This window comes from Faecalibacterium sp. HTF-F, from assembly GCF_023347535.1.
Taxonomy (GTDB): domain Bacteria; phylum Bacillota; class Clostridia; order Oscillospirales; family Ruminococcaceae; genus Faecalibacterium; species Faecalibacterium wellingii.
The window spans coordinates 972,985-1,030,655 of record NZ_CP094473.1; the positions used below are offsets into that span (position 1 = coordinate 972,985).

The window sequence follows — 57,671 nt, forward strand, 5'->3', positions numbered from 1 at the left end:
GGCATTTATGTTTATCAAATTGCATCTTGTCAAGGATTATGAGGTGCGGAAGGTATTGTGGCAGGAACGAGCTTCTACCAAGATAAAACCATATTTAAAGTATAAAGACACAGATGTTCAGGGGCTTAGCTTTCCCAAAAATGATGTGGAGAATCCGATTTGGATTTATTGGAATAAAGGTATTGAACAGGCACCGATTATTGTTCAGAAGTGCTATGAATCTGTATGTAAACATTCGAATCAAAAAATCATTTTGCTGAATGATCAAAACCTTGCAGATTACATTCGATTGCCAGAGTACATTGAAAAGAAAAAGGATGCTGGACAGATTCCGATGGCGGGGTATGCGGATCTGATGAGGTTTGCATTACTGGAACATTATGGTGGAACGTGGATCGATTCCACAGTGTATCTTACAGATCCTATTCCAGATATGATTTTAAATAGCGACTTTTTTGCAGTACGAAATTCACTGCTATTGATAGATAACCCTGTGCTATATCCGGCATGGTTTCTTCATGCAAAAAAGGGAAACAAAACAATTCGAGAGATAAGAAATGTTGCTTTCGCATATTGGCTCAAAAACGAACATGTAATTGAGTATCTGCTGCCGAATTTGATTATCACTTTGGTGGTGAAGAGCAATCCGGAAGTTGAGCAAGCGATTCCATATATGAACAGTGATTATAGCGAGTATCTTGTTAAGGTTTTAGCTGATGATTATTCAGAAGAGAAATGGAATTGGATCAAAAAGCTTACAGGTATTCATAAGCTGACATATAAATTATCACCGGACATTGAAGCAGAAGACACATTTTATAAGGCGCTGATTGAAAACAGTATAGAATAAATATTGCAAAGTGGGTTGGAGAAGAAGTATGGGAGCAATTGAATTAATAAAAAGCGATTTGTTTCGCTATGCCGGAACAACATCATCTAAGGCATTTATTAAAACATATGTTAAAGAAGCTGGTTTTCGCTTCTCCGTGGCATTTCGGTTGGTAAATGCTTGGGGGGGGGGGTAAAACTGCTAGGAGCAATCCTATGGAAATTGAGAAATCACCAGCAGATCCAGATACTTAGAAAAACGAAAATTGGATATGGACTATATATTAGCCATGGAGGGCCTGTTGTTGTTAACCCTTCAACAGTTATTGGAAATAATTGCAATCTGTCTCAATTTGTAACGATTGGCTCAAATGAAGGAAAAGCAGCAGTAATAGGAGATAATGTTTATATTGGCCCTAATACTTGTATAGTTGAGGATGTATGTATTGGAGATAATGCTACGATTGGTGCAGGAAGTGTTGTTACCAAGGATATTCCATCAAATGCAACGGCGGCTGGAAACTATGCAAAAGTACTGAATTTTAATAATCCGGGTAGATATATTCAAAATAGATATTTGGAATAGTGATCCGAAGAGTGGAAGAGGAATATTATGGAAAACATATTGTTTGTGATGCCATCGTTAGGTAGTGGCGGAGCAGAAAAAAGTCTTGTGAATTTATTAAATCTTATAGATTATGAAAAGTATGCAGTGGATTTGCTGCTTTTCAAACGAGAAGGACTGTTTTTGTCTCAAATTCCTAAGGAAGTACGATTATTACAGCCTACAGATTCACTGCAATATGCTTATAAAATTGATAGAGGGATGTTTAGCTCAGTTTCAGGTGTTAAAGCTGGAATTCTAAGGGGGACAAGTACATTTATATGTAAATGTCTTTACAAGGAAAATGCAAGACAACAGAGATGGATAAAATTCTATAAACGGTACTTGCCAAATTTGGAAGACGAATATGATATTGCTATTGGATTCTTAGAGGGCGATGCATCATATTATGTGATTGACAAGGTTAATGCAAAGAAAAAAATACTTTGGATTCATAACGATTTCAACGAAATAAAGAAATATGAAGATGCAAAGATTTACGAGAAGTATTTTCAAAAAGCAGACAGCGTTGTAAGTATCTCTGATAAATGTGTGCAGATATTAAAACAGAATTATCCTGCCCTGGTAAATAAATTTTATTGTTTGCCCAATTTAACATCAGGCTCTTTATTGAAAAAAATGTCGGAAGAGTTCGAAGCATCAGAGTTTGAAAAAAGTCAGTTTAATGTTTTGTCAATAGGCCGTTTAACGAGACAAAAGGGCTATGATTTTGCAATCGATGCAGTGAAAATCTTGAAAGAAAAGTATTCAGATATTCATTGGTGGATTATAGGAGCAGGTGAGCTTGAAGAGCAGCTAAAAAAACAAGTAAAAGACAATGAACTAGAGGGGTATATTACATTTCTTGGATTGAGAGCAAATCCATACCCGTATATTAGGAGTTGCGATTTGTTAGTACAGCCTTCCAGATGGGAAGGAAAATCAGTTGTTTTGGATGAAGCAAAAATACTGGCAAAACCAATACTGGCAACTAATTATTCTACAATTAAGGATCAGTTGAAGGATAAGAAAGAGGGACTGATTACTGATATAAGTCCTAATGCAATAGCAGAAGGAATAATTGAACTTAGAGAGAATCCTCAATTGTATAACTCCATTCAGTGTTACTTGGATAAACATGAGTATGGTAATGAAAAAGAGATTCTACAATATTATGAATTGCTAGAAAAACAAGGTAACTAGTGTGGATATGAAAATATAAAAAAGAGGAACAATCGTATGAGAGTTTTGTTTATATCAAAAAGCATTCATGATGTATCAGGGGCAGGAGTAGGCTCAAGAATGCATTTGAATGTATTGAAAGAATTAGTTGGAGAAGAAAATGTATATGTAGTGGATGTTGGGGTATCTGAGACTGCCTGCAGAGAAGAAAAGTATATTGCATATGGAAAATATCACGGCATTTTAGATCGACTGAATAGGTATTTAGAGGGAAACACATATTTATTCAGTAATAAGATTATAGGTGATATATGTCAATTGATAAAAAATGAGAGTATTTCTTTTGTTTTTGTTGATGATTCTTACTATGGAAATTTAGTAAAAACGATAAAAGAAAAATGCGATGCAGTGGCAGTTGTCACCTTTTTTCATGACGTCAAGGCAGAGTTGTTTAGAATTTGGATAAAAAACGCACCATGGTACGACAAAATTGATTTCAGAATTGGATTGACCCAGGAAAAGATTAGCACGACACATACAGACGCCAATATCGTCTTAAACCAAAATGAAAATAAGTTACTAAAAAGATATTATAATGTGGATGCGGACTTTTATTTTCCTGTATGCGTATCGAAAAATCACACGCAACAAATGGGCTTGAATCCATATTGTGGAAATAAAAAACACATTCTATTTGTTGGCACATATTATTTGCCAAACATTCAGGGCCTGCATTGGTTTTGTGATACGGTATTTGATAATGTCAAAGAGAATTATGATATATGGGTAATCGGAAAAGGATTAGAAAAAGTACGAGATGAGTTTGATGACGATGATATCCATGTGATTGGGTTTGTTGACAGTTTATCAGAATACTATAGTTACGCAGATATGGTAATAGCACCCTTAACAGATGGTGGAGGTATGAAAATAAAAACTGCAGAGGCAATCTCCTATGGAAAGATGTTTTTAGGGTCTTCAGAAAGCCTATATGGATACTGGGAGGAAATTCCCAATGATTTGAAAGGTAAAGTTGTGTTTAAATGTGATACAGCGGAAGAATATCTGAATGCTTTCAACAAGATAGATGAGAAGCCAATCTGTAAGAAAAATGAGGAACTAATCACGCTTTATGATCGACTTTATTCTGAAAATGCAGCTTATAATATCATGAAAGATATTGTCGAAAAAACAACAGGAGTAAAACTATGATTATCACAAAAACACCATTCCGTATGTCTTTTTTTGGCGGCGGAACAGATATGGAAAGTTTTTTTAGAGAAAACGGTGGAGCTGTTTTATCTACCACATTTGACAAATATTGCTATGTAAATGTACGCCATTTACCAAGGTTTTTTGACTATTCTACGGAATTGTCATATTCAAAGACGGAGCGTGTGACAAACATTGATGACATTCAGCATCCTGCAATTCGCAATGCAATGAAAATGTTGGATATGCATGAAATTCGTCTTACCTATGAGGCGGATCTTCCGGCACGCTCTGGTTTAGGTACTTCAAGTTCCTTTGCAGTTGGAATGTTAAATGCTTTTTATGCTTTGAAGGGCAAATACGCAGACAAGAAGAAACTGGCAGATGAAGCAATTTATTTGGAACGGAATCTTTGCCAGGAAGCTGGTGGTTGGCAGGATCAAATTGCTGCATCTTTCGGTGGGTTCAATCGTATCAACTTTAATGCAGACGGATATGAAGTCCTGCCGGTTATTATTTCACCAGAAAGAAAGAAGCAGCTTAATCAGAATTTAATGATGTTCTTTACTGGGTTTACCCGTTTTTCTTCTGATGTGCAGAAAGCAAATGCAGCAGGAAAACAAGATAAGACTGCTCAGTTGAAAGAGATGCTTGCTCTAGTTGATGATGCTGAACGCGTTCTGACAGATAAGAACGCGGATCTTGATGATTTTGGCAGAATGCTGGATCACACTTGGAAACTTAAACGTCAAACCGGATCGGCTGTTTCTACAAATAGTATTGATGAACTTTATGCAAATGGCGTAGCTGCTGGCGCTTTGGGAGGAAAACTACTGGGTGCTGGTGGTGGCGGATTCCTTGTATTCTATGTTCAGCCTGAACGTCAGGATGCGGTGCGTTGGGCGATGCGTGACCTGATGCATATTCCGTTTGCATTTGAGGATGGCGGTACGAGGGTGATTCATTATACACCAGAGGCTTATGAACCAAACATGTAAAGAGGTAGAGGCAATGAAGGAGCTTAGAAAAAAACTGAAAGAACATGTCGAACTACTGATTGCGAGATATCCGATGTTAGAAGGTTGTGAAGATAGCATAATTCGCGCCTATTTTCTACTGGAAGAAAGTTATTCTAAAGGAAATAAATTGCTTGTCGCAGGCAACGGCGGCTCTGCAGCAGATTCGGAACATATCGTTGGAGAATTGATGAAGGGATTTAAACTTCCAAGAAAATTGGATGCAGAAATTTCTCGAAAATTAATTGATGAGAGTGAAGAGCTTGGAAAGACTCTCGTAGAGAATTTACAAGGTGCATTACCGGCAATTGCATTAGATGGTCATCCGGCGTTATCAACAGCATACATGAATGACTGCGAACCGTTACTTTGTTTTGCACAACAAGTTAATGGCTATGGGGTAGAGGGGGATGTGTTTTTAGGCATATCCACAAGTGGAAATAGCAAGAACATCTTGTATGCAGCGGTTACTGCACATGCAAAGGGCATGAAAGTAATTGGGTTGACAGGTGCTAAAGATAGTAAACTTGAGACTTTGAGTGATGTATGTATTAAAGCTCCTCAGACAGAGACTTATATGATCCAAGAATTACATTTGCCAATATATCATTGCTTGTGTCTGATGCTTGAGGATAGATTTTTTTGACATTTATAATTTGTGGAATGCGAGGTGAGATTGTTGCTAGATTTAAAGGTTAAAAAATCATCGATTCTCTTGGCTGTGTACTTGTTTTCAATGTTTTTGCCCGGATATTTTTCAAGCCCAATTATGCAAATGGTATCAAATATAATGATGGTTGGAGTAGCAATTTATCTTTTTTCAGTAAAATACAAGCCGTCGCGTTTTATGATACTAACAATATGCTATTTTGCATATTTAATCGCAATAACATTTATATATCATAATAAGGCAGCAGATATTCATTTAATTATTTCGAATTTAAAAATTATATTTATGCTTTGTGCTATTGAGTATTTACTTAAAAGAACACCGAATAGCACAATCAATATAATGTTTTTTATATTGATAACATTTGTTATAATTGACTTTGCTTCAATAGTTTTATTTCCGAATGGGTTATATCAAACAGAACAGATTTGGAATGAGTGGTCATCTTCACAAGAAGCACAATGGATATACGGAAATAAAAATAATCGGGTCTATTGGTATGCGGTATTATCTATAATCACATGGCTAAGATACGTCTTTAATAATAAAAGTAAAGTGATGGTTTTGATAACATCTGGAATTTCTATTGTTGCTATGATGTTGGTCAAATCAAGTACTGCGACAATTGTTGCTATTCTTGTTAGCGTGGGGGTTTTTTATTTAACATATAAAAAGCAAACAAATATAAATATGAATTCATACGGTATTCTAGTAATTTATGGATGTATAACGGTTTTGATTTTATTGGGGTCCACTTCGTTACTGAAACCATTTGTTGAAGGCGTATTACATAAGGATATGACATTTACAGGTCGTAGTACAGCCTGGGAGAGAGTATTGTTGTTAATTGCTAGTAAACCCGTATTTGGTTGGGGAGTAGTTGATGGTGAAACGGCAACGGGACTTTTGAAAAGTATTGCTTTTGTAAATCCGCATAATCAGTTACTGGATTGTCTTTGGCAAGGTGGTATTATACTTGTATTTATTTTAAGTTTAATAATGATTACGATAGCTTCTAATATCACTAAAATTCCGAATAGATCTAAAAGAACAGGAATTCAATTTGTTTGGATAGGATTGCTAATAGATATGATTTTTGAAGTGTTGCTTGGTACGGGTGCAACATGGATTTGGTTGTTATTAATTAATCATTTGTATGAATTTGTATATGAACGAGAGGTTTCATAGAGTGTAAGGAGATAAGATGAATAAAGTAAAGAGACTGTTAATGACAATTTTGACATCAGGGATAGCAACAATATTGAGTTTTTTGATTAGCTTTATCTTAACTCCGTATATTACAAATAAACTTGGCGTTGAGGCATACGGATTTGTTACATTAGCAAAGAACTTCACTCAGTATGCTACTATTATTACAATTGCTTTGAACTCGTATGCAGCTAGGTATATTACAGTTTCATATCATAATAATGATATGAAAAAGGCTCAAGAATATATTTCTTCTGTATATTATGGAGACGTGGCAATTTCAGCAGTCATTATGATCGTTGCCGGCGGATTTATTTTATTTTTAGATAGAATACTTAACATCTCGTTAGAACTAGTTACTTCTGTAAAATTGCTTTTTCTTTATGTTTTTCTTGGTTTCGTTTTGACAACTGTTGGTACATCTTACACCGCAGCGGCTTATATAAAAAACAGATTAGATATTGTAGGAATTTTTCGAAGCCTCTCTTATATTTTTGAGGTCTTGTTTTACGTTATTGTATTTACTTTTTTCACCCCAAAAGTTTGGCAAGTGGGAGTGGCCATCTGCGTAGCTCAGTTGGTGATATTCGGAGGTGATTACTACATCTATAAAAAATATACACCGGAATTAAAGATAAAACGGAAAAACGTTTCGTTTAAGGCAATAAAAAAGTTAGTGGTGAATGGTATTTGGAATTCCATTAATAGTCTTGGGAACACGCTGAATTCAGGGTTGGATTTGATAGTGACAAACCTGTGGTTGTCTGATTTAGCAATGGGACAAATTGCAATAACAAAAACAATTTCAAGTATTTTTATGAGTTTTAATCAGTTGTTAGCACAACCTTTTCAACCGCTACTTCTGAAGAGTTATTCGGATGGAAATAAGAATAAACTTGTTTCGGAATTAAAGATTTCGATGAAATTAACGAGCCTGTTTTCAAGTATCGTTTTCGCCGGTTTTTTTTCTTTGGGAAAAGTTTTTTATGCCCTTTGGATACCAGGACAGGATATTGATTTGATATATGTGCTGACAGTTATCACGATGCTTTCTTCCGTTATCGAGGGACCGGTATATCCTCTATATTATATATACACATTGACTGTTAAAAATAAAATTCCTTGTCTGGTTACAGTTGTAGGTGGAATACTTAATGTGGCAGGAATGGCAATACTAGTAAAATATAGTTCGTTGGGTATATATTCTATTGTATTAACTACAACGGTCATTATGCTATTTATCAATCTTGTGACGAACCCACTTTATATGACACACTGCTTAAAAATAGAATGGTTTACTTTTTATCCGACGCTTTTAAGAACGATAATTTCTTGCACTTGCATGACAATAAGTTTTACTTTTATTGCAAATGCGTTGAATCCAAGCACATGGATGTCATTTGCTCTAACCGCGATCTTGTGTGGCATTATGGGGTGTATAATACATTTGGCTTTTGTATTTTCACGTGATGAAAAATCGAGGATTTTAGTCATTATTAAGAGTAAAGGGAAATAATGTAAAAGATGAGAACAATTTTACATGGGGGAGAAATAGTAGAATGATAGAAGATTTGAAAAATGTAATAGAACTTGAAGAAAAAGGATATGGCAGAAATAGTTTAATACGTCGATACTTACGAGAATTAAGAATTTGTGAGTACTATAAAAATTGTGCGGGGGAGCACAACACGACTCTTATTTAAACTCCATAACTTTTATAGAAATAGGTTAGGGTTGCGATTAGGGTTTGAAATTCCGTTAAATGTTTTTGGAAAAGGACTCCATATATTTCATACAGGAAATATTATCATCAATGAAACTTCATCTATCGGAGAATATTGTAATATAATTGGATCAACTTGTTTGGGCAGTAAAGATGGTGGAAACGGTCCCACAATAGGAAATCATTGTGAATTAGGGATGAATTCAGTTGTCATTGGAAATGTTAAAATAGGAAATAATGTTTATATTGGAGCTGGGGCAGTGGTAACTAAAAGCTTTGAGCAGAATGGAGTTTCTTGGGCTGGGGTTCCAGCTAAAATTGTAGCAAGCAGAAAAGATAGTAAGAAAGCTGATTGAAAAATTATGAAAACAGTAATAATGGCCGGAGGGCGAGGAACTCGAATATCTGAATTATTCCCTGATATTCCGAAACCTTTGATTCCAATTGAAGGAGTTCCGGTTCTTGAACGAGAGATTATCTCGTTGAGAGATCAGGGATTTAAAGATATCATTATGACAGTTTCCCATATGAGAGACAAAATCATGACCCATTTTGGAGATGGCTCTAAATTTGGAGCATCGATTCAGTACTACAACGAAGTTACACCGCTTGGAAACGCCGGCGCACTTTTTAAGCTGCGAGAGCAACTGGGGGATGAACCGTTCCTACTTTTGAATGCGGATGCTGTTTTTGATGTTGATTTCAACCGAATGGTCAGATTCCATCAGGAACATGGCGGATTAGTGACGCTGTTTACTCATCCTAATAACCATCCTTACGATAGTGGGCTTATCATTGCGGAAAAGGATATGTCGGTTCAATCTTGGCTGGCAAAGGAAGATGTTCGCCCGACATATTATAAAAATAGAGTCAATGCAGGTCTGCATGTGATTAATCCTAAAGTCCTTGATATGGTGGCAATTGATGCAGATAAAATCGGTACTGTGGATGAGATAACAGGAAAGACTGTAAAAGTTGATTTGGATCGTCAGCTTCTGAAACCGCTGGCGGGAACCGGTAAGATGTTCTGCTACGATTCGCCAGAGTATGTAAAGGATATGGGAACGCCAGAGCGCTTCCATCAGGTAGAAGAGGATTTCAAAGCAGGAAGAGTATCGGCTAAGAATCTTTCAAACAAGCAGAAAGCTGTGTTTCTCGACCGGGATGGTACGATTAATAAATATGTCGGGTTCCTTAGAAATATTAATGAATTTGAGTTGATTGATGGTGTGGCAGAGGCAATCAAGAAAATCAATGCGTCTGGTTATCTTGCAATTGTAGTCACAAATCAGCCTGTTATTGCTAGAGGAGAAGTGACTTTCAAAGAGCTGGAGGAAATCCACAACAAGATGGAAACAGAGCTTGGCTTGAGGGGCGCTTATCTTGATGCGATTTATTATTGCCCTCATCATCCGCACAAGGGATATGATGGCGAAGTCCCAGAGCTTAAAATAGAATGTGACTGTCGTAAACCGAAACCGGGAATGTTGCTGAAGGCGGCTATCGATTATAATATTGATCTGAGCCAGAGCTATATGATCGGTGATGGTGAGAATGATATTAAAGCTGGATTGGCTGCTAGATGTAAATCGATTCTAGTTAATGGAAACGGAACAGATACCAAGAATGAAGATTTTGGACAAATCGATACATTGGCTTCAGTATTGGAGTTTGTAGACAAGTATTTGTGTTGAGAAAAGCCAAGAATGTTTTTGGGGTTTAATTGAATTGTGACTACAGAGAGGAGAGAGCATGAAAACAACATTACTTATCATGGCAGCCGGTATTGGCAGTCGCTTCGGAACAGGAATTAAACAGTTAGAACCGGTGGATGATGCCGGACATATCATTATGGATTACTCGATTCATGATGCGATTGAAGCAGGCTTCAACCATGTAGTATTTATCATCCGCAAGGATATCGAGAAGGAGTTTAAAGAGGTTATCGGTGATCGCATTGCCTCCATTTGCTCTTCTCATAATGTAACTGTTGACTATGCTTTCCAGGGTATCAACGATATTCCTGGAACTCTGCCAGAAGGCCGGACAAAGCCGTGGGGAACCGGTCAGGCTGTGCTTGCAGCGAAGAAGGTCATCAAGACTCCTTTTATCGTCATCAATGCAGACGATTACTATGGCAAGGAAGGCTTCAAGGCCGTTCATGAGTATCTGGTAAATGGGGGCAAGTCCTGCATGGCGGGATTCGTGCTGAAGAATACTCTGTCTGATAACGGTGGTGTGACCCGTGGCATCTGCAAGATGGACGACCAAAACAATCTGACTGAGGTTGTGGAAACCAAGAATATTGTAAAAACTGCAACTGGGGCAGAAACAGACGGCGTAGCTGTTGATGTAAATTCTCTTGTTTCCATGAATATGTGGGGCTTGACACCAGAGTTTTTGGATGTGCTGGAAGATGGCTTTAAGGAGTTCTTTAAGAAAGAGGTTCCGGGTAATCCTCTGAAAGCAGAATATCTGATTCCCATCTTTATCGGTGAACTGCTGGAGCAGGGAAAGATGTCTGTAAAGGTTCTGAGAACCAATGACACTTGGTATGGTATGACCTATCATGAGGATGTCGCAGCTGTAAAGGACAGCTTCAAGAAGATGCTGGAAAACGGCGTGTACAAGACTGACCTGTTCAGTGATCTGTAAACGACGATGAAAGAAACGATTGATTTACTCGGGAAGATTCTCACAAACATTCTGACGGCTCTCTACGAGCCGTTTGGATTCTCGCTCCTGATTTCCTTCCTGGCCTTGTTTTTCTACCTATATGCATATGAGCCTACACATGCTGGCAAGGGCTGGAAGAGCGCCATAGTGACTTGGTATCAGAAATTTAAAGAGAGTACGTTTTTCCGGAAGTTGTTCCTATTGGTTTTCGTGACTTCGATAATCCTGTTTAGAACTCTGCTAAACCGTAATCTGTGGATGAATCCGTTGTCCAATGTCATGGGCGGATGGAGTATTTGGGAGACCGTGAACGGCGAGCAGAAACTAACTACCGAGTGCATCGAGAATGTAATCATGATGGTCCCGTTTTCAGCGGTAGTGATGTGGACATTCGGAGAGAAGATTGGAAACGGCTGGAAGAAGATACTGTGGCAAAGCGGTAAGATAGCATTTATCTTTTCTGTAAGTATTGAGATGCTACAATTATTGCTTCGTTTGGGAACGTTCCAGCTATCAGACATCTTCTATAACACAGTCGGTGGAGTACTAGGCGGTTTAGTGTACTACGGAATCGTGAAGGCGAGAAAGCGTCTGTAAAACTGGATGAAATTGTGATATACTGGGAGCGGTAGCTCTCTACGCTGCTCTGATAATCACACACCTCTTCGTGGTGAGCAGCAGGCAACGATCTAAGAATCAGGGATTCGGTGATCAGCTGAGATGTGAAGAAATTGAGAGGAGGAATAGCTCATGCATGTGTATAAAGAACTCAGTTTTGTGGGAAATAAACCGGGATTAGACAGCTTGGCAAAAAATATATATACTGTGTTTCCTGTGAATTGGATTAAGCCAAAACGTAATCAGATGTTGAAAGATTATATTCTTGCTGATTATGTCGGAGATCAAGCTCCTCATGCTGAGGTCTCAATTTATTATGGAAAAGATACCTGGCGTGACGGATATGTTAAGGTTTGTAATATTGTTCCACTACAAAAGAACCAGTTAACTATTGAGGAATATAATCAGTTGCTCGATTTATTTTATAATGATATAGCTAAAGTGTATGGTCAAACACATGATGATATTAAAGTTGTCGGACCGTCAACGGGTTGCTTTAACCCACTTGATTATATTTCTGAATCGGCACTAAATAAATTAACTTTATTTTGTAATACTGCAAATAAGTCTACTGGTTCATCGCATCCTTGTGATGAGGAACGTTGGTTTGATTTTATTTGTCAAACAGTGGATGATGGAAGAGTATTTGATTATGATACCTTGTCTAAATTTTTACAAGATGAGGAGTATTGGGGAAAGAAGGAAAAAGGATTTTTAGGTGTAATTGGACAGTTTGCATGGAGTGACGAGAATGCGCAGGAACTTGCATCTGAGTACGATAACTATGTTCGGATTCTTCAGTACTATAAGAAAACAAGACTGGGAGAATAATGGGCATGTTGGATGTTGTTTTGACAATTATTAACGTGATACTTGCAGTTGTTTCCGCTTTTGGAGCATGGAATTCAATTAAATATTTTCGGAAAAGCAAGAATCTTACAATTTTTGCACAGACAAACAAAGCATTAGTTGAAGTACAAAAAATGTTAATAAAGTTACCAGAAGCATTGTCTGCTTCAAATTCTTCGAGACGGGGAAAGAAAGGACTTAGCTTACATAATACTTTATGCGATATCGGACAGGAGCTTAATGCAAATTTGACTGAAATCAACTCAAATATACCAACAGAATATTCAGATGCGATTCGTCAATTACAGAATAAGGATGGCTTTAACTTGCAGGCCTATATTAATTCGTATATTAGTGGCGAGGCAGTACAGAACAATGGTATTGATTCAGATGATTTCAATGTTTGTCAGGCGAGGCTTTTGGAAATACAAGACTATCTGAAAAAATCGGCACTGGAAACAGAAGAGAAATTGAAATAAAAATACACCAGAAGTTATATTGATTACAATGCTATACTTAAACCAAAAAGGAAAGAGGTTATCACCTATGCCCAGAACTAAAGGTAGCAAGAATAAGCCCAAAACTGTGACTGCTGATTTCGCAACGCAGATTGCAGAAAAGCAGTCCGCAAAGGAAGCGCTCACAGCGGAAATCGCGTCCATCACCGCCAACATTGACACTTTGAAGGCTGATTTGAAAGCAAAAAAGGCTGCTTTGAAGAAGGCTGAAAAAGAAGTGGCAGCTCTGGAAGCAAAGAAGGCAAAGGCAGATGCTAAGGCTGCAGAAGAAGCAAAGAAAGCAGAAGCGGAATCCGTTCTGAAGAAGTTGCTTGCCGAGGGCATGAGTGCCGATGAAATCCTCGCTAAACTGAAATAACGGAAAACCCGTAATGAACGCTCATTGTGGCTTGTTCATTACGGGTTTTAGGATTATATGAACATAAGGTCATCCGGCGGCAACATCAAACTGAAAATGTGCCGGAAGGTTGAGATTTTTGATAAACGCATGGTGCTGGGCGTGGTAGTGCCGTAGATCGTACCCCAGATGATGCAGTTCAAGAAGCTTCACCAATACCAGATTGATATGAATGCGTTTGGCAGTGGCAATCTGAGCAGCATTCATCTTGCGTTTCGTCATCTGATAGACTTCCTCACTGTCCAGCATCAGGTGGGATGCAAAAGCATTCGGCTCATAAAGACAGATCTCCTTATCTGTAATCGCCAGAGATTTATTCAGCGTGTGCAAGTCCATAAGAATCTGATGCTCCAGATAATGCCCCAGAGCGTACCCGCAGACCATCTGCTTTGTCTGCGAATCAAGATGACTGTTGATCAGTATCAATGGCTTATCAAAATGGAGTGAAAGAAAACCCAGCACATCTTTGAAGCGGGGTGTTTCACTGATGTCCAGACTGCAGCTTCGCGCAATCCGTTTGATGTTGCGGGTGCCGGTATTTTGGACGAGGTCATTGGCTGCTTGGTAAATAAGAATGGAATCCATAATGTGCTCTCCTTTCGAGGATGGCATAGTGAATGGAACGGAATTTTACAGGCTCAATATTCGGTTCTTTTCTCGTTCTTGCTCGCGGTACTTAAAATAGGCTTTGTGCATTTCATACATGATGCCGTCCATATCCTGCGCGGTCAACTCTCCGCTGGCAAAAAGCTCAGTAAGCTCGAATGCGAGATGCTGGGCTTCTATTTTACCCTTTTTTCCGTAGGTTGCTGCAGCGCGTTCAATAAATAAAGACTGATCCGGTTGTATGTAGGTCAGAGGCACATGGAATATATCGGCCATTTTTTCAAGTATTTCAACATTGCGAGGGTAGCGACCATCACGTTCCCATCCGATGACTGTTCGTTTGCTGACACCCAGACACTTTGCCAATTCGTCCTGTGTTAAGGAATGCTTCTTTCGTAAATCACGAACTTTCTCTCCAAATCTCATGTTTGCAACCTTTCTATGGAGCAGTTATCGTACTGTAACAATGTGCAACGGAATTTGTAAATATTCAATTCAGAATGTGCAATAAGATTTCACATTTTCCTCTTGACACCGCAACACTACTTGCATATAATATATGCTATATTCTTTCAACTTTTATGGCTATTATACTGGAAAATGCGTAAATATGCAAGTGAAAAAGATGAAATTCAAGAAAAGTTCAGAAAAGTCCATAAGTTGAATCGAATGAACGAAAAGGTGAAATTCAAACCATAAAAAGGAGGCCGTGAAAAAGATGAGTAATGGAAAGCATGAGATCCGCACTCCGAAGGGATTGCGGATTGGAAATCGCAGTGTCGTTGATGGGAAAAATATGCTTCAGATCAAGCGTGGAGGCTGTGAAGATTACATTTCTGCTGAATCTCTGGTGGAGCGCATTCACGGCCTGCCCGTGAAGAGTATCGAGTTTATCACAGAGGAGGATCAGCGAAAAGATGCCTGAAGCAGAATCCTTCATCGGACACTGAGAGTGCAGAGGTGGAATTTTAGGCGGCACCTAGTTAGCCGACCAGCTCCATCAGATGTTCTTTTGGGTCTACAATATAATATCTGTTTGTTTAGAGCGATACCGTAGCAGTATGTGATATTGGCCGGAACAGAATGAACGAATGCAGCGCAGAAGTGCGCCTGCAAGTAGTTCATCCTGTTCCGGCCTTTTTTGCTTTTCAAAAAAAATTTTAAAACTGTATTCCAAAATGCCCCTGCGGATTCCTATTAGTATAGGGACTTCCCAAAAGTAGAAAGCAGCAAGAGGAATCTTAGATTCCCGTTTAAAAAAAACGGGTGAATCTGAGACGATTTCTGCTGCTTTTTTCAGTTCACCCGGAGCCGAACGGCAGAAAGGTGGACAAAATGCTTACATTGAAAAAGGTCAAGGAACTGGTAGAAGCACCTGTACATACCAAGCGCGTACCTTCTCCGAAGGTGCTTTTGGAAGAAGGCCTGATTCTGATGCGTAAAGAATTTGATCATGGCAGTCATCTGACGGTCTATCAAAGCGGCTACGTTTTGTTCTCTGCCGGAAAGAGAAACACCGTGTTTCACATTCACGACTGCTGTGGGGATTATTCCTATGATGCAGCGGCGGGGAGAGGCGATGTGATCAAAGAGGAATATTTTGAAAACTGCGAGTGGCATATCCGCGTACTGTTTGAGGGTGAACGGAAAATGGAAGAATCCCAGTGGAAATGCGAGGGAGCAGGTCAGGGTAATGTGTGCGTTTCGTATCATGCTGTGGCGGAAGATTGGGGCGAGATTGCAGACCGCACGATCAATGTGCTGGAGAAAATCGTTGAGAAGGAAGCCCTTCATGCAATGATGGCGGTTCTGACGAAGAAACAGCGCAGGCTGATCCACCAGCAGTTTGTTCTTGGTAAGACCCACCAGGAAATTGCAGATGATATGGGAATCTCGCGTGGATCGGTTACAAGGGCGGTCAACCAGGCTCTTGAGCGGATTCGCCGTAAATTTGACTTTGAAACACATTATGGATGGATCGCAGGAGGGTTTTGAATGAGAAAGGACCGTTTGATGAACAAGAGTGTGAAGCAGGCAGAGAAGGAGACAGGTGCTTCTCCTTATATAAAAAGGTGTGGTGAATACACCGTTGAGGTCGAATTTGCAGGCAGCTGTTCCCTGGAAAGCTGTCTTGCAGCCTACCTCAATGAAAAATATCGGATCACATAAAAATAAATTTTGAAAAGTGTATTCCAAAAAGGGCCTGTGGATTCCTATTAGTGTAAGGGGTACACAAGAGAACCTTACAGAGTTCTTTGAAAACTGAATAAGCCATCCCAGATAGATACTCCTGGCATTGAATGTGCATTCTGCGCGTCTTACCAGAGAAAACGCCGCTGAAATATGGGGCAGGAACGGGCTGGGGCAGAATGGCAAAGCTCAAATAACAGCAGATACACTGCGGTGGAGCAAGGAAACGTGTTCCACCGTAGGAATGTACTGTTATTTCCAATGGTGCAAATCCAATCCGAATAGGGGGTGATGAATTTACATGGAGTACCCGTATTTCAAAGGTCTGGAAGCAGACCGATACAGCTTTTACCGTGTGCCGAAGGCATTGGTCAAGGCTGATCTATTCCAGAAGATGTCCGGGGACGCTAAGCTGCTGTATGCTGTGCTGCTTGACCGTATGAGCCTTTCAATTAAGAACGGCTGGCAGGACAAGCACGGCAACGCCTACATTATCTGCACGATAGAGGAAGTCATGGACTCCATTCATTGTGCCAGACAAAAGGCAGTCAAACTGCTGGATGAACTGGAACAGGAGTTTCGGCTCATCGAGCGGCGCAGACAGGGACTTGGCAAACCCAATCTGCTGTATGTGAAAGACCTTTATGCGGGACTTTCACAATCGAACTACTTGAAGTATGGAAATCATACTTCTAAGAGTTTGAAAAACGAACTTCCAGTAGTTCCAAAATCAAACGGAAGTAATACTGAGAAGATAAATAAGACAGATAGTAGTGAGACTGATCTTATCTATCCGGCTGAACTGCAGGAAGAAGAACAGTACCGCCGCTATTTCAAGGAGGCTCTGGAACTGGAAATTCTGGAACAGGGCTATCCGGCAGATAAAACGGTTCTGTATGAGATTCTGGAACTGCTGGTGGAAACCGTCACCAGCAGAAAGAAGTTCCTGCGCATCTGTGGCGAGGAAAAGCCGAAAGAGGTGGTGAAAAGCCGCCTGATGAAGCTGGATTCCTCGCATATCCAGTACATATTGGAGTGCCTAAAAGAAAACAGCACTCAGATTCGGAACATCAAGCAATACCTGCTGGCAACGCTCTACAATGCTCCCGTGACCGTGGATAGCTATTATTCCGCACAGGTTCGGCATGATATGGGGTGGGGCGGTAGGGTAGATAAAAATTAAGGAGGACAACCCCATGAACATCGTATTCATGAGTATGGACGCGCTGCCCTCTACGCTGTGGGCGCGTGATCTGTATGACCAGATGCACATTCGCAGCGATTTCCGCAAGTGGTTCCCGCGTATGTGCCAGTATGGTTTCATCGAGGGCCGCGACTACGAGTATATGCCCCGTGTTCGGCTCCAGGATGAGGGCGGACGTACGGTCCAGCGGTATGTGAAAGACTACCGTATTACGCAGGACATGGCAAAGAAGCTCTGCAAACTGCACCATACGGCAGTCGGCGCGGCGTATCGTCCGCAGCCGTTTGATTGGGATGCGCTGCTGGGCCTGCTGCATAAGAAGCCGCCGCGCCGGAGCAGCTATGAAGCACAGTTGAGCGATTCCGATTCGCTGGTGACGACTACGCAGATCGCCAAAGAGTACGGCTGCGGAGCAAAGGTGTTCAATCGGCTGCTGCATCTGCACGGCATCCAGTACCGGGCCAATGGCCAGTGGGTGCTGTATTCGGAACATCACGGTAAGGGCTATACGTCCAGCCTGACGTTCCGGCTCCAGCGCAGCGATGGTTCCGAGGTGGAAAAGCTGCACACGGCATGGACGCAGAAAGGCCGGAAGTTCCTTTATCATACGTTGAAGCGGCGCGGTGTGCTGCCGCTGGCTGAACAGGGAGATTAATGCCTATGAATTTCACAGACAACCCGTTTGAACGAATGATGCGCCAGCGTCCGGGAACGGACAGCGGCCATCCCTGTAAGCGCTGCCGGCACAAATGGGAGTGTGGCTATCTGCTGCACCAGTGCCGTAAGAAGTTTCGCTCCATGTTGGGGAATACGGTATCTCCTGTGTCTGGGGCAGACCACCCCTGATACAGCAAAGATAGAGAGGAGATGAACAACCATGCAGGAAGAAGTCACTGAGAAAACCATCGCGCTATGTATCAAAGGAGGAAAAATCACCGCACAGATTTTGAAAGCAGCCCTGTTAAAGCTGCTCTCAAAGATTGAGAAGAAGAAACAGCAGGCGAAAGGAGAAAAAAGCCAATGTGAAAAATCGGGAAAGCAGAGCATTAAGAGCCTGCAAAAGAGCGGCGCGCAGATCACGAATATTGTGGTTACAGACAATAATATCAAGTCCTTCGACCGGGTGGCCCGGAAATACGGCATTGATTACAGTCTGAAAAAGGTGGAGCAGGAGGGAAAAACAGAATACCTTGTCTTTTTCGAGGCCAAGGACGTGGATGTTATGACCGCCGCCTTTAAGGAATACACCAGCGAAACGCTGAAAAAGCAGAAGCGAGAATCGGTACGCCAGAAGCTGGAAAAGGTGAAAGCAGAACTTTCCAACCATCGCCAGCTTAAAAAAGAAAAGAAGAGGGAGCAGGAACCGATACGATGAAGAATCTGAAAAAACCTGCCCGTCTGCCATGCAAAGCACCGTCCAACCAGACGGGCGGCACGGCATGGGGCAAAAAACTGGCTGCAGAGTTCAGCAGGATGGTGCAGTCAGCGGACATGAAAAAGCTGATCCTGCTGAATTTTCCGTACATCATCGCCTTTTACATGGTGGAGAAAGCTGCATGGCTCTACCGTCATTGCAATGGTGATTCCGTAGTGGACAGGCTGATGGTTCTTTTTATGAACTTTGGCCTGGCCTACAAAAGTGTCTTACCCAGTTTTCACACGTTCGACCTAATGGTGGGGCTGGTCGGTGCAGCTGCACTGAAAGCAGTGATCTACTTCAAAGGGAAGAACGCGAAGAAGTATCGGCAAGGCGAGGAATATGGCTCTGCCCGGTGGGGCAACCAGAAGGACATCGAACCTTTTATTGACCCGGTATTCGAGAACAACGTCATCCTCACACAGACCGAACGGCTGATGATGAGTGGTAGACCAAAGCATCCGAAGTATGCTCGGAACAAAAACGTCATTGTGATCGGTGGCAGTGGCAGCGGTAAGACACGATTTTACGTCAAGCCGAACCTGATGCAGATGCCCCAAAAGGTCAGCTATGTCGTAACGGACCCCAAAGGCACAATTATTGTCGAGTGCGGAAAGATGCTCTCGGATGCCGGGTATAAAATCAAAGTCCTGAACACCATCAACTTCAAAAAATCCATGCGGTACAATCCGTTCCATTACATCCGCAGTGAGAAGGATATCCTGAAACTGGTCAATACCATCATCGCCAATACAAAGGGCGATGGAGAAAAATCCGGCGAAGATTTCTGGATCAAAGCCGAACGCCTGCTCTACTGCGCGCTGATCGGCTACATCTGGTATGAAGCCCCGGAGGAGGAGCAGAACTTTTCCACGCTGCTGGAGTTCATCAACGCCAGCGAAGCCCGCGAGGATGACGAAGAGTTTAAGAATCCTGTGGATGAACTGTTTGAGGAATTGGAACAGAAGAAACCGGAGCACTTTGCAGTCCGTCAGTATAAGAAGTATAAGCTGGCGGCCGGCAAAACGGCAAAATCCATCCTCATTTCCTGCGGTGCCAGACTAGCCCCATTTGATATTGCGGAGCTGCGTGACCTTATGGCCTATGATGAAATGGAACTGGATTTTCTGGGGGATCGCCGCACGGCCTTGTTCGTTATTATTTCCGACACGGACGATACCTTCAATTTCGTGGTGTCCATCATGTACACCCAGCTTTTCAATCTGCTTTGTGACCGTGCAGATGATCAATGCGGAGGTCAGCTAAAGTATCATGTGCGGCTGCTGCTTGATGAGTTTGCGAACATCGGTCTGATCCCGAAGTTTGATAAGCTGATCGCCACCATCCGCAGCCGCGAGATTTCGGCATCCATCATCCTACAATCGCAGAGCCAGTTGAAAACCATCTACAAGGATGCCGCAGAAACCATCATCGGCAACTGCGACACCATGCTGTTCCTCGGCGGCAAGGAAAGCTCAACCCTCAAAGAAATTTCCGAAACGCTGGGAAAAGAAACAATCGACTTATATAACACATCGGACACGCGCGGCCAAAGCCCTTCCTTTGGTACAACGTACCAAAAGACTGGCAAGGAACTTATGAGTCGGGATGAGCTTTCTGTCATGGATGGCAGCAAGTGCATCCTGCAGCTGCGCGGTGTCCGGCCATTTCTGAGCGACAAATTCGACATTACCAAGCATAAGCGGTACAAAGAACTGTCGGACTTTGATAAGAAGAACGCTTTCGATGTGGAACGCTACCTGAAGCATGAATTGCAACTGCGGATGGATGAAGAATTTGATTGCTATGAGGTGGATTTGACCCCAGCAACCGAAGAAGCAACCGCATAAAAAATAGGAGGTGCTTATCCGAAACAAGTATGCTAGCCCGCCTGTCCGGGCAGACCCCGTGGTAGGAAATTCACCCGATTGATCTCTACATTTTTTGCGATTCCAAAAGGCTGATTTTTTATGAAAATGAAAGGAGAAGCCAGAATTGCAGGAAGCAGGCAGCACCGAAGATGTGCCAGCCTGTTTTTCTTTTGGAATCGTGCTTTTTATCATTGCTGCAATCTGGCGAAACAACACTATGGAATTCTTCAATCAGGCTATTACCGTTCTGCAGACTCTCGTTGTTGCCATCGGCGCGGGCCTTGGCGTTTGGGGCGTTGTGAACCTCATGGAAGGGTACGGAAACGACAACCCCGGCGCAAATGCTCATGTACGGTAAAGAAGCAAGCAACCGAAAACAATAGATAGACCGCCAGCACTACACTATTCCGAACCAAAGACCAAAAGATAAGCATTTTGAGAAAATCTAAACTTTTGGATTTTCCTACAATGCCGACTACGGCGGAATCCCTCCCACTCCTTATATATTTCTTTCTGTATACATTGAATTTGTATTTAGTAAAATGCAGACAACACCACGGATCGGCTTTTGGCTGGACAATTCCAACCAAACACCGCAGCAGACAGTAGAAACCATTCTGAACGTTAGGAAGCCGGTATGATTGTTACATATAAGGGGAAGAAAAATTTCTTTTAGATACTTGTTTTCCTAAAACTGATGTGATATAATAATTAAACTGATGTGATATAATAATTCAATTCCAGAAAAGGAGTAAAAAATATGCGGCAAGGTATTCTTAAATAAAACTATAATCAAATAGTGGGAACAAAGGATTATGATAGTCCCTTTTGTAGGGGCTTAGTTTTTTGTACCCAATTTAAGAATACTTTTGCCTTATCAATTTTGACATATCCCCAAAAACAGCACTCACAAACAGGTGTATGCTGTATATGTGTATGTCCGCAAATTATCATCCCCAGTGGTAAAAGTATTTTACTGCTGGGGATTTTTATGCCCTTCGGGGCAGTAAAGGGAGGACAATCACATGAAAATAATCAATATTGGAATTCTTGCCCATGTAGACGCTGGAAAGACGACCTTGACGGAGAGCCTGCTATATGCCAGCGGAGCCATTTCAGAACCGGGGAGCGTCGAAAAAGGGACAACGAGGACGGACACCATGTTTTTGGAGCGGCAGCGTGGGATTACCATTCAAGCGGCAGTCACTTCCTTCCAGTGGCACAGATGTAAAGTTAACATTGTGGATACGCCCGGCCACATGGATTTTTTGGCGGAGGTGTACCGCTCTTTGGCTGTTTTAGATGGGGCCATCTTGGTGATCTCCGCTAAAGATGGCGTGCAGGCCCAGACCCGTATTCTGTTCCATGCCCTGCGGAAAATGAACATTCCCACCGTTATCTTTATCAACAAGATCGACCAGGCTGGCGTTGATTTGCAGAGCGTGGTTCAGTCTGTTCGGGATAAGCTCTCCGCCGATATTATCATCAAGCAGACGGTGTCGCTGTCCCCGGAAATAGTCCTGGAGGAAAATACCGACATAGAAGCATGGGATGCGGTCATCGAAAATAACGATAAATTATTGGAAAAGTATATCGCAGGAGAACCAATCAGCCGGGAAAAACTTGTGCGGGAGGAACAGCGGCGGGTTCAAGACGCCTCCCTGTTCCCGGTCTATTATGGCAGCGCCAAAAAGGGCCTTGGCATTCAACCGTTGATGGATGCGGTGACAGGGCTGTTCCAACCGATTGGGGAACAGGGGGGCGCCGCCCTATGCGGCAGCGTTTTCAAGGTTGAGTACACCGATTGCGGCCAGCGGCGTGTCTATCTACGGTTATACAGCGGAACGCTGCGCCTGCGGGATACGGTGGCCCTGGCCGGGAGAGAAAAGCTGAAAATCACAGAGATGCGTATTCCATCCAAAGGGGAAATTGTTCGGACAGACACCGCTTATCAGGGTGAAATTGTTATCCTTCCCAGCGACAGCGTGAGGTTAAACGATGTATTAGGGGACCAAACCCGGCTCCCTCGTAAAAGGTGGCGCGAGGACCCCCTCCCCATGCTGCGGACGACGATTGCGCCGAAAACGGCAGCGCAAAGAGAACGGCTGCTGGACGCTCTTACGCAACTTGCGGATACTGACCCGCTTTTGCGTTGCGAAGTGGATTCCATCACCCATGAGATCATTCTTTCTTTTTTGGGCCGGGTGCAGTTGGAGGTTGTTTCCGCTTTGCTGTCGGAAAAATACAAGCTTGAAACAGTGGTAAAGGAACCCTCCGTCATTTATATGGAGCGGCCGCTCAAAGCAGCCAGCCACACCATCCATATCGAGGTGCCGCCCAACCCGTTTTGGGCATCCATAGGACTGTCTGTTACACCACTCTCGCTTGGCTCCGGTGTACAATACGAGAGCCGGGTTTCGCTGGGATACTTGAACCAGAGTTTTCAAAACGCTGTCAGGGATGGTATCCGTTACGGGCTGGAGCAGGGCTTGTTCGGCTGGAACGTAACGGACTGTAAGATTTGCTTTGAATACGGGCTTTATTACAGTCCGGTCAGCACGCCGGCGGACTTCCGCTCATTGGCCCCGATTGTATTGGAACAGGCATTGAAGGAATCGGGGACGCAGCTGCTGGAACCTTATCTCTCCTTCATCCTCTATGCGCCCCAGGAATACCTTTCCAGGGCTTATCATGATGCACCGAAATACTGTGCCACCATCGAAACGGCCCAGGTAAAAAAGGATGAAGTTGTCTTTACTGGCGAGATTCCCGCCCGCTGTATACAGGCATACCGTACTGATCTGGCCTTTTACACCAACGGGCGGAGCGTATGCCTTACAGAGCTGAAAGGATATCAGGCCGCTGTCGGTCAGCCGGTCATCCAGCCCCGCCGTCCAAACAGCCGCCTGGACAAGGTGCGCCATATGTTTCAGAAGGTAATGTAAAGATACATAATCGTCAAGACGGCAACAATCAGAAGTTATGGAGGGTAACAATGGAATATAGTAAGGAAGATTTAATGGAAGCAAAAAAGCAAATTTGGGGAGTGGGAGAGAACATGGGAACAGAGGAAAGTAAAAAAATCTGGGAGGAGAACGCACAATTTTGGGATAATGCAATGGGTGACGAATCTAATGAATTTCACAGAGAGGTAGTGCGTCCCAAAGTAACGGAACTTCTATCTCCTAATCCTGCGGATTACATTTTGGATATTGCGTGTGGCAATGGAAATTATTCTTCGTATCTTGCACAAAGAGGCGCTTCGGTTGTCGCTTTTGATTACAGCAAAAAAATGATAGAATTGGCTAAAAGACGGCAATCACAATATGCAAAACAAATTGAATTTTGTGTGGCGGATGCGACCGATAGAAAAAGTATATTAGAATTAAAAAGAAATCGAGCCTTTACGAAAGCAGTTTCTAATATGGCAATTATGGATATTACGGATATTGAACCACTTCTTATGGCTGTTTATGAACTGTTGCAGGAAAGCGGAATTTTTGTCTTTGCAACGCAACACCCTTGTTTTGTCACGTTGACTGAAAAATATATGACACCGCACAGTTACTATGATATAGCGATTGAAGGGCAACCGAAAGAGCAGATTTATTATCATCGTTCCATACAAGATATTTTTAACCTTTGTTTTAGAGCTGGATTTGTCATTGATGGATTTTATGAAGAATGTTTTAAAACCAACAAAGAAATTCCTATGGTAATGATAGTAAGGCTTAAGAAGGTAAAACGTGATAGCTTAAAATAAATTCAAGTTTGTCGGGTAAATAGCAAACCCAGCCGAGCCAGTCAACGGTCAAGATGAACGGCGCATATGCGCAGCCGTTGACAGCCCCGCCCGCCTTTGCTGGTAGGCAATCAAGGGGCGACAGCAAGAAGTGCCACCGCCCCGCACTATTATTCAGAAAGGGGAATTTCCATGACCGACCAGATAGCCTATCAAGAATATATCCAGCGCAGGTACAACGCCTTTTGCAAGACTGTTATCCGCTGTGCCGCCTTGGACAAGATTTTGAAGCTTAAACGGCAATGGGAACGGCAAGTTTCCCTTGACTATCTGATGAACGAGAAGTTTGTCCAGTTTGCCGCGTCGGAGCCGGACGAGGAATACCCATTTACCGTCTGCGGTCAGACCGTCCTGCTCTGCAACGCCGCCCTTGCCGACGCGATCTCTGTTTTGCCGGAGCAGACGCGGGAAGAAATCCTGCGCTATTACTTTCTGCGCCAGCCGCAGCGCGTGATCGGCGCGTGTATTGGCCGGTCACGCAGCACAGCGGGGCGGCATATCCAGCTTGCCTTGCAGCGGCTACGCGAAGAAATGGGGGTGAGCCGGTATGAGTAGACTTCTCCCCTATGAAACAATCCTCAAAGCCCGTGAGGGCGACCCAGAAGCCGTGAACGCTGTCCTGCTCCACTACGCCGGATATATCCGCTATTTCTCAAAAGTGAACGGGCAGGTCAACGCCGAGGTGGAGGACTATGTAAAGCAGCGGTTAATTGACTGTCAATTCAAGTTCCGGCTTGACGAACCACCGGACAAGTCATAAAAACTGAATACCAGCCGCCACCGACGCGGCCAGCGAAAGCAGTAAGTCTTGAAAAAGATTTACTGCTTTTTTTGTTGTCCGGCTCCGCTCCCGGCCATTTTGCCCCCTGCCGGTTGTAGTAGTAAGCGAGGAGGGAATTTTTCTGCCCTGGTGTTTGGCATTTGGAGCATTTACCCGTAGTAGAGGGCAAAGAGAAAGGATTTCTCCAACACCGGGTAGAAACCACTGCGTCCGGTGTCATTTTAGCGAAAGCGGGCAGGAATGCCCTTTACAGGATTAGTAGTAGCAGAAAAAGAGAAACAAACTTTTGTGGTTGCAGTTTTCCAAAAAAGTGGCGGACGGAAGTGAGAGAAAGTTTGCAGTCACGGAGAGCAAGTTTCTACCACGGTGCCAAAATCCGCAATTCTGCAGTTTTGCCCCTCGCGGGAAACTTGTTGGGGAGTGCCTTCCCCAAACCCTGCTCATGCGCCCTTACGGGCGAGAAAGGAGGTCACACCATGCGAAAGAAATACAACACGCCCCACCGCAGCCGCGTTGTGAAAACCCGGCTGTCCGAAGATGAGTATGCCGACTTCACAGCGCGGCTTGCGCCCTATGGTATCAGCCAGTCCGAATTTCTCCGGCAGGCGATACGGCGGGCGACCATACGCCCGGTTGTCCATGTGTCGTCGGTCAATGACGAGTTGCTTTCCGCTGTCGGGAAGCTGACAGCCGAGTACGGCAGGATCGGCGGCAACCTCAATCAGATTGCCCGGTATCTGAACGAATACGGCGTACCCTACAACACCCTTTCCGGCGAGGTACGCGCCGCCATATCCGACCTTGCCGTCCTCAAGTATGAAGTCCTCAAGAAAGTAGGTGACGCGGTTGGCAACACTCAAGCATATCAACTCTAAAAACGCCGACTACGGAGCCGCCGAGCAATATCTTCTCTTTGAGCATGACGAGTTTACCATGAAGCCCGTCCTTGATGAAACCGGCAGGCTTATCCCCCGCGAGGACTACCGGCTGTCCACGCTGAACTGCGACGGGGAGGATTTTGCCGTTGCGTGTATGCGGGCCAATCTCCGCTATCAGAAAAACCAGCGGCGGGAAGATGTGAAAAGCCACCACTACATCATCAGCTTTGACCCGCGGGACGGGCCGGACAACGGCCTGACCGTAGACCGGGCGCAGGCGTTGGGGGAACAATTCTGTAAAGAGCATTTTCCCGGCCACCAGGCCCTTGTCTGCACCCACCCGGACGGGCATAACCACAGCGGCAACATTCATGTGCATATCGTCATAAACAGCCTGCGGATTGAGGAAGTGCCGTTCCTGCCCTACATGGACAGGCCGGCCGATACGAAAGTCGGCTGCAAGCACCGATGTACCGACGCTGCCCTGCGCTACTTCAAATCCGAAGTCATGGAGATGTGCCACCGGGAGGGGCTTTATCAAATCGACCTCTTGAACGGCAGCAAGAACCGCGTCACCGACCGGGAGTATTGGGCGCAGAAAAAGGGACAGGCCGCGCTGGACAAGCAGAACGCCCCCATGATTGCCGATAGTATCACGCCCCGGCAGACCAAGTTTGAAACGAACAAGGAGAAGCTGCGGCAGACCCTACGGAAAGCCCTTGCCACCGCCGCCAGCTTTGACGAGTTTTCCTCTCTGTTGCTGCAGGAGGGTGTGACCGTCAAGGAGAGCCGGGGGCGGCTTTCCTACCTCACGCCGGACAGGACAAAGCCAATTACCGCCCGGAAGCTGGGCGACGATTTTGACCGCGCCGCTGTCTTTGCCGTTTTAGAGCAAAACGCCGCCAGAGCAGCCGAAGCGCCAGCCAGATCCCCCGATCCCCCACGCACCATAAAAGACCGCTTGCAGGTTGCCAGAGCCGAGATAGCCGCCCCGAAACAGGACGGAGTGCAGCGGCTTGTGGACATTGAGCAGAAAATGGCCGAGGGCAAAGGCCGGGGCTATGAACGCTGGGCGAAGATACACAATCTGAAGCAGGCCGCCAAAACGCTGTCCGTCTACCAGCAATACGGCTTTACTTCCCCGGAGCAGTTAGAAGCCGCCGTTGACACCGCCTATCAGAAAATGCGCCAGACCAGCGGCGAACTGAAAGCACTGGAAACGAAGCTGCAAGGGAAAAAGAAGTTGCAGCGGCAGGTGTTGGCCTACGCCCAGACCAAGGCCGCCCGCGACGGGCTGCGGGCACAGAAATCCGAGAAAGCCCGCGCCGCATACCGGCAGGCCCATGAGAGCGATTTTATCATAGCCGACGCAGCAGCCCGGTATTTCAAGGCGCATGGCATTACCAAGCTGCCCGCCCGGAAAGCGTTGCAGGCCGAGATCGAGCAGCTTATCTCCGAGAAAGACGGCCTGTATAACACCTATCACGAACAGAAACAGCGGTTCAAGGAGTTGCAGACCGTCAAGCGGAACATCGACCAGATTTTGCGCCGGGACGAGCCGCACCGCAGAAAGGAGCAGAGCCATGAGCGATAACCTGCCCCACATGGACTACCGCCAGCACCGGCGGGCGCGGCGGCTGGTACATGAGTGCTGTAACTACGATGAGGGGAACTGCCTGCTATTGGACGACGGGGAGCCTTGCGTGTGCGTCCAGAGCATTTCCTTTTCCCTCATGTGCCACTGGTTCCGTGTGGCTGTCCTGCCCCTTGACGGGGAGCTGGCCGCAGCCCTCTTGTGCCGGGGAAGCCGGAAACGGTGTGCCGTCTGCGGGGCGGCCTTTGTCCCCAAATCCAACCGGGGAAAATACTGCCCCGACTGCGCCGGGCGCATGAAGAAAATCAAAGCCGCCGAGAGAAAGCGGAAACAAAGGCAGAGATGTCACGCTTTAGAGCCTTTCAAACCCGCATAAATCAAGGCTTTTTTCGTGGGTGTCAAAGGGTACGCGATACATTTATCCTTTTCCCCCGGAAACGGCGTTTTAATGCGTGACAATACGCCAAAATCAACCCGAACACAGGGAGGTGATCCTATCGCTGATTATATCAGGGCAGACACGCGGCTGCCCGCCTATCTGCCGTATCCCCGTTTCCTGCTGAAAATGGAGATTTCACAGACCGCCAAGCTGCTGTATTCGCTGCTGTTAGACCGTTCCACCCTCTCCCAGAAAAACAAGTGGCTGGACGACGAGGGCAGGATTTATATTATCTATCCCATCGCGGAGATAGCAGAAATACTGGATAAAGGCAGCACCACCATCAAGGGGGCGCTTAATGAACTGGACACGGCGGGGCTGTTGGAACGGGAACGGGGCGGCTTCTCCGCACCGAACCGGCTTTATGTCAAAGTACCGCCAGTGCCACAGGTACAGTTTTCAGACCAACTGATGGCCGGAAGTCCGCCCCTCATAGAGCCGGAAAACCGTCCTACTGATGGTCAGAAAACCGACCTTATGATGGTCGGAAAACCGTCCCCTAACCAAACTACTATAAACAACCTTACAGAGAGCCAAACAAAGGGAGTGAGTGGGGGGCCGTCCGCGCCCTATGGCCGATATGGAAATATTTTTCTGTCACAGACCGAATACGACGAGTTGCAGGCAGAGTACCCTGACAGGCTGGAACGGTTCATCGAGGAAATGAGCCGCTACCTTGCCGCCAACGGGAAAAGCTACCAGAACTATGCCGCCGCCCTGCGGATATGGGCGGGGAACGACAAAAAGGAAGCCCCTAAAAAGGGCATACCAGACTACTCATGCAAGGAGGGCGAGAGTTTATGAAGAATGAAATCAACGCGGTTTTGGAGAATATGACGACCACCATCCCGGAGCCGGAGGACTACACCGGCGAGGACGGTTTACTGTACTGCGGCAAGTGCCGCAAGCCGAAAGAAGCCTATTTTGCGCCGGATAAGGCCGCTATCTTCGGGCGCGACCGCCACCCGGCAGAGTGCGACTGCCAGAGAACCGCCCGCGAGGAACGGGAAGCCGCCGAAAAGCGGCGCAGACACCTTGACACCGTGGAAGAACTGAAACGCCGGGGCTTTACCGACCCCACCATGCGGGACTGGACTTTCGAGAACGACAACGGCAGGAACCCGCAGACCGGGCTTGCCCGCCGGTATGTGGAGCATTGGGAAGATATGCGGACAGACAATATCGGCTGCCTGTTCTGGGGCGGCGTAGGCACCGGCAAAAGCTACCTTGCAGGCTGTATCGCAAACGCCCTCATGGAGAAAGAAATCCCCGTCCGCATGACGAACTTTGCTCTTATCCTCAATGACCTTGCCGCCAGCTTTGAGGGGCGCAACGAGTACATTTCCCGCCTTTGTCGTTATCCGCTGCTGATCCTTGACGACTTCGGCATGGAACGCGGGACGGAATACGGGCTGGAACAGGTGTTCAATGTGATTGACAGCCGTTACCGCAGCGGCAAGCCGCTGATCGTCACGACCAACCTTACGCTGGACGACCTGCACAACCCGGAGGACACCGCCCATTCCCGGATTTATGACCGCCTGCTTTCCATGTGCGTCCCGGTACGCTTTACCGGCGACAACTTCCGGCAGGAAACCGCCAAGCGGAAAATGGAGAGCATGAAGAAACTGATTACCGACTGAAAGGAGTATTGCCTATGGCAGATAACAAGCAGCACGACACCCGCACCACCCGCCGCCCTGACTGTGTGACGGAAATCCGCATGGGCAATTCCGTCCTTGTCGTGTCCGGCTATTTCAAGAAAGACACCACAACCACAGCCGCCGACAAAATGGCGCGGGTACTGGAAGCGGAAGCCGCTGCTACACAGGAGCCGACTTATCCGGCGTGAACCGGGGCATGGAAAAGCGGCCATGCCAGGGAGCATGACCGCTGGAACGAAAATCGGAAGTGCTTTAGCAATTCTTAATCTCATTCTCTATAAAATAATTTGCAATTTCAAAGGCTTTTATTCTTCTCTTTGCCAATGTGATTTGTGATTTATAACGCTCGGAATTATCCTTTGATTCAAATGTTTTTACTGTTTCTCTTAGCTTGTGCAGAGTTGAATCAATTTGCCTTTTGGCCGCGGTTAATTCATCTATTGTATACTTCATGTTTTCTCCTTTAACTTCTGATTTTTTTGTTAAATCAGAGTATACCACGGAGTTATGAACTTTTCTACTGCAAATATGGGACGACAACCCATACCATAAAAATCGGAAAATTGAAAAGCTGTAAAGAAGCAAATTTAACGCTTTTGCCGCTGTACAGCCCCCGCCGTTCCGTGGTACAATGAAACCACGGAATAGTGGGGCTGGCTGTCGGAAACGGAGGATTTTATGTTAAGACAAGCCACCCAAAACCTCATTACCGCCCTTTATCCGAGATTGTCCCACGAGGATGAATTGCAAGGCGAGAGTAATTCCATATCGAACCAAAAAAGGATACTCGAAACCTACGCAAAACAGAACGGCTTTACCAATCTGCGCTGGTACACCGACGACGGTTTTTCCGGCGCGAACTTCCAGCGGCCCGGATTTCAAGCCATGCTTGCGGACATTGAAGCCGGGAAAGTGGGTACGGTCATCGTCAAGGACATGAGCCGGTTAGGGCGAAACTACTTGCAGGTAGGGTTTTACACGGAAATGCTGTTCCCTCAAAAGGGTGTGCGTTTTATCGCTGTCAACGATAATGTGGACAGTGCCAGCGAGGGCATGGACAACGATTTTACCCCGCTGCGAAATCTGTTCAATGAATGGCTGGTGAGAGATACGAGCAAGAAAATCAAGGCAGTGAAAAAGTCAAAAGGCATGAGCGGCAAGCCTGTTACCAGCAAGCCGGTTTACGGCTATGTGATGGACGAGGACGAGAATTTTATTATAGACGAGGAAGCCGCCCCGGTGGTGCAGCAGATTTACCAGCTTTGCCTTGCCGGGAACGGCCCGACCAAGATTGCCCGTATGCTGACGGAGCAGCAAATCCCCACGCCGGGGACGCTGGAATATCAGCGGACAGGCAGCACCCGCCGTTATCACCCAGGCTATGAGTGCAAATGGGCGACCAACACCGTCGTTCATATCCTCGAAAACCGAGAGTACACCGGATGTCTGGTGAACTTCAAAACGGAAAAGCCTTCTTATAAGGTCAAGCACAGCATAGAGAACCCCGTCGAGAAGCAGGCCATTTTCGAGAACCACCATGAGCCGATCATCGACAAGGAAACATGGGAACGGGTGCAGGAGTTACGCAAACAGCGCAAACGCCCGAACCGCTACGATGAAGTGGGGCTGTTCTCCGGGATTTTGTTCTGCGCCGACTGCGGCCATGTGCTGTATCAGCAGCGGTATCAGAACAAAGACCGCAAACAGGACTGCTACATCTGCGGCAGCTACAAGAAGCGCACCCGCAACTGTACGGCGCACTTTATCCGCACCGATCTGTTGACCGCTGGTGTCCTGGCAAATCTCCGGCAAGTGACCGAATACGCAGCCAAGCATGAGAGCCGGTTTGTGAAACTACTTGTCCAGCAGAACGAGATCGGCGGCAAGCGAAAGACCGCCGCAGCCATCAAGCAGCTTGAACAGGCGCAGGAACGCATTTCTGAAATCAGCCGCATTATCAAGCGGCTGTATGAGGACAATGTAAACGGCAAAATCAGCGATGAGCGTTTCATGGAACTGTCGGCTGACTACGAAGCCGAGCAAGCGGAGCTGAAAAAGAGAGCCGCCGCCCTGCAAGCCGAACTGGACAAGTCACAGGCAGCTACCGTCAACGCCGAGAAATTTATGGGCATTGTCCGCAAGCACCTTGCCTTTGAAGAACTGACCCCCACTCTCTTGCGGGAAATGATCGAGAAAATTGTGGTGCATGAGTGCAGCTATGATGAGAACGGCACCCGCAGGCAGGACATTGAGATTTATTACAGCTTTGTCGGCAAGATTGACTTGCCCGAATAACCGCCCGACCTATCCGACACAATGGCCAAGTGTCGGATAGGAACGGCAAAATTTTTTGCACTTCTATTGCTTCTTTATCACACATAAGCAAAGTCGCAGGGCATGAAGCAGCTCATGTCCGGCGGCGGTGTCATCCTCATCGGCACCCAGCTGATTCCGCTGCTCTCCGGTCTGTTCGGCTAATCAACAAGCGATAGGAGGAAAACCCGCCATTGTTCGATAATATTTTCGCGGCAATCGAAAAATGGATGAGGGAACTTCTTTCCGGCATGGTGGAGTCCAACCTGAGTACGATGTTCACAGCGGTCAACCAACAGACCAGTGAGATCGCTGCTCAGGTCGGGCAGACACCGCAAGGGTGGAACAGCAGTATTTTCAGCATGATCCGTAACATTTCGGATTCGGTGGTGATTCCCATTGCAGGAATCATCATTACGCTGATCCTCTGCTATGAGCTGATTTCGATGCTGACGGAGCGGAACAATCTGCACGATGTGGATACCTGGATGTTCTTCAAGTATTTCGTGAAGATGTGGATCGCGGTCTATCTCGTCAGTCATACGTTTGATATTGCAATGGCGGTATTTGACATCGGACAGTCGGTGGTGGATTCTTCCTCCGGCATTATCCGTGGCAATACCGCCATTGATATTAGTTCGTTGACTATGCAGATGCAGGCGGCGATGGCAACGATGGAAATTGGCGAACTGGTCACACTGACTTTGGAAACCCTTGTTGTAAGCTGGTGCTTGAAAATTCTGTCCATAGTTATCACGGTGATCATGTACGGCAGAATGATTGAGATTTACCTCTACACTTCGCTTGCTCCGATCCCATTTGCAACCATGAGTAACCGTGAATGGGGCCATGTGGGTACGAACTACTTCCGGGGTCTGTTCGCGCTGGCATTCCAGGCGTTCCTGATGATGGTCTGCGTGGCAATCTATGCAGCCCTCATCGGCAGCATCCGGGTATCTTCGGATATTCACTCGGCATTGTTCGGCACAATGGCCTACACGGTGATTCTTTGTTTCTCGCTGCTCAAAACGGGAAGTCTGTCCAAACAGATCTTTGGCAGTCACTAAATCCGGGAAAATCAAACGAAAGGAAAAGACAGCAGACAGAGCCGTTTCCCGGCGGCGGTCGTGCTGTTCTAGTGATAAATGGCCTATGTAACAATTCCCAAAGACCTTTCTAAAGTGAAGAATAAGGTCTTTCTGAACCTGACGAAACGCCAGCTTGTATGTATGGGGTTCGCGGCAGGCATTGGCGTTCCGTTTTATTTCCTCACGCGCGATACGCTGGGAACCAGCAATGCGGCGGCAGGCATGGTGCTCCTGATGCTGCCGGAGTTTTTCTTTGCGTTGTATGAGAAAAACGGGATGCACCTTGAAACCATCCTGACGAATTTCATCAGCGTCCGCTTCAAACGTCCTGCGGTACGCCGCTATGAGGTCGAAAACCTGTATGAGCGGGAACTGGAAACCGCAGCACCGATCCAGAAGAAAGGAGGCATTCTTGGTAAAAAGTGAACCGAAGAAGAAACTGCCCCTTGGCGGCTTCTTCCAGAAGTTCTTCCGCAAGCCCGAAAAGAGTGAAAAGGAGCAGCGGCTCACCGTGCAGCGTTCCATTCCGTATCTGGAAATGGGGCACGATGGTATCTGCCGGGTGGAGGAACATCTGTATTCCAAAACGATCCGATTCTACGATATCAACTATCAGCTGGCACAGAATGAGGACAAGAACACCATCTTTGAAAGCTGGTGCGACTTCCTCAATTACTTCGATGCCAGCATTCGCTTTCAGCTTTCGTTCATGAATCACAAAAGTGATATGAGCGAGTACAACAAGGTCATCCAGATCGAGCCGCAGCACGACCAGTTTGATGATGTGCGTATGGAATATGCGCAGATGCTGAAACAACAGCTTGCCAAGGGCAACAACGGTCTGGTTCGGACGAAGTACATCACGTTTAGCATTGAAGCGAAAAGTGTCCGGGAAGCAAAGCCCCGGTTAGAGCGTATCGAAACCGATATTCTCAATAATTTCAAGGTGCTGGGCGTGAAAGCCTACCCGCTGAACGGCGTGGAACGGCTTCAGATCATGTACGAAACCTTTCATCAGGAAGAACAGCAGAAGTTCGATTTTAGCTATGACCGCATCCTGCAGAGCGGCATGACCACCAAGGACTTCATTGCCCCGACCAGTTTTCTGTTCAAGAGTGGCAAGGACTTTATGATGGGTGACACCTATGGTGCTGCATCCTATCTGAACATCCTTGCCCCGGAACTGACGGATAAGGTGCTGGCTGAGTTTCTGGATATGGACAAAAATCTGGTGGTCAGTATCCATGTGCGGTCGGTTGACCAGCTGAAAGCCATCAAACTGATCAAAGGCAAAATTACCGACCTGGATCGTATGAAAATTGAGGAACAGAAGAAAGCTGTGAGGTCTGGTTATGATATGGAAATTATTCCGAGCGACCTTGCAACTTATGGTGGCGAGGCCAAGAAGATTCTGGATGATCTGCAGAGCCGTAATGAGCGTATGTTCCTTGTTACGGTGCTTTTCCTCAATACGGCCAAGACCAAGCAGGATCTGGATAGTGCTGTGTTTCAGACTGCTGGTATCGCGCAGAAGTTTAACTGCACGCTGAACCGTCTGGATTATCTGCAGGAGCAGGGCCTTATGAGCAGTCTGCCGCTGGCCAATAATCTTGTTCCTATCAAGCGCGCACTGACCACTACCTCCACAGCAATCTTTGTTCCCTTCACCACGCAGGAGCTTTTCATGGAGGGAGACTCCCTCTATTACGGTCTGAACGCGGTGTCTAACAACATGATTATGGCAGACCGGAAGCAGCTGAAAAACCCGAACGGTCTGATCCTCGGCACACCGGGCAGCGGTAAGTCGTTCAGTGCAAAGCGTGAGATCACCAACGTGTTCTTTACCACAACGGACGATATTATCGTGGCAGACCCGGAGGGCGAGTATTATCCGCTGGTGGAAGCACTGGGCGGACAGGTCATTCATATCTCGTCTACCAGCCGGGACTACATCAACCCGATGGACATCAACCTGAACTATGCGGATGATGATAACCCACTGGGTATGAAATCGGACTTTATTCTTTCCCTGTGCGAACTGATCATGGGCGCACGGGATGGTATGGAGCCGGAAGAAAAATCGGTCATTGACCGTTGCCTGCCGCTGGTCTATCAGAAGTACCTGAATGATCCGAAACCCGAAAACATGCCGACGCTCGGTGATCTGTATGACTGCCTGCGGGAGCAGAAAGAACGGCAGGCACAGCGTATCGCTACGGCACTGGAAATCTATGTCAATGGTTCTCTGCGGGTGTTCAACCATCAGACCAATGTGGAACTGGATAATCGCATTATCTGTTTCGACATCAAGGAACTGGGTAAGCAGCTGAAAAAGCTGGGTATGCTCATCGTCCAGGATCAGGTCTGGAACCGTGTTACCATCAATCGCAGCGGTAAAAAGAACACACGGTACTATATAGACGAATTCCATTTGCTCTTAAAGGAAGAGCAGACCGCAGCATACAGCGTCGAAATCTGGAAGCGGTTCCGAAAATGGGGCGGTATACCGACAGGAATTACGCAGAACATCAAGGATTTGCTCGCAAGCCGGGAAATCGAGAACATCTTTGAGAACAGCGATTTCATTTATATGCTCAACCAGGCATCCGGCGATCGGCAAATCCTTGCCAAGCAGCTTAACATTTCGCCGTTCCAGCTGTCGTATGTGACGAACAGTAACGAGGGTGAGGGGCTGCTGTTCTACGGCAACACGATTATCCCGTTCAAGGATAAGTTCGATACTTCGCTGAAACTGTATAGCCTGATGACAACGAAGCCCAATGAGATGGGAAAATATAAGGAGAAAAAAGAAGCATGAACACATCGAATATTTTTGACCGACTGAGCCGCAAGATTCATCATCACTCTGACATGGAGCCGCACGAAAGCGATTCCGGCCCGCCCTTTGGTGAGGTGGAGCCGCTCAACTTCCACGATGAAGAATCGGTGGTGCATACGGTGCTGGAAGATTTCTATGCCGTTGGCACACTGGCCGATGAACTGACTGACGGCTTTCACATGGAAGCCCACGGTTATCTTGACCGTGAGGAAGTGAATGCCCGTCTGATCGCCTTTGCCCGGAAGCTGGAGCAGGTGCTTGACAAGTGGGAAACCCACGCAGCCTTGATCGCATGACGGCTCCAGCCGGAAGGAGGTGATTTCCATAGCAGACAAAAAGTTCCGGGGCAGAGATAAAATCGTCCAGAAGATGACCAAAGACGGTCTGGTGGATGAAAACCTCCGCACCGGGGAGCAGAAGTCCGCAACCGTAGCAGAAAAGCCGGAGCAGGAAGATTCGGCAAAAGAAACTGCGGAAAAGGAAACAGACGAAGAACCTGTTGTGGACGAAGAAATCTGTATGGATGCCGAGGATGGGAAGGAGGAAACACCCCGGCATCACAGCACCGCCAAGCAGAGCGCAGACTATTACAAAGCCCATCAGGAGGAGGGTAAGCCAAAGGATGCGCCTGCGGAATCGGATGCAGAGCCGCAGACCAAGAAAGGCCGACTTTCTTTTGAAGACGAAAAGGGCGGCATCGTCCGTGGCGTGGGGATGGGCGTTAAGAAGGTGGCGAAGAAAGGAGTGGATACCGCCACCGGATTTGCCCATCAGAAAGTACATCAGGTAGAAAAGGACAATTCCGGTGTGGAAGCTGCACACAAGTCAGAAGAAGCAGCTGAACGCCTGCACCACTTTGTCAAAGGCAGAAAAAAGCCCAAAGATAAATCTGCCAGAGCGGAGAAAAGAGGTGGGGAGGATCAGAAATCCAGCCGTCTGAAATTCTCCGAGAGCGAGGGCGGCACGGCAGAAAATGCAGCAGAACCGCAGCTGAAAAAGAAACAGCCCCAGCCGCCACCGACTGCCGCAGGAGGTGAAGCAAAAACAGTCGGTGCGAAGTTTTACCAGAAAAAGCAGTATAAGGATGCCTATGCAGCCGCCAAGCGCGGCCAGAAAGCCGGAACTGCCGCCAGCAAGCAGGCAGCAGCGGCAACAAACACCATTACGGAGAAAGCGAAAGCGGCGGTGCAGGAGATCGTCGTGCAGCATAAAACTTTGTGGGTCGGTATTGGTGTGGGTATCCTGCTGGTGATGGTAATGTTGGGAGCGTTTTCAAGCTGTGGTGCAGCGATTCAGGGAACAGGCAGTACCTTTGTGGGAACGACCTACCCCAGCAAGGATGCCGACATGAAAGGTGCGGAAGAAGATTATCTGGAACTGGAAAAAGAACTGGATAAGCAGATTCGGCAGATGGAATCCACCCATCCGGGCTATGATGAATACCGCTATCAACTTGATGAAATCGGGCATGACCCATATCAGCTTATTTCCTATCTGACTGCAGTTTATGAGCAGTTCACCAGAGGACAGGTCAAGCCTGTTATCAAGGAACTGTTCAAGCAGCAGTATCTCCTGAAAGTGTGGGAAACCATTGAGATTCGCACTCGCATGGAAACCAGAGTAGGGGTTCGGCCAACGATTGACGCTTTTGGAAACATCAGCATGGAAACCTATACCTATCAGGAAGAAGTGGAGTATGAATACAAAATCCTCAATGTCCTGCTGAAAAATAAGGGCTTCGATACCATCGCGCGGAAGAACATGAACCAGAAGCAGACCGGGCGATACGATGCCTACAACCTGACCTACGGCAACCGCCCGGAACTGTTCGGTGCAGGCTCCCCGACATACAGCGGCGGCACAACGGGCAGTATTGGCACGGGCGGCGGTACTGGTGGCTCCGGCGGTGGTTTCAAGTATGATATTCCATCGGAAGCCCTTTCGGATGAAAAGTTCGCAAAGATGATAAAGGAAGCTGAGAAGTATCTGGGTATGCCGTATGTGTGGGGCGGCAGTTCCCCAAGCACCAGTTTTGATTGCTCCGGCTTTGTCTGCTGGGTTATCAATAACTGCGGCAACGGGTGGAGCGTTGGGCGTACAACAGCCAATGGTCTGCGTGGGAAATGCAGTTATGTTTCTCCTGGGGATGCAAAGCCCGGTGACTTGATCTTCTTTGAGAAAACCTATAACACCGTTGGCGCGTCGCACGTTGGAATCTATGTCGGCAATGGCATGATGATCCACTGCGGCGACCCCATTTCCTACACCAGCATCAATTCGACCTACTGGCAGAGCCACTTTTTAGGCTTTGGACGTATCAACTGAAAGGAGGACCGATGGGCAAGAAATTACAGAAATATCTGGATGAAGCCGAAAAGACAGAACAGCAGATTGCTGAACTGGAGGAACGGCTGAGAACCATCCGGGCAGCACAGAAAAAGGAAGAGGACAGCGAGATCATTCGTGCCATCCGCAGCACCAAGATGGGCGGGCGCGAACTGCTGGCTCTGCTTGACAACATTCAGGCGGGCAACGTGACGTTCCTGACCGCTGTAAACAACGCTTCGGAGGAAGCAGAAACGGAGGAAGCGATTGAAAAAGATGCTTAAACGGCTGGGTGTTGTTATTCCCAGCACAATTCTGACCCTGCTGATGGCAGTGGGCTTTTCGACCCCGGTCTTTGCCTATGTGGACACTACCGAGGTGGCGGAGGAACCTGCACAGGTGATCGAGGAAGCAGAGCCGACCGAGGAAGAAAAGATTCCGTTCACCATCGCAGGCAACGGTGAGGTGGAGGACAACATGGTGGATGACCCCAGTAAGGAGTTCTTCACGGTCAAGACGAAGGGCGGCAACACATTCTTTCTGGTGATCGACCGGGCGCGAAACAGTGAGAACGTCTATATGCTCTCGATGATCGACGAGTACGATTTGCAGGAGTTTCTGGATGATGAAGAGCGGAACGGCAAGCAGGAAGAAGAAACGCCTGCGGTAGTTCTGCCCGAAACCAAGCCGGAACCTACCCCGGATGTGGAAATCGAAGAACCGAAAGAAGAATCGAGCGGCGGCATGAATAAGATTCTGCTGCTGGTGTTCGTGGCTGCGCTGGGCGGCGCAGGTGCTTTCTTCTACTTCTACATTTATAAGCCGAAGCCGAAAGAAGAAACGCCGCAGAGTGAAAATCTGGAAACCGACCAGAGCCTTGCGACTGTGAACGAGGATAATCAGTCCGGCAACGAAAATGGCACATAAGAAAACCGTAACATAAGGATGCAGGGGTAGTCGAAAGGCTATCCCTGCTTTTTTCAAAAAGGAGAAAGCGTTGAAATATCTGGTGATTGCAGAAAAACCGAGCGTATCGAAATCCATTGCAAAAGTGATCGGTGCATATCGGCAGGAGGACGGGTATCTGGAGGGTGGGGATTGCGTGGTAAGCTGGTGTCTGGGGCATTTGGCAGAGTATGCGGCCCCGGAACACTACGATGAACGCTATGAAAACTGGCGTTTTGAGGATTTGCCGATTCTCCCTGTCGAGTGGAAACTGCTGGTACATAATACAAAGAAGCCGCAGTTCAATGTTCTGCGCAAACTGCTCCGCAGCAAGAAATTTGATTATGTGGTGAATGCCTGCGATGCGGGACGCGAGGGCGAAGCGATTTTCCGCCGTGTGTATGCTCTTGCTGGAAGCAAACTCCCCATCAAGCGGCTGTGGATCAGCAGCATGGAGGATGCCGCCATCCAGCAGGGCTTTGAAAACCTGAAAGATGGTGCGGCGTATGATAACCTGTTTGCAGCGTCCGAGTGCAGAGCAAAAGCGGACTGGCTGATTGGCATGAACGGAACCCGTGCTTTTACGAAAAAATACGGCAGAAAGCAGATCATTGGCCGGGTGCAGACCCCGACGCTGGCGATGCTGGCCGAACGGCAGAACAAAATCCAGAACTTTGTAAAAGAACCCTATTACAAAGTGGAACTGTCCGGTGGGGGCATGGTCGCAGTATCGGAACAGATGGCGCAGGAGCAGGATGCCGATACCATGTGGGCTGCCTGTGACGGGCAGTGCGCGGTGGTCGGCAGCATTGAGCGAAAGAGGGTAGAAAAGAAGCCCCCGAAGCTGCATGACCTGACAACTTTGCAGCGAGAAGCAAACCGCTATTATGGCATGACCGCCAGCCAGACCTTGCAGGCGGCACAGGAACTGTATGAAGAAAAGCTGGTGACATACCCCAGAACAGACAGCCAGTTTGTGACTGAGGATATGCGCAAGACGGTGGAATCTCTGGTGCTGGCCTTAGATGGCGCGGCAGCAGACGTAAGCTGCGTTATCAACAACAGCAAGGTCACAGACCATCATGCGATCCTGCCGACGATGCAGGGCGCAAAGTGTAATAAGGCAAAGCTGTCCGAAACCAAACAGAAGATTCTTTCGCTTATCATCTGGAAACTGGTGCAGGCTGTGCAGCCGTCGTTCATCTATGAGGATGTGCTGGTAACAGTGTGCTGCCAGGGCAGGAACTTCACGGCAAAATATAAGGATGTTCTGCAGCCCGGCTATACGGCAAAACCTGTTCCGCTTGTGGAGCCGGAGAAGAACAAGGATGCGTCACTTCCGAACGATCTGGAACAGGGGATGGTTATTCCGGTGGTACGGGCAGAGAAAAAGCAGGGCTTTACTTCACCGCCGAAAGTCTACACCGAAGATACCCTGCTGTCAGCCATGGAAACGGCAGGCAACAAGGAATTTGAAAAGGACACGGAGAAGAAGGGTCTGGGAACCCCTGCAACGCGCGCTGCGATTCTGGAAAAGCTGGTATCCTCCGGCTATGTGCAGCGTAAAGGCAAGCAGATGATTCCCACGGAGGACGGTGTGGCCGCGATCCGCAATATCCCGGACTACCTGAAATCTGCCAGTATGACAGCCGAGTGGGAAAATGACCTGCTGCGGATGGAGCGCGGTGAGATCAAGCCCTATGATTTTATGCAGGGCATCTACGGATTGCTCGATAAGATGCTGGTTGACCTCCGGCAGATTCCTACCGTCGCGGCAGCTCCCAATCATAATAAGGTAAGCGTAGGAAACTGCCCGGTCTGCGGCAATCCTGTACATGAGAGTAAGCTCAGCTTTTGTTGTGCAGACCGTAGCTGCAAATTTGCACTCTGGAAAGAAAGCAGATACTTGTCCAACATGAGAAAAACGCTGGACAAGAAGATGGCGGTAGACCTTTTGAAGAAAGGCCGCACCCATGTAAAAGACTTTTATTCCGCGAAAAAAGATAAGACATTCGCCGCTGACCTTGTGATGCGCGTCGAAGAGGGTCGCGCACAGTACAGTCTGGAATTTCCCAAAACACCGATGAAAACGAAAACGTAAAGGAGGTTTGACCCTTGCCACAGATTAACGATATTCGAGAATTGGCGCAGCAGAACGCCCGGTATGTCAGTAACTCGCCACAGGACTGGATGAGTTATCTGGATGTGGCGGCGCGGCTGTATCGCTATTCGTTCACCGATACACTCCTGATCCACGCACAGCGGCCCGATGCGACCGCCTGCGCAGAACTGGAACTCTGGAATCAGAAAATGAGCCGATGGGTCAACCGTGGCGCAAAAGGCATCGCGCTTCTGGATGATACCGGACCGCGTACCAAGCTGCGGTATGTGTTCGATATTGCTGACACCCATCTGGTGCGCGGCGGAAAAACACCGCTCTTATGGAATCTGGACAGCCACGAGCATGAGCAGGCTATCTTAGACCATCTGGAAGATACCTATGGTTTATCCCAGACAGACAGCATAAACACCGCCCTGATGGAACTGGCGCAGCAGCTGACCGCCGACAATCTGGATGAAGCGATGGACGGTTTGGCCTATGAGGTGGCGGATACGTTTCTGGAAGAACTGGACGAAGATAACATCCGTGTCCGCTTCCGGGAACTGATGACCAACAGTATCTTCTATACGCTTTCCCGCCGCTGCGGGCAGGAGCCTATGGATGTGCTGGACGATGATGACTTTATTCGCATCGTGGATTTCAACAAGCTGCCGGTACTGTCGTTCCTTGGCAACGCGGTTTCCGAACAGTGCGAAGCGGTTCTTTTTGATATTGGCCGAGAGATGCGGAAAATTTACAAAAAAGAAATCACGCAGCAGCTTGAAAAATCCGTTGACAGCTTGTATAATACCAATACAGACTTTAGCACATTAAAGCACGAAACCGAAGAAAACACGACCAAAGGAGGACAAGAAAATGGAGTTGACGTATTACCGCAAGGGAGATTATCTGTTCCCGAATCTGGCCGTGAAGGACGAGCCGCAGACCATCGGGAAGTACGGGATGCTGCGCAGGACGTACCTGAAAGAGAACCGAAGGAACTGGTATCAGAGTATGCTGATGAGCGGCAGGCTGAACCAGCATCTGGCGCAGATCGAGGAAGCAGCGGAGAGCCGGGTGGAAACCCTGCTGGACAGCCTGAACGAGAAGTTTCCGGCACCGAGCAAGGAGAAAGACCCGCTGGCATGGGTGGCGCACCAGAACAACCTGACGGCGATGGCAGAGGAGATCGTCTTGAAGGAATTGGTGTACAATTAACCGAACCGACAACGGAACAGGATTTGAGCGAAGCAGAGGAAGAAATTGCCTCTGCTTTTTCTTTGCCTGATCTGCCGACCGTGGAACAGCAGATCCGCGCCATTGAAGCACCGATCCAGGCGCGGTATGCGGATGAAATTGCACTTGATCCTGAAGTGGTCGATGAAATCCTGCGCACGGGTAGCAACCGCAGCAAGGGGCGGCTGCGTCTGATCTACAATTTCATGGTCGAGAAAACTCCGGAAGAATATACAGAGTTCGTGAAAAACGAATATGGTACGGGCGGCAAAGGCTTTGAGATTGACGGTGCAAAGTATGCGGTCTGGTTCGACGATTTGGGACTGCGCATTGCAGCAGGTGACACGGCAAAGGGCGGTACGCTTGCCAATGCGTTTTTATCCTGGGAGGATGTGAGCAATCGTATCCATGAACTGCTCCGGCAGGGTGAGTATGCTCCGCAGGCGGTTCTGGATGCTGCACGGCAGAATGCTTTGCAGGAACACGCGCAGACGTTGGCTTATATGGAACGTGACTTGGCAGACGGTGTTGCCGAAGCAGTGTTTCAGGATACAGAAATCTTCAGGGGTGGTTTCCCGGAACTGACAGACAGGCTGGCAGACTTGCTGGATGACACGGATTTTCTGACTGACCTAAACGACAGATTATCTGCGCTGGGGGAAGCCTACGCCGAAGATAAAGACCTGATGCGGATGCACTTTTATAAGCCGGATAAGGTGGCGGCGCTGTTCCACCAGTTTGCAAAACCCTATCAGAATTACTCGGCGCGGGATGGCTTCCACTGGAATGAGTACAAACGATTCATTACGGATGATGAAATCAATGGATATTTCACACGGGGCAGCAATTATTCGGACAGTCGGCTGGCAATCTATTCGTTTTTCCTGAATCATGAGGACAAAAAAGTGCGGGCTGACTTCCTGAAAGACCATTACGGGATCGGCGGCAGCAGCCATGCACTCTGTGGGGCAGACGATTCTCACGAAGATCACGATGGCAGAAATATTGTTTTGGAACGCGGCTCATACGGAAACTCGTATGCCAGCGTTCATCTGAACTGGAATCAGGCCGCAGGCCGGATCGACCAGCTTATCCGTGCCAGTGAATATCTGAAACCAGCGGACTATTCCCGGATGCCTGTCTATGAGCAGGAGCAGATGGCAATGCGGGTGATGGGCTTCTATTACCATCTGCCGAACGAGGTGGAACGTCCTTTCCCGCAGGATCTTTACCACGAAGAGGGACGAAAGGCTCTCGTCGAAAAGCTGGAAGCTCCTGAACAGGCGGTGGAACTGCTGGAGCAGATGGACAATGCGTTGCTGTCCGTGCCGCTAGATTCGGAAGAATATGAGCGCAAGGCAGAATCCCTCTCTATCCTGCACCAGTATGTCGAGGGAACGTACACGATTTTCCCGGAAAAAAAGAGGGCTGTTGAGATTGTGGGTCCTGAACAGGGGCAGATTTCCATGTTTGACTTCATGGAGCAGGAGCCGCAATCGAAAGAGCAGTCAACCGCCGCAGCGGTTGAGAAACCCCGAAAAGATGTGCCCATTGCAGATGAAAAGCCTTCGGAGCAGACGCTGCAGCCCCTGCCACTGGATGCCGCCAACGAGTATAACGCGCTGAAAGAGCGTTACCCGAATGCGCTGGTCGGCTACGAGCAGCACGGTAACTTTGAGTTCTACGGCGAGGATGCGAAGCGCGTTTCAGAATTTCTTGGCAGCAAGCTGTTGGAAAAGGAAACCGCACTCGGCAAGGTTGAGGTATCTGGTTTTCCGCGTGAACAGTGGGCTTCACAGGCAAAGAAGCTCTGGAAGCAGGGGGAGAGCGTCTATCTGTCCGGCCAGCAGGAAGATGGAACCCATGCGCAGACAAAGTATTTCCGCAGAGAGGAATATCTGCCAGTCAATACCATCGTTGAACTGGACGATAGAGAGTTCCGTGTGGATTCGGTCAACTTTGAACAGGGAACGGTCAGCTTGCAGGACATGACCCTTGCGAAAGAAGCCCGGTATCCGATTTTCCGAATGGAACCGCTGGAGTACATTCGGCATTTGTACGAACAGGTAGATGTGCCGATGGAAGAAGCAGTGGAAATCACGGTCTTTACGGCTCTGCACAATGCTGGTGTAGCCTACGAGGATTTTTCCCCGGAGCAGATGGATGTGATCTATTCGGTGGCAGAATCGGGCGGCGAACTGGAAGAACTGCTTAACCCTGACTTCCCGCCAGAACAGATGCAGCTGATCGCAGATGTGCAGAACCGAACGGATGCCATCAGCCGTGCAGCAGCAGAGGAAGCCCTTGAACCGCTGACCCAGCAGCCTATGACCCCGGCAGAGGTCAACCATGCACGGCGGCAGCACAATCTTCCGCTGGACAGTGGAGCAGAAACAAAACAGCCTGCACAGCCCAAACAGAAACCTATTAACTTCCGTATTACGGACGATGATCTCGGCGCAGGAGGGCCGAAAACAAAGTATAAAGCCAACGTGGAGGCCATTCGGGTGCTGCAAACATTGGATGCAGAACAGCGGCAGGCCACCGCAGAGGAGCAGGAGATTCTTTCTCGGTATGTAGGCTGGGGTGGCATTCCGCAGGTGTTCGATGAAAACAACGCAGAATGGTCGAAAGAGTATGCCGAACTACAGTCCCTGCTCACGGCGGATGAGTATAAGGAAGCCCGCGCCAGTACGCTGAATGCGTTTTACACTTCTCCTACGGTCATCAAGGCAATGTATGAAGCTCTGGGCAATATGGGATTGTCCAAAGGCAATGTGCTGGAACCGTCCTGTGGTGTCGGCAATTTCATGGGTCTGGTGCCGGACAGCATGGAGAAGATTCAGATGTACGGTGTGGAGCTGGACAGCATTTCAGGCCGCATTGCACAGCAGTTGTACCAGAAAAACAAGATTGCGGTGCAGGGCTTTGAAACAATGCAGTTCCCGGACAGCTTCTTTGACTGTGTTGTGGGTAACGTACCGTTTGGTAATTACAAAGTACCGGATAAGCGGTATGACCGCCACAATTTCCTCATCCACGATTATTTTATCGCCAAGAGCCTTGACCTTGTGCGTCCGGGCGGCGTGGTAGCGGTGGTAACGTCCAGCGGTACGATGGATAAGAAGGATTCCTCTGTCCGTGAATACCTTGCCAACCGCGCTGATCTGGTCGGTGCGATTCGTCTGCCGAACAATGCGTTCCAGCGCAATGCCAACACCAGCGTGGTTGCTGACATTCTGTTCCTGCAAAAGCGTGACCGTGCAGCGGTGGAACGGGCTGACTGGGTAGACCTTGGCGAAACACCGGAAGGCTACTCCATTAACCAGTATTTTGCGCAGCATCCTGAGATGGTGCTGGGGGAGATCACCACCGAAAGTACTCAGTATGGCAAGCAGGAAACTACAGTCAAACCCATCGAGGGGGCAGACCTTGCTAAGCAGTTGAAAGAAGCGGTCAGCAGCATCCATGCCACCATCACAGAGCCGGAAATCTCCGACGATGAACTGGATGTGCAGGAAGAACCCATTCCGGCAGACCCAAGTGTGAAGAATTTCAGCTTCACGAACGTGGACGGGCAGATTTACTACCGTGAAAACTCCTTTATGAACAAGGTGGAACTGCCTGCCGTAACTGCAGAGCGAGTGCTGGGCATGATCGCTCTGCGGGAAACTACTAGGAAGCTGTTGGATTGTCAGCTGCATGATGGTTCGGATGCAGAAGTACAGCTTTTGCAGAATGAACTGAAACAGCAGTACACCGCATTTAAGGCGCAGTATGGTCTGATCAACAGCACTGCCAATAAGCGGGCGTTCCGACAGGACAGCAGTTATTGTCTGCTGGCATCGCTGGAAATTCTGGATGAGGAGAAGAACCTCAAACGGCTTGCTGATATTTTCACCAAACGTACCATCCGTAAGCCGGAGCCTGTTACCTCGGTGGACACGCCCAGCGAAGCTCTGGCACTTTCCATTGGAGAGAAAGCGAAGGTGGATGTGCCGTTTATGATGCAGCTCTGCGGCAAACCGGAACAGGAAATCACGGATGAACTGGCAGGTGCAATTTTCCGAAACCCTGTGACACAGCAGTGGGAAACTTCGGATGAATACCTGTCCGGCAATGTGCGTGAAAAACTGGCCACAGCAGAAACCTTTGCGGAAAACCATGCTGAATATCAAATCAATGTGGATTACCTCAAACGGGTACAGCCCAAGGATTTGGATGCTTCGGAAATTGAAGTGCGGCTAGGTGCAAACTGGGTAAAGCCGGAGTACATCACGCAGTTTATGAGAGAAGTGCTCAAGACCCCGAACTACTATGTGGGCAGTGATATTAAAGCGACCTACTCTGAAATCTCTGGTGCATGGAACATTTCGGGCAAGTCGCTGGATCGCGGCAATCCGCTTGTTACCAATACCTACGGAACGATGCGGGTCAACGCCTATAAGCTGCTGGAAGATGCGCTGAACCTCCGCGATACCAAAATCTACGATACGATTCACGATGCGGACGGCGATCACCGTGTGCTGAACAAGCAGGAAACCATGCTTGCACAGCAGGCACAGGAATCCATTCGGGAAGCGTTCAAGCAGTGGATTTTCAAGGATTTAGACCGCCGCGAGGATTTGTGTGCGACCTATAATCGAATTTTCAATGCGATTCGTCCTCGTGAGTACGATGGCAGTCATATTCGTTTCGAGGGCATGACCCCGGAAATCTCTCTGATGCCGCACCAGAAAAATGCGGTAGCGCACATTCTGTACGGCAACAATACGCTGCTGGCGCATTGCGTGGGCGCAGGCAAGACCTTCCAGATGATTGCTGCCGGCATGGAGAGCCGCAGGCTGGGCCTGTCGCAGAAGAATCTCTATGTGGTACCGAATCACCTCACGGAGCAGTGGGGCGCAGATTTCCTGCGGCTCTATCCCAATGCGAATGTGTTGGTGGCAACGAAGAAGGATTTTGAACCCAGCAATCGAAAGCAGTTCTGCTCCCGTATCGCAACCGGCGATTACGATGCCATCGTGATCGGTCATTCGCAGTTTGAGCGTGTGCCGCTTTCCCCGGAACGGCAGAAAGCCATTGTAGAGCGTCAGATCGACGATATTACGCTGGCTCTGGCCGATGCCCGGAGTGAGGACAGCCGCAGTTTTACGGTCAAGCAGATGGAAAAAACAAAGAAAACACTGGAAGCAAAGCTGCAAAAGCTGAACGACCAGACGAGAAAGGATGATGTGGTTACATTTGAGGAACTGGGTGTTGACCGTCTGTTTGTGGACGAGTCACATTTCTATAAAAATATGTTCCTCTACACAAAAATGCGGAATATCGCAGGTATTGCACAGACCGATGCACAGAAGTCCAGCGATATGTTTGCAAAGTGTCAGTACTTGGATGAGCTGACAGGCGGCAAGGGTGTGACGTTTGCAACCGGAACCCCGGTCAGCAACTCGATGGTGGAACTGTACACCATTATGCGGTATCTCCAGTATGACACCCTGCAGAAGATGGGACTGAGCCACTTTGATGATTGGGCGGCATCCTTTGGTGAAACCGTCACGGCAATCGAGCTTTCCCCGGAAGGAACCGGCTACCGTGCGAAAACACGTTTTGCCAGGTTCTTTAATCTGCCGGAACTGATTTCTCTGTTCAAAGAATCCGCAGATGTGCAGACGGCGGATATGCTGAACCTGCCTGTGCCGAAAGCAGAGTACATCAATGAAGTTCTGAAACCCAGCGAGATACAGGAAGAAATGGTGAGTTCCTTTGCAGACCGTGCCGAGGCTGTACGCAACGGCAGCGTGAATCCGAAGTTCGATAACATGCTGAAAATCACCAACGATGGCCGAAAACTGGCACTCGACCAGCGGCTTATGAACGAGATGCTGCCGGATGAGTCGGAGAGCAAGGTCAATCGCTGTGTGGACAATGCGTTCAAGGTTTGGGAAGAATCTGCGCCGGACAAGGGAACGCAGTTGATCTTCTGTGACTTATCGACACCAAAGGCAGATGGTACATTCAACGTATACGATGATGTGCGGGAGAAGCTGGTGGCGAGAGGTGTTCCCCGTGAAGAAGTGGCGTTCATTCACGAGTATAACACCGAAACCAAAAAGGCAGAGCTTTTTGTAAAAGTGCGCGCCGGACAAGTGCGAATCCTGATGGGGTCTACGCCGAAACTTGGCGCGGGAACCAATATTCAGGATCGGCTGATTGCACTGCATCATCTGGACTGCCCGTGGAAGCCGTCTGACCTGGAACAGCAGGAGGGGCGTATTCTCCGGCAGGGAAACCGGAATAAGCAGGTGAAAATCTATCGTTATGTCACGGAAAATACGTTTGATTCGTATATGTGGCAAATTCTGGAAAATAAACAGAAGTTTATAAGCCAGATTATGACATCCAAGTCGCCTGTCCGTGCCTGCGATGATGTGGACGATACCGCGCTGTCCTATGCCGAAATCAAGGCACTGGCAACGGGTAATCCCTACATCAAGGAAAAGATGGATTTGGATATTCAGGTCAGTAAGCTGAAGCTGCTAAAAGCCAATCACACCAGTCAGATTTATAGCTTGGAATCGGATATTGCACGCCGCTATCCGCGAGAAATCGCTGTGGCACAGGGTCAGATTGAAGCACTGAAAACCGATATGGAAGCGGCAAAACCGCTTCTGGCGCAGGACAAAGACCACTTCGCTATGGAAATCAGCGGTAAGGTGTACAGCGAACGCAAGGAAGCAGGTGCAGCCATTATCGAGGCTTGCAAGGCTTTGAAAGCAGCAGGCACCGAGGGCAGGATTGGCAGCTACGGTGCGTTTGAACTGCATTCCCGGTTTGACAACTTCGATAAGGTGTTCCGCCTGTCCATCAAGGGTGCATGGAACTACTCGATGGAAGTCGGCAAAGACCCGCAGGGTAACATTCTGCGCGTTACCAATGCGCTGGCAGGCATTGAAAGAACGCTGCCGCAGGTGGAACGCAGACTGGAAACCTTGGAACAGCAGTTGGCGCAGGCAAAGGAAGAAGCCAAACGTCCCTTTGTGCAGGAAGCGGAACTGGCTGAAAAATCTGCGCGCCTTGCGGAGCTGAACTCTCTGCTCAACATGGATGAAAAGGGCAGTGAGGATGCGCTGGGAGTGGACGAGGATGCAGCCGAAACCGAAGTTGCAGACAGGCCGCGCCAGCCTGTGAACTATGCAGGCCGCGTTGCAGAGCGCACGGCGGACAATGTGCGGAAACCCTCTGTACTGGCACAGCTTCATGCAAAGCAGGCAGAGCGCAGCGCAGAACCGCAGAAATCCCAGAAGCGGAAAAGTCACAATATGGAACTGTAAATAGGATAACCCCGTTAGATCTCTGCAAGGAATCTAACGGGGTATTTTTGAACAAGGAGGGCATTTGCTGACATTAACACCGATCAATCTGAAAGCGGCAAACGCATTTGTGCAGCAGTATCACCGCCACCATAAGCCGACACGAGGACATAAATTTTCTATCGGCGTATCGGACAATGGCGCATTGGTGGGGGTTGCTATCTGCGGCAGACCCGTGGCACGGCGGCTGGACGATGGCTATACGCTGGAAGTTAATCGCCTGTGTACGGATGGAACTCCAAACGCCTGCAGCATCCTGTATGCGGCGGCGTACCGTGCAGCACGGGCAATGGGTTACAACAGAGTTGTTACCTACATTCTGGAAACGGAAAATGGAGCATCCCTGAAAGCTGCCGGGTACACCTGTGAGGGCAGGGCCGGAGGCTTGGAATGGAACGGCGCGAAGGCACCGAAACAGGCCGACCAATATCCGCGCCAGATGAAAACACGATGGGTCAAGAAAAAGAAGGAGGATGTGCATGGCAGTTGACCGCAAACAGCAGATGAAAGAAATCACGGAACGGCTGGGGCAGGGCGTAAAGGACATTTTTACATCGGAAATGTACACGACGTACCTGCGCACGATGGCAAAATTCCATAATTACAGCTTCAACAATACGCTGCTGATTGCGATGCAGCGGCCTGATGCCACACTGGTGGCAGGGTTCAACGCATGGAAGAATAAGTTCAACCGTTACGTCAAAAAAGGCGAAAAGGGCATCCAGATCATTGCCCCGGCTCCCATCAAGGAAGTGGAAGAACGCGAGAAAATCGACAAGGATACGGGCCTAGCTGTGCTGAACGAAAACGGTGAACCGGAAATGGAACGTGTGGAGTATGTGGTTCCGAGGTTCCGATTGACGACAGTTTTTGATATATCGCAGACGGATGGTGAACCGATTCCGTCGCTGGAAGTGAACGAACTGACGACCAGTGTCAAAGACTATGCGCTGCTTACGGTGGCAATCGAGCAGGTATCGCCTGTGCAGATTCGGTTTGATGAAATCGAAGGAGATGCAAAAGGCTATTACAGTGATGCAGACAAAGAAATCTGCATTCAGGTCGGCATGGGCGAGAGCCAGACCATAAAAACGATGATCCACGAAGTCGCTCATGCGATGCTGCATAACAGCGATTTCATGAAGAAGAACGGCGAGGAAAAAGACCGACTTACGAAAGAAACCGAAGCTGAAAGCATTGCATTTACGGTCTGCTCGGCTCTGGGCATTGATACGTCTGATTATTCATTTCCTTATGTAGCAAGCTGGGCCAGCGGCAAGGAGATGAAGGAACTGAAAGATTCGATGGATACGATTCGATTGACCGCAGCCGACTTTCTGGAAAAGCTGGAAGCGGCAGTCGCAGAAAGGAGTGCAGAGCGCATGACCGCGATGCAGTATGCGGAAAAGTTGATTGCCGACAAGAAGCAGGGAAAAACGATTTTTGATGATGAGCAGCGAAATCTCATCGTGAATTTTGCTTTCAAGCTGGATGATCGGGCAGCAACGGAAGAACTGGTGAACGATCTGGCGGCTGCACTGGCCGAGGATGACAAAGAAGAAGCCAACCGCCTGATGTATGATGCACAGGAGAAAATCGAAAATCTCCCAGATGGGATGATTGGCCTTTCGGAAATGCACGATTATGGCTATCTGCACGATGATGTACTGCCGCTGACGAAAGAGGGCGCACGGGAATGGCATCGGCTGGGCGAGAGGATTTATCCGCTGTTCCGTGATGGCACAGCAGGCGATTATGCAAGCCAAGAGGAAATCGAGCAGCACGATGGCATTTTCGGCATTAAGGCAGACGCATGGAATGCGATTTTGCTGGAACAGCGGGAAGATTATGCAGAGGACGAGTATGCACGCCCGGATTTTCAGCTGACAGTGATAAACCGTGAACAGGCTTTACGACTGTATGACGAGGGAAAGCAGATTTATCTCGTCCGCATCAGCCCGTGGCCGATTCTTGTCACGGCGCGAGAGGAAATCGAGCGCGGAAGTGATACCTTCCAGATTGCGATAGCTGACTTGGAACAGGTGCGGAACATGACAGAACAGGAAAATATGCTGCTCAATAGCGGCGAAAAGCAGTTCGGTATTTATCAGATCACAGAACGTGACCCGGAACATAACTATCGTTTCATGGGGCTGGACTATGTGCAGAAGAAAGGCATAACGGTTTCCCGTGCAGATTATGACCTGATCTATACCGCACCGCTTACGGAAAAGGACACGCTGGATGGCATTTATGAACGGTTCAATATCCAGCGTCCGGCAGATTTTACGGGTCATTCGCTGTCGGTCAGCGACGTGCTGGTACTCAATGATGGCAGTACAGTCAAAGCCTACTATGTGGACAGCATTGGATTTGCAGAACTGCCGGATTTTTTCAAGGAAAGGAATCTGGATTTGCAGAAAGAAAACCTTTTGAACGAAGAACTGCAGGAAATCGAAATCTTTGATAAGCCGGGTCTTTTCAGCAATGGCCGACTGCGGGATGAAGATGTGCCGGATGGCTTATATCGCTATGATCTGCGCGGCTCGGACTACGACCCCGGCCAGCCCATTACAGTGGAGAAAACGGTGGTGGTGAACCATGCAGCATCTGTCCTGATGGCCGAAGAACTTGACCTTGGCGCAGACGGGCGGCTGGAACTTGGCGAGGATGGGCTGAACTTCACAGGCGCGGAGTTGACCGTGCGAGAGTTCATGGAGGAACAGCAGCAGAAAAGGAATGGTCTGATCCACGGCGATTCCGACCACATCGCAGTCGAGGGGCATCTCGGTACATGGTATGCCGTTGATGAAACGGAGATCGGTGGGGAAAAGTTCTTCCTGCTGGAGCATGAGGAACACGGCGATATGGCGGCTTGTGTTGCAGTCGATGAGCAGGGCAAGCTGGTGGCAGAGGATTTGTGGAACGGCTTCGATGATGAATTTTTGGATGCGGTAAAAGAGTATCTTTCTGAAAAATGGAATATGCCGAATAAGGATGATGTGGTATCGGAGATCATTGAAAAGGCTGCGCCGGTGCCGGACAACAGCGCGCAGGACTATTCGGATGTGCCTGTCTACTATGAGCCGTTCAGCTATGCCAAAGAAAATGACGAGGTGGATTTATACCGTACCTCCTATCGGTTGAACGGCGAGTGTAAGCAGGCAATCCATGAAGCGATTGCGGACAATTATGACGGGATGCACCTTGGCGATGGTGCAGTCAATCAGGTGGTGAAGCAGTATGGTATGGAGCGTGTGGGGTACATTCTTGCGAATACCTTGCGCTACAAAAACTATGATGACCGCTTTTCTCACAGTAATAAGGAATGGGCGGAGCAAGTCGGCACCCCGGAGAATAATGCGAGAATCATTAAATTTCGAGCAGATTGGGTAGTTACCAGCCATTCGGCTGTACTGGATGGCTTTGTGACGATGTACCGAGAGAAACTGGAAAAGCAGAAAGAGTTGGAACAGCCATTTGTAAAGCGATTCTATGTGGTCGAGAACCGGCAGGCTGTTCCGCTTGAAATTAAGCGGTTTGGCAATCTCAACGATGCAATGTCGCAGTATCAGGCACTTCCGAACCATTATATGAAAGCCTTGGGTGTGGAGAAAAATCCTGATCCGCTGCCGGGTTCACTGGATATTTTGCAGTGCAGGAACGGCCTTGACACCATCGTAGAGGACTATAAAACGGTTCCGGGCTGGAATAACCCGTATATCCAGAATCACGTTGTCCAGCCGTTACAGGGGGCGTTAGCCGTGCAGGAAGTGGAACTGGCCTACAAACTGCCGGATGCCTATTTTCACATCCAGACCTGTGACGATGGCTTCGACTATACCTTATATAATAAAGACTTCACGGAGCGAGATGGCGGCATCCTTGAAACGGATGGAGATAAGCCTGTGCAGGAGGCTATGACAGAGCTGTTGGCAGAGTTTGGCTGTGATGCAGCAGAGGGCAGGGTCATGGACGCGGCAGAACTGCGGGAACAGGCTGATACGGTGGCTGAACAGCAGGCAGAAGTTTTGATAGAAAAGCTCGCCGCAGAAAGACCTGCGCCGGAGGAAACACTCAGTTTTTATGTTGCGGAGTGTTTGGAGTTTACGTTTGCGGGAAAGTTCCACGACCATCTGACGATGGAGGAAGCGTTGGAAGTCTACGACAAGATTCCATCCGAACGGATGAACGCTGACAAGTGCATTGGATTCTGCATCGAGGAAGATGGCGGCTTTGTTGGAATGTATGAGTTGGTCGTGAACGATAAAGTGCAGCGTGAGAACATCAACTCCATCAACTATTTCAGGGATGACAAGCTGGTGCAGCAAGCTATTTCCGATATGGAAAAGCTGATGTCGGAACGGCAGCAGAGTAAAGAGCAGGAACGCAGCAGTACGAAAAAGTCTGTTCTGGATGCCCTGCGCAGTCTGAAATCCAAGAAGCAGGGGCAGCCTGCACAGGAACAGACCAAACCGCAGAAAAGCAAAAAGAGAGGAGATATTGAGTTATGAGGAATGTGCGTTTTGATGAACTGGAATTGATTCTGATGGCGATGTTTGAGCAGCCGACACTCAAAGATACGATTCAGGTGTTGACGGAGATCCAGCCGCTTGTGGCAGAGGATGCAGAGATGTCTGCGCTCGTTCAGCAGACCATCCCGAAGATGCAGCGGTTGAACGAGCATCAGTTCAAGGGGCTGGAGTTGGAGTGGTATAAGCCGGAAGAACCAAACAAGAAAACAGGGGTGGCAGAGAAATAATGTCAACAGATATGTTTATGATCTACCAGATTAATGATGCTGAGAAAAATCGGGATTACCGCTGCCGCAGTTATGCGTATCAGATCGAACACGGCTTTATGATAACAACGGACAATTATGAAATCAGCTATTGCGCTAAAGCATCGCAAGGTCTGTTCCCAGCGAAAATTCGTGAAAACATGGAAAGCCTGAATCCCGACAAATTCAAAATCAGAAAATTTGGTGTCAGTGACGTTATTGCAATCACGGCGGCAGGAAAGACCGCATTTTACTATGTGGACAAAGAAGCACTGGTAAAGTTCAATGGCTTTCTGGCACCAAAAGCTGAGGGCAGCTATCTGATCTTGAATGAGGGCGGCTATCAGGTAGAAGGTCAAACAGATACATGGAAAGTCATTGACGAAAAGAATGTGCAGGAGCAAAGATTTGTGCAGCTTGTCTGTGAACAGACAAAAAAGCAAAAACCGGACATTGTTCTCCATGACAGTGGAGTTTTGGTGGCGCAGACGATTTACGGATTTGATAGTTCGGTTATGAAGAAAATCGAAAAGTTTCTTCGAGAACAAAAGCCGGAACTGCTGCATCATCAGAAGTTTTTGGAGAATGGCACTGCAGAACGTGCCAAAGAATCCGGCACAGAGCAGAATTACAACATGATTGATGGCTGTGTCAACAATAATCCGAAGAAACCGCGTATCATCGGAAATCGGATTTCGGTCCTTGACCGCCTGCACATCAAGTTGGAAGAGCGAAAACAGAAAAGTCAGCCCCAACAGCAACAGCAGCAGGAGAGAAGTCGGAAAAGTTAAAAATCCGATACAGCGCAGAGTGGTGGTTCCATAAAAGGAGCCGCCGCTCTTGTTTTGTAACCGAAATGGAAACAAAATATTACGAGGATTAAAAATAGTTTCCAAATGATTGATATTCTTGGCGAGAGAGCGTATAATATAAGTACAAGAATAGGAGGCGATTATATGCTGGATGTAAATATGATAATTGCAAACAATATTCAGGCTGAACTGAAAAAAGAAAACAAAAAGCAAGTTGATCTGGCAGAAGGAATTGGAGTCTCCAAGCAGACAATGAGCAAAATCATGAATGGTGCAAGAGCAATCAACGCGATTGAACTTCATAAGATTTCTGAATACCTTCATGTGTCGATGGATTCTCTGATGAAGATGCCGGAAAAGCCGATGGACACGAATGTGATCCATGCGTTTATGGGGCGTGTTAAAACTGAGGAAGCAAGAAAGGGAATCCAACTTGCGGATGAACTGTCCGATATGATTCTGTTCCATACTAGGGTGTGCGAGAATGGCAAAAAGATGGAGCAGCCCTGGGAGGATAAGTGATGAACAATGTTCTGGAAGATAGCCTCTTTGTAAGCCAAAACAGGAAATTTGATGAAATCCAATCCATCGTCAGGCAGTTTTCAGCAGAGTATGTCGGCAATTCCATTATCAAGGACAATATCTTTGCTGTCATACAGAACTATGCCAGAAAGAAAGAAATCGCGCTGGAAATGCTTCGTTATCCGATCCATGACGATGAATTATGGGCATTGACCTTTTTGAAACAGGATACGATTTTTGTATGCGTAAATACAGCACTTCCGCTTTGTAAGCAATTTTTTGCGGCGGCGCATGAACTGTATCATATCTACTGCTATGTGGAAAATGCAGACCAGAGCTATATAAAAAATGGTTCTATGCTGGATTCGGCAACAGGGAATGAAACAGGAAGAACGCAGGAGGATTTGGAAGCAAATGCCTTTGCAGGGCTGCTTCTGATGCCGGATCAACTGCTCCATGAGCAGATTCTGCTGTATGGGCTTGATAAAGATTTGGTTACAGTAGATTCTGTCCTGATGCTTATGGATATGTTTGCAATGCCCTATAAGGCAGTTGTACTTCGTTTGTTTGAAAGTGGAAACATATCTCATCAGCAGGCTGAAAAGCTGCTGGAGGTAGGCTCTGCGGACGTAATGGAAAGAGTATCGCTGACAGGTAAGGCAAAACGCTGGCAGCTCGATGGAAAAGGAACAGAATCTTTTGGCACACTCCTTGAGAAAGTTGAGTACAACAGACAGCATGAGTATCTGACGGAATCCAGAGAAAAAGAAGATGTGGCCTACCTTACTCAACTGAAAAAAGAGTACGGCCTGGATTGAGGGAGGTCAGATCGAAGTGAAAAGATACGCACTGCTGGATACTGACTTCATTTCCAAAACGTACTCTGTTCAAGATGATGGTGGCAATCATTTGATTGATCGGGTCATGGAATTGCCGGAGTATGAGTTCTTTTGTCATGCACAAATCGTAACAGAGCTTAATCGGTATAATGCTGATGCGCCAATCTGGTTGAGCGAGAAGATTGGCGCGCAAAAGATAAAAAGCTACACGGATCAGGAAATCCTTGAAAGCCTGTCACTTGTGCGAGGGCCGCTGGCGTGTGCGACTTATACGCAGATGTTAAAATTGGCCTGCGATGCCTTTTCTAAGGATTACTTTTCGGAACATTATCGGGCATTGGAAGAGGCTGATTACACGGTAATATCGAGAGAGGACTATTTGAAAGAGCTTGAACGACTCGATATAGAAGTTGGTAAGAAAAATAATCTTGGGGAAATCAAGTCGTTTGTGTTATTGCAGGTCTTGTCGGTGATGCTTGGTGAGCAGATCTATGTATTCTGCTCCGATGACAAAAATGCTCGGAATGGAGTCACAAATTTTGAAGATGTT

Annotated in this window: 53 protein-coding genes and 2 pseudogenes (2 of these 55 only partly in view); 52 read left to right on the forward strand and 3 right to left on the reverse strand. The window is 47.5% G+C overall.

The features are described 5' to 3' along the window. The 16 genes from MTP37_RS04565 to MTP37_RS04640 form a co-directional block, all read left to right on the forward strand. Positions 1–850, forward strand: the 3' portion of a protein-coding gene (locus MTP37_RS04565) for a capsular polysaccharide synthesis protein (RefSeq protein ID WP_249238391.1). The gene continues 80 nt to the left of window position 1, outside the view; only the last 850 of its 930 coding nucleotides appear in the window; the start codon falls outside the window, past its left edge; it ends in the stop codon at positions 848–850. A 28-nt stretch (positions 851–878) separates the two neighbouring features. Then, positions 879–1,025, forward strand: coding sequence for a hypothetical protein (locus MTP37_RS04570; RefSeq protein ID WP_249238392.1), 147 nt, complete (start codon positions 879–881; stop codon positions 1,023–1,025). Positions 1,026–1,051: 26 nt separating this feature from the next. Next, entirely contained in the window at positions 1,052–1,414 is a 363-nt protein-coding gene (locus MTP37_RS04575; RefSeq protein ID WP_249238393.1) for a serine acetyltransferase, read from the forward strand. A gap of 27 nt (positions 1,415–1,441) precedes the next feature. Next, the gene (locus MTP37_RS04580) at positions 1,442–2,635 is read left to right on the forward strand and encodes a glycosyltransferase (protein WP_249238394.1); all 1,194 of its coding nucleotides are present in this window, start codon (positions 1,442–1,444) and stop codon (positions 2,633–2,635) included. Between the two features lie 36 nt (positions 2,636–2,671). Continuing rightward, a complete protein-coding gene (locus tag MTP37_RS04585; RefSeq protein ID WP_249238395.1) occupies positions 2,672–3,826 on the forward strand; it encodes a glycosyltransferase family 4 protein in 1,155 nt (384 codons plus the stop codon). Then, positions 3,823–4,824 (forward strand): GHMP family kinase ATP-binding protein, encoded by a 1,002-nt coding sequence (locus MTP37_RS04590; protein ID WP_249238396.1) that lies wholly within the window; start codon positions 3,823–3,825, stop codon positions 4,822–4,824. Before MTP37_RS04585 ends, MTP37_RS04590 begins: the two co-directional genes overlap by 4 nt. A 13-nt stretch (positions 4,825–4,837) precedes the next feature. Further along, positions 4,838–5,488 (forward strand): D-sedoheptulose-7-phosphate isomerase, encoded by a 651-nt coding sequence (locus MTP37_RS04595; RefSeq protein ID WP_249238397.1) that lies wholly within the window; start codon positions 4,838–4,840, stop codon positions 5,486–5,488. Positions 5,489–5,521: 33 nt separating this feature from the next. Beyond that, the gene (locus tag MTP37_RS04600; RefSeq protein ID WP_249238398.1) at positions 5,522–6,700 is read left to right on the forward strand and encodes an O-antigen ligase family protein; all 1,179 of its coding nucleotides are present in this window, start codon (positions 5,522–5,524) and stop codon (positions 6,698–6,700) included. 16 nt (positions 6,701–6,716) lie between these two features. Then, complete coding sequence (locus MTP37_RS04605; protein WP_249238399.1) at positions 6,717–8,237, forward strand: lipopolysaccharide biosynthesis protein; 1,521 nt, start codon at positions 6,717–6,719, stop codon at positions 8,235–8,237. Positions 8,238–8,374: 137 nt separating this feature from the next. Then, positions 8,375–8,800: a serine O-acetyltransferase gene (locus tag MTP37_RS04610; protein WP_249238400.1), complete on the forward strand. Its 426-nt coding sequence runs from the start codon at positions 8,375–8,377 to the stop codon at positions 8,798–8,800. A 6-nt stretch (positions 8,801–8,806) separates the two neighbouring features. Further along, positions 8,807–10,138, forward strand: coding sequence for a D-glycero-beta-D-manno-heptose 1,7-bisphosphate 7-phosphatase (gmhB, locus tag MTP37_RS04615; protein ID WP_249238401.1), 1,332 nt, complete (start codon positions 8,807–8,809; stop codon positions 10,136–10,138). A gap of 58 nt (positions 10,139–10,196) precedes the next feature. Then, positions 10,197–11,099 (forward strand): sugar phosphate nucleotidyltransferase, encoded by a 903-nt coding sequence (locus MTP37_RS04620; protein ID WP_249238402.1) that lies wholly within the window; start codon positions 10,197–10,199, stop codon positions 11,097–11,099. A gap of 6 nt (positions 11,100–11,105) precedes the next feature. Then, complete coding sequence (locus MTP37_RS04625; protein ID WP_249238403.1) at positions 11,106–11,717, forward strand: VanZ family protein; 612 nt, start codon at positions 11,106–11,108, stop codon at positions 11,715–11,717. Positions 11,718–11,870: 153 nt separating this feature from the next. Next, positions 11,871–12,569: a hypothetical protein gene (locus tag MTP37_RS04630; RefSeq protein WP_249233230.1), complete on the forward strand. Its 699-nt coding sequence runs from the start codon at positions 11,871–11,873 to the stop codon at positions 12,567–12,569. A gap of 5 nt (positions 12,570–12,574) precedes the next feature. Continuing rightward, positions 12,575–13,066 (forward strand): hypothetical protein, encoded by a 492-nt coding sequence (locus MTP37_RS04635; RefSeq protein ID WP_249233229.1) that lies wholly within the window; start codon positions 12,575–12,577, stop codon positions 13,064–13,066. A gap of 28 nt (positions 13,067–13,094) precedes the next feature. Continuing rightward, positions 13,095–13,463 (forward strand): hypothetical protein, encoded by a 369-nt coding sequence (locus tag MTP37_RS04640; protein WP_249238404.1) that lies wholly within the window; start codon positions 13,095–13,097, stop codon positions 13,461–13,463. Positions 13,464–13,532: 69 nt separating this feature from the next. Here the strand turns inward: MTP37_RS04640 and MTP37_RS04645 are convergent, their stop codons facing one another. Both MTP37_RS04645 and MTP37_RS04650 read right to left on the reverse strand, forming a co-directional pair. Beyond that, positions 13,533–14,087, reverse strand: a complete 555-nt coding sequence (locus MTP37_RS04645) for an ImmA/IrrE family metallo-endopeptidase (RefSeq protein ID WP_249238405.1) — start codon at positions 14,085–14,087, stop codon at positions 13,533–13,535. Positions 14,088–14,132: 45 nt separating this feature from the next. After that, a complete protein-coding gene (locus MTP37_RS04650) occupies positions 14,133–14,534 on the reverse strand; it encodes a helix-turn-helix transcriptional regulator (protein WP_113998573.1) in 402 nt (133 codons plus the stop codon). A 292-nt stretch (positions 14,535–14,826) separates the two neighbouring features. Between MTP37_RS04650 and MTP37_RS04655 the strand changes: the two genes are divergently transcribed. The 18 genes and pseudogenes from MTP37_RS04655 (at position 14,827) to MTP37_RS04740 (ending at position 30,136) form a co-directional block, all read left to right on the forward strand. Beyond that, complete coding sequence (locus tag MTP37_RS04655; RefSeq protein ID WP_249238406.1) at positions 14,827–15,033, forward strand: hypothetical protein; 207 nt, start codon at positions 14,827–14,829, stop codon at positions 15,031–15,033. A gap of 410 nt (positions 15,034–15,443) precedes the next feature. Continuing rightward, the gene (locus MTP37_RS04660) at positions 15,444–16,103 is read left to right on the forward strand and encodes a sigma-70 family RNA polymerase sigma factor (RefSeq protein ID WP_249238407.1); all 660 of its coding nucleotides are present in this window, start codon (positions 15,444–15,446) and stop codon (positions 16,101–16,103) included. Then, positions 16,104–16,277: a hypothetical protein gene (locus tag MTP37_RS04665; RefSeq protein ID WP_249238408.1), complete on the forward strand. Its 174-nt coding sequence runs from the start codon at positions 16,104–16,106 to the stop codon at positions 16,275–16,277. It abuts the gene before it with no gap. A gap of 322 nt (positions 16,278–16,599) precedes the next feature. Further along, a complete protein-coding gene (locus MTP37_RS04670) occupies positions 16,600–17,481 on the forward strand; it encodes a DUF6017 domain-containing protein (protein WP_249238409.1) in 882 nt (293 codons plus the stop codon). Positions 17,482–17,494: 13 nt separating this feature from the next. Continuing rightward, on the forward strand, positions 17,495–18,157 hold the full coding sequence (locus MTP37_RS04675; RefSeq protein WP_249238410.1) for a phage antirepressor KilAC domain-containing protein: 663 nt from the start codon (positions 17,495–17,497) through the stop codon (positions 18,155–18,157). 222 nt (positions 18,158–18,379) lie between these two features. Beyond that, the gene (locus MTP37_RS04680) at positions 18,380–18,877 is read left to right on the forward strand and encodes a PcfB family protein (RefSeq protein WP_249238411.1); all 498 of its coding nucleotides are present in this window, start codon (positions 18,380–18,382) and stop codon (positions 18,875–18,877) included. 98 nt (positions 18,878–18,975) lie between these two features. Beyond that, positions 18,976–20,769 carry a VirD4-like conjugal transfer protein, CD1115 family gene (locus MTP37_RS04685; RefSeq protein WP_249238697.1) on the forward strand — a complete coding sequence of 598 codons (1,794 nt, stop codon included), beginning with the start codon at positions 18,976–18,978 and terminating at the stop codon, positions 20,767–20,769. A 238-nt stretch (positions 20,770–21,007) separates the two neighbouring features. Beyond that, positions 21,008–21,136, forward strand: a pseudogene (locus tag MTP37_RS04690) (Maff2 family mobile element protein); the annotation flags it as partial. 679 nt (positions 21,137–21,815) lie between these two features. Continuing rightward, positions 21,816–23,735, forward strand: a complete 1,920-nt coding sequence (gene tet(W), locus MTP37_RS04695) for a tetracycline resistance ribosomal protection protein Tet(W) (protein ID WP_249238412.1) — start codon at positions 21,816–21,818, stop codon at positions 23,733–23,735. Positions 23,736–23,785: 50 nt separating this feature from the next. Continuing rightward, positions 23,786–24,553 (forward strand): class I SAM-dependent methyltransferase, encoded by a 768-nt coding sequence (locus tag MTP37_RS04700; protein ID WP_002586626.1) that lies wholly within the window; start codon positions 23,786–23,788, stop codon positions 24,551–24,553. 171 nt (positions 24,554–24,724) lie between these two features. Beyond that, positions 24,725–25,147, forward strand: a complete 423-nt coding sequence (locus tag MTP37_RS04705) for a sigma-70 RNA polymerase sigma factor region 4 domain-containing protein (protein ID WP_002586616.1) — start codon at positions 24,725–24,727, stop codon at positions 25,145–25,147. Beyond that, complete coding sequence (locus MTP37_RS04710; protein WP_002586615.1) at positions 25,140–25,352, forward strand: helix-turn-helix domain-containing protein; 213 nt, start codon at positions 25,140–25,142, stop codon at positions 25,350–25,352. The genes MTP37_RS04705 and MTP37_RS04710 overlap by 8 nt, the downstream gene beginning before the upstream one ends. Before the next feature lie 497 nt (positions 25,353–25,849). Continuing rightward, on the forward strand, positions 25,850–26,248 hold the full coding sequence (locus MTP37_RS04715; RefSeq protein ID WP_002596229.1) for a plasmid mobilization protein: 399 nt from the start codon (positions 25,850–25,852) through the stop codon (positions 26,246–26,248). After that, positions 26,220–27,845 (forward strand): relaxase/mobilization nuclease domain-containing protein, encoded by a 1,626-nt coding sequence (locus MTP37_RS04720; RefSeq protein ID WP_002596230.1) that lies wholly within the window; start codon positions 26,220–26,222, stop codon positions 27,843–27,845. Before MTP37_RS04715 ends, MTP37_RS04720 begins: the two co-directional genes overlap by 29 nt. Continuing rightward, positions 27,835–28,221: a cysteine-rich VLP domain-containing protein gene (locus MTP37_RS04725; protein ID WP_002596231.1), complete on the forward strand. Its 387-nt coding sequence runs from the start codon at positions 27,835–27,837 to the stop codon at positions 28,219–28,221. Before MTP37_RS04720 ends, MTP37_RS04725 begins: the two co-directional genes overlap by 11 nt. A gap of 15 nt (positions 28,222–28,236) precedes the next feature. Continuing rightward, on the forward strand, positions 28,237–29,088 hold the full coding sequence (locus MTP37_RS04730) for a replication initiator protein A (RefSeq protein ID WP_002596232.1): 852 nt from the start codon (positions 28,237–28,239) through the stop codon (positions 29,086–29,088). Continuing rightward, entirely contained in the window at positions 29,085–29,927 is an 843-nt protein-coding gene (locus MTP37_RS04735; RefSeq protein ID WP_002596233.1) for an ATP-binding protein, read from the forward strand. The genes MTP37_RS04730 and MTP37_RS04735 overlap by 4 nt, the downstream gene beginning before the upstream one ends. 14 nt (positions 29,928–29,941) lie before the next feature. After that, positions 29,942–30,136 (forward strand): transposon-encoded TnpW family protein, encoded by a 195-nt coding sequence (locus MTP37_RS04740; protein ID WP_002596234.1) that lies wholly within the window; start codon positions 29,942–29,944, stop codon positions 30,134–30,136. 64 nt (positions 30,137–30,200) lie between these two features. On the opposite strand, the gene MTP37_RS04745 is transcribed toward MTP37_RS04740, so the two are convergent. After that, complete coding sequence (locus MTP37_RS04745; RefSeq protein WP_002596235.1) at positions 30,201–30,401, reverse strand: hypothetical protein; 201 nt, start codon at positions 30,399–30,401, stop codon at positions 30,201–30,203. A gap of 225 nt (positions 30,402–30,626) precedes the next feature. Between MTP37_RS04745 and MTP37_RS04750 the strand changes: the two genes are divergently transcribed. The 18 genes and pseudogenes from MTP37_RS04750 to MTP37_RS04840 all read left to right on the forward strand — a co-directional run. Beyond that, complete coding sequence (locus MTP37_RS04750; protein WP_002596236.1) at positions 30,627–32,243, forward strand: recombinase family protein; 1,617 nt, start codon at positions 30,627–30,629, stop codon at positions 32,241–32,243. Between the two features lie 87 nt (positions 32,244–32,330). Beyond that, a pseudogene (locus tag MTP37_RS04755) lies at positions 32,331–32,426 on the forward strand (Maff2 family mobile element protein); the annotation flags it as partial. Positions 32,427–32,491: 65 nt separating this feature from the next. Then, positions 32,492–33,328, forward strand: coding sequence for a VirB6/TrbL-like conjugal transfer protein, CD1112 family (locus MTP37_RS04760; RefSeq protein ID WP_396344071.1), 837 nt, complete (start codon positions 32,492–32,494; stop codon positions 33,326–33,328). A gap of 114 nt (positions 33,329–33,442) precedes the next feature. Beyond that, the gene (locus tag MTP37_RS04765) at positions 33,443–33,775 is read left to right on the forward strand and encodes a PrgI family protein (RefSeq protein ID WP_437534214.1); all 333 of its coding nucleotides are present in this window, start codon (positions 33,443–33,445) and stop codon (positions 33,773–33,775) included. After that, on the forward strand, positions 33,711–36,167 hold the full coding sequence (locus tag MTP37_RS04770; RefSeq protein ID WP_396343985.1) for a VirB4-like conjugal transfer ATPase, CD1110 family: 2,457 nt from the start codon (positions 33,711–33,713) through the stop codon (positions 36,165–36,167). The genes MTP37_RS04765 and MTP37_RS04770 overlap by 65 nt, the downstream gene beginning before the upstream one ends. Then, on the forward strand, positions 36,164–36,484 hold the full coding sequence (locus tag MTP37_RS04775) for a hypothetical protein (RefSeq protein WP_128117284.1): 321 nt from the start codon (positions 36,164–36,166) through the stop codon (positions 36,482–36,484). Before MTP37_RS04770 ends, MTP37_RS04775 begins: the two co-directional genes overlap by 4 nt. 19 nt (positions 36,485–36,503) lie before the next feature. Beyond that, positions 36,504–38,513: a C40 family peptidase gene (locus tag MTP37_RS04780; RefSeq protein WP_249238416.1), complete on the forward strand. Its 2,010-nt coding sequence runs from the start codon at positions 36,504–36,506 to the stop codon at positions 38,511–38,513. 11 nt (positions 38,514–38,524) lie between these two features. Beyond that, positions 38,525–38,797, forward strand: a complete 273-nt coding sequence (locus MTP37_RS04785) for a DUF4315 family protein (protein WP_055187021.1) — start codon at positions 38,525–38,527, stop codon at positions 38,795–38,797. Continuing rightward, on the forward strand, positions 38,790–39,440 hold the full coding sequence (locus tag MTP37_RS04790; RefSeq protein ID WP_249238698.1) for a DUF4366 domain-containing protein: 651 nt from the start codon (positions 38,790–38,792) through the stop codon (positions 39,438–39,440). The genes MTP37_RS04785 and MTP37_RS04790 overlap by 8 nt, the downstream gene beginning before the upstream one ends. A 70-nt stretch (positions 39,441–39,510) precedes the next feature. Further along, positions 39,511–41,559, forward strand: coding sequence for a type IA DNA topoisomerase (locus tag MTP37_RS04795; protein WP_249238417.1), 2,049 nt, complete (start codon positions 39,511–39,513; stop codon positions 41,557–41,559). Between the two features lie 14 nt (positions 41,560–41,573). Beyond that, complete coding sequence (locus tag MTP37_RS04805) at positions 41,574–50,129, forward strand: MutS N-terminal domain-containing protein (RefSeq protein WP_437443568.1); 8,556 nt, start codon at positions 41,574–41,576, stop codon at positions 50,127–50,129. Between the two features lie 64 nt (positions 50,130–50,193). Continuing rightward, positions 50,194–50,658 carry an XF1762 family protein gene (locus MTP37_RS04810; protein WP_249238419.1) on the forward strand — a complete coding sequence of 155 codons (465 nt, stop codon included), beginning with the start codon at positions 50,194–50,196 and terminating at the stop codon, positions 50,656–50,658. Then, positions 50,648–54,682 (forward strand): DUF3849 domain-containing protein, encoded by a 4,035-nt coding sequence (locus MTP37_RS04815; RefSeq protein ID WP_249238420.1) that lies wholly within the window; start codon positions 50,648–50,650, stop codon positions 54,680–54,682. Before MTP37_RS04810 ends, MTP37_RS04815 begins: the two co-directional genes overlap by 11 nt. Then, entirely contained in the window at positions 54,679–54,930 is a 252-nt protein-coding gene (locus tag MTP37_RS04820) for a transposon-transfer assisting family protein (protein WP_249238421.1), read from the forward strand. The genes MTP37_RS04815 and MTP37_RS04820 overlap by 4 nt, the downstream gene beginning before the upstream one ends. A gap of 17 nt (positions 54,931–54,947) precedes the next feature. Next, positions 54,948–55,739 carry a YodL domain-containing protein gene (locus MTP37_RS04825; protein ID WP_249238422.1) on the forward strand — a complete coding sequence of 264 codons (792 nt, stop codon included), beginning with the start codon at positions 54,948–54,950 and terminating at the stop codon, positions 55,737–55,739. Between the two features lie 165 nt (positions 55,740–55,904). Next, complete coding sequence (locus MTP37_RS04830) at positions 55,905–56,282, forward strand: helix-turn-helix domain-containing protein (protein ID WP_113998665.1); 378 nt, start codon at positions 55,905–55,907, stop codon at positions 56,280–56,282. Beyond that, complete coding sequence (locus MTP37_RS04835; protein WP_249238423.1) at positions 56,282–57,100, forward strand: ImmA/IrrE family metallo-endopeptidase; 819 nt, start codon at positions 56,282–56,284, stop codon at positions 57,098–57,100. Before MTP37_RS04830 ends, MTP37_RS04835 begins: the two co-directional genes overlap by 1 nt. A gap of 16 nt (positions 57,101–57,116) precedes the next feature. After that, positions 57,117–57,671, forward strand: partial view of a hypothetical protein gene (locus tag MTP37_RS04840; RefSeq protein ID WP_249238424.1) — the 5' portion only. It continues 249 nt past the right edge of the window; only the first 555 of its 804 coding nucleotides appear in the window; its start codon is at positions 57,117–57,119; its stop codon lies off the right edge, out of view.

Coding starts and splice junctions, on each gene's coding strand:
- MTP37_RS04570 (WP_249238392.1), top strand. CDS start 879: ATGGGAGCAATTGAATTAATAAAAAGCGATTTGTTTCGCTATGCCGGA.
- MTP37_RS04580 (WP_249238394.1), top strand. CDS start 1,442: ATGGAAAACATATTGTTTGTGATGCCATCGTTAGGTAGTGGCGGAGCA.
- MTP37_RS04585 (WP_249238395.1), top strand. CDS start 2,672: ATGAGAGTTTTGTTTATATCAAAAAGCATTCATGATGTATCAGGGGCA.
- MTP37_RS04590 (WP_249238396.1), top strand. CDS start 3,823: ATGATTATCACAAAAACACCATTCCGTATGTCTTTTTTTGGCGGCGGA.
- MTP37_RS04595 (WP_249238397.1), top strand. CDS start 4,838: ATGAAGGAGCTTAGAAAAAAACTGAAAGAACATGTCGAACTACTGATT.
- MTP37_RS04605 (WP_249238399.1), top strand. CDS start 6,717: ATGAATAAAGTAAAGAGACTGTTAATGACAATTTTGACATCAGGGATA.
- gmhB (WP_249238401.1), top strand. CDS start 8,807: ATGAAAACAGTAATAATGGCCGGAGGGCGAGGAACTCGAATATCTGAA.
- MTP37_RS04620 (WP_249238402.1), top strand. CDS start 10,197: ATGAAAACAACATTACTTATCATGGCAGCCGGTATTGGCAGTCGCTTC.
- MTP37_RS04625 (WP_249238403.1), top strand. CDS start 11,106: ATGAAAGAAACGATTGATTTACTCGGGAAGATTCTCACAAACATTCTG.
- MTP37_RS04630 (WP_249233230.1), top strand. CDS start 11,871: ATGCATGTGTATAAAGAACTCAGTTTTGTGGGAAATAAACCGGGATTA.
- MTP37_RS04635 (WP_249233229.1), top strand. CDS start 12,575: ATGTTGGATGTTGTTTTGACAATTATTAACGTGATACTTGCAGTTGTT.
- MTP37_RS04640 (WP_249238404.1), top strand. CDS start 13,095: ATGCTATACTTAAACCAAAAAGGAAAGAGGTTATCACCTATGCCCAGA.
- MTP37_RS04645 (WP_249238405.1), bottom strand. CDS start 14,087: ATGGATTCCATTCTTATTTACCAAGCAGCCAATGACCTCGTCCAAAAT.
- MTP37_RS04650 (WP_113998573.1), bottom strand. CDS start 14,534: ATGAGATTTGGAGAGAAAGTTCGTGATTTACGAAAGAAGCATTCCTTA.
- MTP37_RS04655 (WP_249238406.1), top strand. CDS start 14,827: ATGAGTAATGGAAAGCATGAGATCCGCACTCCGAAGGGATTGCGGATT.
- MTP37_RS04660 (WP_249238407.1), top strand. CDS start 15,444: ATGCTTACATTGAAAAAGGTCAAGGAACTGGTAGAAGCACCTGTACAT.
- MTP37_RS04665 (WP_249238408.1), top strand. CDS start 16,104: ATGAGAAAGGACCGTTTGATGAACAAGAGTGTGAAGCAGGCAGAGAAG.
- MTP37_RS04670 (WP_249238409.1), top strand. CDS start 16,600: ATGGAGTACCCGTATTTCAAAGGTCTGGAAGCAGACCGATACAGCTTT.
- MTP37_RS04675 (WP_249238410.1), top strand. CDS start 17,495: ATGAACATCGTATTCATGAGTATGGACGCGCTGCCCTCTACGCTGTGG.
- MTP37_RS04680 (WP_249238411.1), top strand. CDS start 18,380: ATGCAGGAAGAAGTCACTGAGAAAACCATCGCGCTATGTATCAAAGGA.
- MTP37_RS04685 (WP_249238697.1), top strand. CDS start 18,976: ATGGTGCAGTCAGCGGACATGAAAAAGCTGATCCTGCTGAATTTTCCG.
- MTP37_RS04700 (WP_002586626.1), top strand. CDS start 23,786: ATGGAATATAGTAAGGAAGATTTAATGGAAGCAAAAAAGCAAATTTGG.
- MTP37_RS04705 (WP_002586616.1), top strand. CDS start 24,725: ATGACCGACCAGATAGCCTATCAAGAATATATCCAGCGCAGGTACAAC.
- MTP37_RS04710 (WP_002586615.1), top strand. CDS start 25,140: ATGAGTAGACTTCTCCCCTATGAAACAATCCTCAAAGCCCGTGAGGGC.
- MTP37_RS04715 (WP_002596229.1), top strand. CDS start 25,850: ATGCGAAAGAAATACAACACGCCCCACCGCAGCCGCGTTGTGAAAACC.
- MTP37_RS04725 (WP_002596231.1), top strand. CDS start 27,835: ATGAGCGATAACCTGCCCCACATGGACTACCGCCAGCACCGGCGGGCG.
- MTP37_RS04735 (WP_002596233.1), top strand. CDS start 29,085: ATGAAGAATGAAATCAACGCGGTTTTGGAGAATATGACGACCACCATC.
- MTP37_RS04740 (WP_002596234.1), top strand. CDS start 29,942: ATGGCAGATAACAAGCAGCACGACACCCGCACCACCCGCCGCCCTGAC.
- MTP37_RS04745 (WP_002596235.1), bottom strand. CDS start 30,401: ATGAAGTATACAATAGATGAATTAACCGCGGCCAAAAGGCAAATTGAT.
- MTP37_RS04750 (WP_002596236.1), top strand. CDS start 30,627: ATGTTAAGACAAGCCACCCAAAACCTCATTACCGCCCTTTATCCGAGA.
- MTP37_RS04760 (WP_396344071.1), top strand. CDS start 32,492: ATGAGGGAACTTCTTTCCGGCATGGTGGAGTCCAACCTGAGTACGATG.
- MTP37_RS04770 (WP_396343985.1), top strand. CDS start 33,711: ATGAGCGGGAACTGGAAACCGCAGCACCGATCCAGAAGAAAGGAGGCA.
- MTP37_RS04775 (WP_128117284.1), top strand. CDS start 36,164: ATGAACACATCGAATATTTTTGACCGACTGAGCCGCAAGATTCATCAT.
- MTP37_RS04785 (WP_055187021.1), top strand. CDS start 38,525: ATGGGCAAGAAATTACAGAAATATCTGGATGAAGCCGAAAAGACAGAA.
- MTP37_RS04790 (WP_249238698.1), top strand. CDS start 38,790: ATGCTTAAACGGCTGGGTGTTGTTATTCCCAGCACAATTCTGACCCTG.
- MTP37_RS04815 (WP_249238420.1), top strand. CDS start 50,648: ATGGCAGTTGACCGCAAACAGCAGATGAAAGAAATCACGGAACGGCTG.
- MTP37_RS04820 (WP_249238421.1), top strand. CDS start 54,679: ATGAGGAATGTGCGTTTTGATGAACTGGAATTGATTCTGATGGCGATG.
- MTP37_RS04825 (WP_249238422.1), top strand. CDS start 54,948: ATGATCTACCAGATTAATGATGCTGAGAAAAATCGGGATTACCGCTGC.
- MTP37_RS04830 (WP_113998665.1), top strand. CDS start 55,905: ATGCTGGATGTAAATATGATAATTGCAAACAATATTCAGGCTGAACTG.
- MTP37_RS04835 (WP_249238423.1), top strand. CDS start 56,282: ATGAACAATGTTCTGGAAGATAGCCTCTTTGTAAGCCAAAACAGGAAA.